Here is a 55,772-nt window from a genome sequence, read left to right on the forward strand (position 1 = left end):
TGCGCCTGGTAACCGGCGATGGCGCGGAACAGGCCATTGTTGACGAATGGCTCGAACGGCCAGCTGCCCGCCTGGGACGAGAACATTGGCTGCAGGCTGACGCTGGCGCGCCCGGCCGGGCGTGGCCGCTCGGCCTGCTGGAAGGCCACGGCCTGGCGCACCTGCTGGCGCAGCTGTTCGGCCTTGAGCTGGCGTTGCTCACCGGGCAGGGTATCCACGGTCTGGTTGACCGGCAGCGCTTGGCTGGCGGCGTGGGCAGCGCCGGCCAGGCACAAGGCGGCCAGGCAGGTGAAGGTAAAGCGGGCGAGGGCGGCCATGGGTCAGCTCCTTGATCCGGGCAGAGGGGGGTAGAACGGTTTGATCGGGCCACCGAGCTGGCTGTAGTTGTCCACCTCGCCATCTTCGTTGTCGTACAGCTGGCGTGCCAGGGCATGGCCGGGGTTGCGCTGCAGGAACGGGATCAGCCAGGCCAGCTTGTAGGGCGCGACATCCACCTGGGATTTGCCTGCGAGTTCGGGCAGGCCATCAGGGGCGAGCACGCTGCGCGCGGCGAAGTTGGCCAGCAGGTCGAGGGTCTGCTGATCGTCGGCGCTCCATGGCAAACCGTTGGCGCGAGCCGATTCGGCCAGCAGCACCAAGGGGACCAGCGCGTACTGGCTGTAAGTGGCGGCCAGTTTGCCGCGCTCCACTTCCAGCGGCAGATAGGCGTAGCTGGCGTCAGCGGAGCGCACGGCCTGGGCCAGGCCGCGGCGCAGGTTGCCGTCGGCCCACTGGATGAAGTCGTCGCGCCCCACCAGCATGCCGGTGGCGGCCACCGCCCAGGCCGCCCAGTAGTCGTGATTGTTGAACTTGATCCGGGTAGCGCTGCGCCGGGGGTCGTACTCGGCGATCACTTGCTCGGCCAGGCGGCTGAACCAGCTGCGCTGTGCCGGGCTCAGTTGCAGCTTGCCGTCGGCTGCGGACTGGGTCAGCAGCACGGCGCCGGCCATGGCGGCCAGCGCCCACTTGCGGGCCGCCATGCCGGTACCGCTGGCATCGGGGTTGAGCAGGGCACCGGCTGCCGCCCATGCCTGCAACCATTGGTCCTGGCAGGCCAGGGCCATGTTGGCGTCCTGCGGCTTCTTCGCCCGCTGAAAGCGTTTGCTGGCATAGATCAGGCCACCGACGAACTGCTTGACCTGCTTGGCGATCTGCTCGCTGTCGGCGTCGGGGCTGCTGCGCAGGGTCGACTTGCTGGCGTCGCGCTGGTCGTACTTGCTTTCCAGGTGCAGGCTGCCAGTGTAGGGCGCTGGCGGCTGCTGGCTGCAGGCCAGGGTGCGGTAGTCGGCGATCATGGCTGACTGTGGCGTGCTGTGGGCGGGCCAGATGGACTGGGCCGCCTGAGATTGGGGGCTCAGTAGGCACAGCGTGAGCAGGATTGGGGCCGCTTTGCGGCCCATCGCGGGCAAGCCCGCTCCCACACCGATTCGTGTGGCTGACGCGGTCGGGGTAGGAGCGGGCTTGCCCGCGATGGGCTGCAGAGCAGCCCCATCAATGGAGGTCAAAGGCACAGGCGAGTCTCCACATCGGTCGCCGTGGTCCCGGGCTTGGTCGGCTCCATGAACACCGACAGCAGGTTGGCCCCGGCAAACTCCGGTGCCTTGCTCAGCTCCAGGTAGTACTGGCCACCGGTCACCACCGCGTCGCGGCGGAACCACACCTTGTCCCGCGCCCCATTGTCGTAATAGACGATGATGTAGAAGTCCTTGACGTTCTTGTCGCTCAGGCGAATGTCGAGAAAGCCCTTCGTCAGCGCCTGGCGCCCGCTGCCGGCATTGCTCAGCAGCTCGATGCGCTCACCCACTTTCAATGCCGGGCGCTGCAGTTTTGCGCCGAGCACTTCCCGGCCTGCCGAACAACCGCCCTGGACTGCCGGAACCAGCTGGCGGTACATCAGCGGCGAGTCGAGCCGGTAGTTGGCCGGCAGCTCCCAGACGATCAGCTTGGGCGGTGCCTTGGGCTTGTAGTCGCTCGACAACAGGTACTCCAGCAGCGAGCCATCCTCGCCCACCCCAGGCAGGGCGTAGTTGAGGATGTCGACGTTCAGGTACTGCTTCAGGTAGCCATCGAAGTTGAACTGCTTGCTCTCGTCTTCACGGGCCGCGGCGTTACTGTCGCCGACCAGGATGACCTGCGGGTCCGGTGCTTCATCGAACAGCGCGTCGGCGCCAGCCGCCACCGGGATGGTCTGGTAGCCGCGCACATACTGGAAACCGTAGTTGTTGCCGCAGATGCTGCTCAGTGCCAGGTTCATCGTGCCGTCCTTGGGCACCATCACGCCCGGCTCGGTACGGTATGCCTTCTTGGTCAGCCCGGCATAGAACGGCTGGCGGCGGATTTCCTCGGCCATCAGTCTGGCCGTGGCCTCGGCGCCGCTGGGCGTCCAGTGGTGGTCGCGGCGGAAGAAGTACTCGCCCTTCGGCGGCTGTTGCACCAGCTGCATCATCGGCGCCACCACCGCGCCGCCCTGGCGCAACTGGCCGAGGAAGTTACCAAGATTGTTGCTGGCGCGGGCGTAGTCGAAGCCATGCAACTGGTCGGCGAACAGCTTGTCGCGGTGCATCAGCCCGCGGGTCGGCTGGATCGCCATGGCCACGTGGATGCCCTGACGTTCGAAGGCCTGCATCAAACGGGCGAACTCCGGGCGCATCGGCGCGGGGATGCCGAAGTCATTGGTCAGGTCGACGGCCGAGCGGAACAGCCAGCGGTCCTTGCCAGGGACGATCTCGCGCATCAGTTTCATGCGCCCCTCGGCATAGCGTTGCGGGTCGCTCAAGGCCGGGCAAACCATGCACTGCAGGTTCTCGCAGCCTGGCCCGGCCACCTGGGCAGCCGGGGCTGGCTGCGCGGCCAGGGCCGGCAGGCTGAGCAAGGCCAGGGCAGCGCTCAGGCCAAAAGGAACAAGGGTCTTCATGTGCCATTCATCCTTGCAGGGCATTCATCACTCGGTCGGGTCGATGCTGTTGGCGATGGTCATGCTGCGGTTGCCGGGTAGCAGCACGTAGCTGTACGAACGGCCCTTCTTGAGGAACTGCTCGTCGAAGCTGGCGACCTTGGTGTCCTGCTGGTAGGCGGCGAAGTCGATCTTGACCTCGTTGACCATCCGCGTGCCGGTCTCGCCGTTGCCGAGTGCCTCGACCACTTCGTGCTTGCCATCGGAGGTCTTCAGCGCGGCCTGGTTGGCGGTCAGGTTGTAGAACGCGATCTGCGCCTTCTTCGGCTCGTTGACGTACTTGTCGCTGATCAGTTTCAGCTGCTTGCCGTCGTAGACCACCGTGCTGGCCGCATTGGCCTTCAGCTGCGGTTCGATCGACTGGCTGCCGACGGCGATCTTGTGCGGCCCGGCAGGGGTGAAGCGGTAGCCGCTGAGCTGGCCGGCGGCAACCCGTTGCGGATTGACCTTGCCGCTGAGGGTGACGTCGATGTTGCGGTCGGACAGGTTCAGCACCCGGACGAACGCCGAGTCGGCCGGGGCCACGGCATCGTACAGGTCGGCGTTGCCTTCGGCGGCCAGGGCAGCCTGGCTGGCGGCGGCTAGGGCGATGGCGGTGAACAGTGGGGCAAGTTTCATCAGGCTCTCCTTGAATCGTCAGAAATGCTGGGGCGCCGCGCTGCGGCTGAGCGAGCCGGGGCGGTGGGCGAGCAAGGTGCGCAGGGGGAATTCCCAGACCACGGTGTCGATCTGCGTGTTGGCCAGCTCGTCACTGGCAAGGAACTGGTTCATCGCCTCGAACGGGCCGCGGGCTTCCACGGCAATGCTCAACAGGTCGCGGTTCAGTGCCTCCTTGAGGAAGCCGACAAAGTTCCAGTCGTCGATCTTGCTGTAGCTGGTGCCGACCAGCAGCAGGCTCTGGTTTGCCTCGGCGAACAGGTCGTCGGCGCCTTGTTCGGCCTTGAGGGTTTCGTACAAGGCGATCGGGTTGGGGCCGAACTGCGGCGCCAGGCGCGCATGGTCGAACTGGATGTAGTTCATCAGGTCGCCCTTGATGCTCTTCTCACCGGCCTTGCGCGACACGTACACCTGGTCGCCCAGCAGTTGCGGGCGCTGGCGTGCCAGTTCGTAGGCTGACAGCCGCGCGCCTTCCGGGCTCCAGTGGGTGTCGGACTTGAGGAACAGCGGCGGGCCTTCGAGGTTGGCGAGAAACGCGGCGCGTAGCGGTACCACGTCCAGATGGCGGTCTTGCAGCTCACCGACGAAGTGGTCGTAGAGGCTGGTCACCCGTGGGTCGAAGGCATGCTTGGCATGCGCCGCGTACACATCCAGCTTCATCGGCAGCGGCAGGATCACCAGCTGCTTGCCGTGCTCGGCCAGTTGCGTGCGGACCTTGGCGATCTGCTCCAGTTGGCTGGCGACGTTGGCGTCAAGGTCGTTGGGCACGCGGTATTCCTGGTTGGTGTAGAGCCAGCCATCCTTGCCCAGCACCACACCCTTGGTGCCTTCGCCGAACAAGTGGAACTGGGCATCGGCCCACAGTTCCACCGACGGCTCACGCAGGAAGAAGCGCTTGTCGTAGGCCTGCTCGAACTTGCGCAGCAGCTTGCCATCGACGAACAGGTTCCAGGTGTCGGTCGAGGTGCGGGCAAAGCTGAACACCGGCGGCAGCGAATAGATGAACATCGCCGCCAGCACCACCGCGAACAGAATGCCATTGGCCTTGCTGGCCGAATTCATCACCGGGTACATGGCAGGCTCCTAGAACTGGAAATACAGGAAGGGTGAGAACGAGTTGGCCGCCAGGCTGCTGAGCGCCAGCAGGAAGCCGCCCCACAGCAGCACACTGTGCAGCGCGCCGACGTGGCGCATGAAATAGCCTTCCTTGTTGCCGGCGTAGAAACGCACGTTGTTGATCCCGGCCAGCACCAGCCAGGCCAGCGCCACCAGGGCAAAGGCCATGGCCATTTTCGAGGCGCCGAGCACGTACAGTTCCAGCGAGCCGAAGCCGTTGAAGCCGAACAGTGCCTTGTAGATGTCGATGCTGTGGCGCAGGTCCATGGTGAAGAACAGCGGCATGCTCAGCAGGATCAGCACCCCGGTGCGCAGGTTGCGGCCTGGGTGGTAGGGCGTGGTGACCTTGGTCGCCAGGTTGAACTTGCGTTCGATGACCATGCCCACGCCGAAGAACAGCCCCCAGCAGATGAAGGCGAAACTCGCGCCGTGCCACAGGCCCGACAGCAGCATGGTCCAGATCAGCGCCGGCAAGGCGCCGGCCACGCGCTTGCGCACCAGCGGCATGTACACGTAGTCGCGCAGGAAATGCGCCAGGGTCATGTGCCAGCGTGCCCAGAACTCGGTAATGCTCTGCGCCACGTAGGGCTGGTTGAAGTTCTCCGGGAAGCGGAAGCCCATCATCAGCGCCAGGCCCAGGGCCATGTGGCTGTAGCCGGCGAAGTCGAAATACAGCTGCAGGGTGGAGATCACCAGGCCGAACCAGGCATCGCTGAACTGCAGCGTGCCTTCGCTGACGAACAGCACGTTGATCGGGGCCAGGCGGTCGGCGATCAGCACCTTCATGATGAAGCCGAGCATGAAGCGGCACACGCCCAGCGAGAACAGCTCCAGCGAGTGGGTGCGTTCGCGCAGCTGCGGCGCCAGCTGGCTGTAGCGCAGGATCGGCCCGGCTACCAAGTGCGGGAACAGCGCGACGAAAGCGGCGAAGTCGATGAAGTTGCGCGTTGGCGTGGCGTCCTTGCGGTAGATGTCGACGATGTAGCTCAGGGCGTGGAACACGTAGAACGAAATGCCCAGCGGCAGGAAGATGTTTTCCAGCGTCCAGGTGTTGATGCCCAGCGGCGCCAGCAGCAAGGCCAGCACCTCGGCGCCGAAGTTGGCGTACTTGAAGTAGCCCAGGGTCGACAGGTTGCCGGCCACGCCGACCCACAGAAGACGCAGGGCCAGGCGCTTGTCGCCGGCATCCAGGCGTGCCTTGATGCGCAGGCCGAACCAGTAATTCCAATAGGTGATGCCGACGAACAGCAGGAGGAAGTCCGGCCGCCACCAGGCGTAGAAAATGTAGCTGGCGGCCACGATCACCGTCGAACGCCACTGCGCCCTGGCCAGGAAATACACGGCCAGGAACAGCGGCAGATACAGGAACAGGAACACATTGGAGGCGAAGATCATGGCACGGCCCTTCCTTAGTAACTGATCACCACGCCGACGCTCAGCTGGTAGTCATCACCGGTTTGCAATGCACTGCCGGCATTGAGGTAACTGGCACTGACCAGCGCGTTGACGTCCAGGTGCTTGCCGTCGATAGCCACCGGAAACATCTTCCAGTAGTAGTTGAGGTCGATCATCTGCCCGACATTGCGCCCGTTGCCATTGCTGCCCTGGTTGATGGCGCGATTGCGCTGCGAACGCTGGTCGCCGTTCATGCGGATCGGCAGGGTACCGTCGGCATCGCGCAGGTCCAGCTGGGTCACCCGCAAGTCCAGTGCGCTGCGCGGGGTAGGGCGGGTCTCCACGGCAAAGCCGTAGTAGCTCAGGTTGCGCAGGTCGAGGGCGACGAACGAGCTGGTCAGGCGGGTGCTGTAGGAACCGGTGCGGGTGATGCGGTCGGACTGGATGGCGTTCAGGCGGAAGCCGTCGTTCTCGTCGCTGGGCTTGTCGGTCAGGCCCCCTCGCAGTGCCACGCGCGGGGTCCAGGCCAGATCGTCAAAGCGCTTGCCGACTTCGCCGAGGACCGCCCAGCCCTTGCTGCTGTGGCCGGTGGTGGTGACGCCGTTGCCGTCGGTGTTGTCCATCTTGCCGTCCAGCGCCGCCAGTTCCAGGTGGTAGTCGCTGAGCACTGGGTAGGCGAGGTTGTCGCCCTTGAAGAACAGCCCGTAGCGCATGCCCTTGAAGTCGTAACGGTCGCCGGCGTCGTGGCCGCTGTGGTCGTTCTCGTGCATCAGGCGCACACCGACCTGGTTGTTCTGGCTCCAGCGGTAGGCGTACTGGCCCATCAGGTAGGTGGTGCGCTCCTCGCTGTCGGCCAGGCGGTTGACGTCGGTGTTGTAGTTATGGAACTTCTGCCCGACGGCGAAGAACGCCTCGCTGAAGGTGTCCTGATAGTTGAAACGCAGCGACTCGAGGCTGTCGTCCCACCAGATGCCGTAGTCGTCATAGAAGCGCTGGCGGCCGAACGATGCAGAGAAGCGCGGGTCGTCGCCGATCAGGTTGCGCTTGACGTACAACTCGCGCAGTTCGGCGTACCAGCCTTCGGGCTGCTCGCGTTCGTTGGCGTTGGATGCCTCGTTGGTCAGGTTGCTCGACTGGCTGGAGTCGTAGTTCAACCACAGGCGGCCGTAGACCGTCCACTTGGCCCAGCGCTTTTCCGGCGAGTACCAGGCGAACGATGGCTCGTAACGCAGGCTGTAGAACATCTCACGTTCGCTGCCGACCTGGGAGTCTTCAGGGCCGTAGCCGGTCTGCACGGTGAGCTTGTTGAACACTTCCGAGGTGATCACCGGCTCGCTGCCATCCCGTGCAGTGACGCGCACCGGTTCGTTGCTGTCGGCCTCGGGGCCGGTGATTTCTTCTGCGGCGAACGCCGCCGGCAGCGGCGCCAGGGCCAGCAGGGCGCCGAACAGGGGGTGATGCGCTTTCACAGGGTGGCCTCCTTGAACAGCCCGTTGCGAGCGGCCAGGGCACGCTCGATATCATCCTTTGGCAGGGTCTTTTCCAGGCGCCTGATCAGGCTGCGCGCGCTGCGTTCACCCAGGTCGAAGGCGACCCGGGCATAGGTGTAGGCCTTGACCGGGTCGTGGCACAGGGCACGGCCATAGGCGTGCAGGGTGGCCATGCGGTACCAGGCGGCGGTGTTGCCCTTGTCGGCTTCGGCCTGGAACAGCGCCAAGGCCTTTTCCTGGTCAGGCTGGTCTTCGACGCCCTTGCTGTAGTACTCCCCCAGCAGCAGGCCGGCACCGGGGTAGCCGTTGGCGCGCAGTTCATCGATCAGGGCGCGGGCTTTGTCCGGGTCCAGGGTCAGCCAGTTGTTGACCATGTAGAACTGCGCCTGCAAGGCTTTGGCCCGGGTGGGTTCGCGCTCGCGCACCTGGTCGATCAGCGCCTGGGTTTCCTCGGCGTTGTGCTCGGTCGGGTTGGAGATCATGTAGTTGGCCTTGGACACCATGGCCGGCACGAAGCCGTGGGCCACGGCCACATCGCGCCAGCGCTGGACGCGGGCGGTAGCCAGGTTCAGTGCCTCGTCCTGGGCCTTTTCGCGGGCCTGTTGCTCGGGCGTCGGTGGCAGCTTTTCGGTGCCGGGTGCGCTGGCCTGGTTCTCATAGCGGTCGGCTTCCTGTTCGGCGCGCTGCACGCTGGTAATGCTGTCGAGCAGCGCGGCGACGCGGTGGATGATCTCCACCGGCAACTGCTCGCGCTCTGGCTCGAGCTGGTCGGCGAAGGGCGGGAACAGGCGGTCCTGCTGTTCGCCGAGGAACGCGTAGTAGCGGTCCAGGGCACGCACGTCCACGCGCACCGCCTGGCGATACCAGCGCTCGGCGCCGGCACGGTCACCCTGGCGTTCGGCAAGCACGGCGTGGTACAGCGCAGGAAGGCAGTTGAGCAGGCAGGCCTGTTCGTACAGGGCCAGCAACTGCGCCGCCTGGGCGGTGTCGACCAGCTCCGGGTAGGTCAGGAACACTTCCAGCGTGGTGCTGGTGTTGCGCGGGTCGAGGTTGGCCGGGTAGCGCGTCAGTGCCTGGGCCATCCACGGCCGCAGCGCCTCGCGCAGGCTTGGGGTGCGGTCGATCAGGCGGGCCAGCGAAGCCAGTGCCGGGACCATGCCATGGCCGTCGGCAAAGGCCTTCTGGTACAGCGCCACCACTTCCGCGCGGCTGGCATCTTCGCGCCCGGCCAGCACATCACCCAGCAGCAGGGTACTGGCCAGGTCGCCACGGGCAGCCAGTTCGCGCAGGTCGGTAGTGACCTCGGCCGACGGGTCCTTGTACAGCGCGTAGCGGATCTGCTCCAGGCTCTGCCCGGCGCTGGCCGAGCTGGCGCAGGCCAGCGCCAGGCCAGCCAGCAAAAGGCGGGGGGGCATATTGGCGGTCATGGCGTCATCGTCCTCGGCCGTTTAGCGCGCTGCGCCGAACGGCAGGCCCATGAACAGATCGACCGCTACCGCTTTCTGGTAGGCCGCCGCCGGCAACGGGCTGTCAGGCTTGATGGTCAGCGCCAGGTTGCGGTTGACCTCATCGACCCGTGCGTCGACCACCTTGCCGCTGTAGTGCTGGTCGAGGCCGAACACCTGCATGTCCACCGACTTCACCCGGTCGACATCGGCGAGCTTGTCGAACGGCACATTGGCGCGTACGAACAGGCCCTGGTCCTTGGGCAGCAGGTGCATCAGCGCGGCCTCTTTATAGCCGTAGCCGTCCAGGCGTTGGTTCGGGTAGTAGACCGTGCAATCGCACGGGCTGTTGATCACGGTCTCGATGGTGGCGCGGCCGAGCAGGGTCTGCAGGTCACCCGGCGACAGGTCGGCGACCGCCTTCATGTCGGCCGGGCTGGTGAAGCTGGTGGCCAGCTGCGTGGAGATGCTGGCCAGCGGCTGGCCGGCCTGCACTTCGGTGGCGCCGGCAGGCAGCAGGTACTTCACATAGCCGTTGTCGGGCATGCTGATGACCTGGGCGTTGGTCGCCACCTGGGCCTGCAGCGCCGGGATGCGGAAGAACAGCAGGTAGCCCTTGTAGCCGACGAAGGCCAGCGCGGCGACGCCAGCGGCGGTGTACAGCAAGGTGCCGGTCAGGGCCTTGAGGCGGGCGCCCGGGGTGCGTGCGCTGGCGTACTTGTGCTTGCGTTCCTTGATGTAGTTCTCGCGCTGCATGACATTGAACAGGCCGTTGATGTCGGCGATTTCGCCGGACATGTAGGCGCTGATCAGGTAGCGCAGGATGTCGCGCTTCTGTGCATCGAGTTCGACGAACTGCGCGCCCACTTCGCTGCCACGCTGGGAGACGATGCGGATCTTGCTGTCGATGTTCAGGTCGACCTGGTTCAGGCGCAAGCGGATCGAGGCGTCGTACAGCGTGCCGACGTTCAGCGGCGCGTCGTGGATCAGGCCCAGCCCGCCCAGGGAAATATCCTGCAAGGCGACTTCGAACGGGGCCTGGCCGGCACTGGCCAGGCGCACCCGTGCGTTCATCCGGGTGCGCACGTACTGGCGCTCGTCGACCGCCTCGTGGACGATGTTGGCCGCTGTCTTGCCCGGGGCCGCGGGAATGTTCGTGGTACTCATGTGCAGGCGCCTTTCCTTAACGTTGCGAGAGTTCTAGGAGAACGGTGATGACCCCGAAGAAGATCGCGATCGACGAGCACAGCATCGCCTTCGAGGACCAGCGGTTGAGGCTGGCGTCGAAGTCGACGCTGCCAGTGGCCAGGGTGGTCTTCTGTCGCGTCCAGCTTTGCTGGTCCATGTGGAACATCGCGTAGACCTTCATCAGCGAACCGACGATCTGGTTGTAATAAAGAACGAAGGGGTACATCGGGCTGACCGGGTGGCCGGCGAAGACGAACAGCACGGTCACCAGGCTGCGCGAGATCAGCACCCAGAACAGGTACACCAGCAGGTACTGGATACCGAACACCAGGCCGGCCACCACCGAGGCGGTCAGGCCCATCAGGCAGGTCCACATCGACACGCGCTGGTCGAGCAGCACGTACAGGGTGAACAGCCCCAGGCGGGCCCGGCCGAGCAGGGCAGTGGCGCGGAAGTTCTGCCGCAGCGAGTTGCCGTACCAGCGGAACATCAGCTGGCGGGTGGCGATCCAGAAGCTGTCGCTGGGCGGGTGCTCGACGGTCAGGGTATGGCTGTCGGGCACGTAGAAGGTGTTCCAGCCAGCGCGCATCAGGCTCAGCCAGCTCGACTTGTCGTCCCCGGTAAGGAACTGGAAGCGGCCCAGGCGCCAGTGTTCGAGGAAGTCGGCCTCGACGTCGCGGATGAACTCGGGGTCGGTCATCACTTCGGCGCGGAAGAACGACAGCCGCCCGGTCAGGGTCAGCACACGGTGCGACAGCGCCATCGAACACATGTTGATGTGGCGCTGGACGAAGCGCATCGAGTGCCACTGGCGCATCCAGCGGCTGCCCTCGACTTCGCAGAATTCGTTGGTGGTCAGGCCACCCACGTCTGGCAGCACGGCGAACAGCTTGACCGCTCGCTCGACACAGCCAGGCAGCATCATGGTGTCGCCGTCGACCACGCCGACCACGGCGTCACTCAGCGGCATCTGCCGCGACAGCGCGCGGAACGCATGGGCCAGGCCGTCACGCTTGCCGGTGCCCCGGGCGCGGACGATCACCAGCTTGATGTCGTCACGGTCCTTGACCTCGTTGCGCATGATCTGCTTGATGAAGGTCTCGTCGCCTTTCTCGACGATCGAGGCGATCACCGTGCAGGGCACGTTCAGCCGTTGCACTTCCTGGAACACCGACTGGTAGACCTTGAAGGTGGTGGTGGTCGGGATGCGGAAGCTGGTCACCACCATGAACATGTGCGAGGGCAGCGCGGCATCGCCCAGGCGGTCGACCTGCCGGCGCAGGCGCGGAAACTTCCAGTGCAGGAAGTACATGCCGCGCAGGTAATGGACCACGGCATTGCCGTAGCGCCACATGCCCAGCGTGCCGATGATGAAGATGAACAGGTGGTGGTCCGGGTCCAGGTACTGCGGCGCGACCATCTCCGACGCCAGCGCAATCAACCCGGCGAGGCACGCCCAGCCGAAGAAGCTGGCGCCTGCGCGCAGGTAGCCGGGGGCCACGAAGGGCGGTTGCTGTCGATCCATGTCGGCTTGACTCCTGTTTTTGCGGTGCCCGCGCGCCACCCCGCCGAGGCCTGAGCCAATGGCGGGTGGTGCGCGGTGGGTGCCGGGTCGGTTACCAGCAGATGCCTTGGCTGTGGCTGTCGCTCAGGCCGGGCATGAAGCCGACCAGGTCGATCACCTGCTTGCCGTGGCCGCTTTGCAGGGCGCTGGCGAAGCGTGGGTCGTTGTTCCCCAGGACGATCACCTCGGCGTCATCGATCACCTGCTGCAGGTCGCTGTGCAGCAGCGACGAAACATGGGGGATCTTCGCTTCGATGTAGTCCTTGTTGGCCCCGTGCACGCGGGCGTATTCGACGTTCTCGTCGAAGATGTGCAACTGGTAGCCCTTGCCGATCAGGCGCTCGGCCAGTTCCACCAGCGGGCTTTCGCGCAGGTCGTCGGTGCCGGCCTTGAAGGCCAGGCCCAGCAGGGCGATCTTGCGTTTGTCCTGGCGCTCGATGAGGTCGAAGGCGTTTTGCACCTGCGAGGCATTGCTGGCCATCAGCGAGTCGAGCAGCGGCGCCTTCACATCCAGGCTGGCAGCGCGGTAGGTGAGGGCGCGCACGTCCTTGGGCAGGCACGAGCCGCCGAAAGCGAAGCCCGGGCGCAGGTAGTAGCGGGACAGGTTGAGCTTGTGGTCCTGGCACACCACATCCATCACCTCGCGGCCATCGACGCCGGCAGCCTTGGCAATGTTGCCGATCTCGTTGGCGAAGGTGACCTTGGTCGCGTGCCATACGTTGCAGGTGTACTTGATCATCTCGGCGACTTCGATCGACTTGCGGATCACCGGTGCCTCAAGGCCGTTGTACAGCGACTCGAGCAGGTCACCCGACTGGCTGTCCAGTTCGCCGATCACGGTCATGGCCGGGAAGTCGTAGTCCTGGATGGCCGTGCTTTCGCGGAGGAATTCCGGGTTGACCGCCACGCCGAAGTCGACGCCGGCTTTCTTACCCGAGTATTGCTCCAGGATCGGGACCACCACGTTCTTTACCGTGCCTGGCAGCACGGTGCTGCGGACCACCACGGTGTGGCGGTTGGCCTTGTCGCGCAGGGCGGTGCCGATTTCCCGGCAGACCGCCTCCATGTACACCAGGTCCAGGTCGCCGTTCTTCTTGCTCGGGGTGCCGACGCACAGCAGCGACAGGTCGCTGGCGAGGATCGCTGCCTGCACGTCGGTGGTGCCGCGCAGGCGGCCTGTGCTGACACCGTCTTGCAGCAGCTGTTCCAGGCCTGGCTCGACGATCGGCGATTTGCCCTGGTTGATCAGTTCGATTTTTGCCGGAGAAATGTCCACCCCCAGCACGTGATGGCCGCGGGCCGACAGGCACCCCGCACAGACTGCGCCTACATAGCCAAGTCCAAAGATACTGATGTTCATACGTCCCTCTCCCTGGGGCACGGCAAAGCCGGCCGAGATACATCGTTCATGAAGTTGTCGAATGGCAGACGCGCAGAAGTAAGCCGCGCTCGAAGTGGCGTTGCAGGCTGTTTCTTAGTGGTCTTTTTACAGCCTAAGGGCGTTTATATTTTTATTGCAAGCGCTGATATTGGGTTGTTTGAAATTAATTTAATTCTTTCCTGTTAAAGTTTAAAAACTCTTATAAATCAATAAGTTAAAGTTGCTGTTAGTTGGGCGTCAAAAAAATGATAACCCCCTGAATGGCGGTAAAGTGACGCCAAGGACGTGGCGTTTTCCGGGTTTCTCTCTCGGCGTGGTCAGCCTGAACTGCACCGCTGGGACGGATAAAATCCCTGTAAATCAAGGCCTCGCAGGGCGCGGTGGTGGCGCAATACTGGCTTGCGACGAAGGTCGACGATGGGCATAGTGACCGCACAGTCTGCAGCTGCTCTCAGGATTGTGAGCAGGTAGCCCATGACGGCACAGGAACAAGGAGAACGTCATATGAAAGGAATCGGCCCACGGCTGCGAGAAGAGCGTGAACGGCTGGGCATGACCCAGCGGGTATTTGGTGACATCGGCGGCGTCGAACCCAACGCTCAGGGCAAATACGAAAGTGGCGAGCGCACGCCTCGCGCGGATTACCTGGCAGCGCTGGCGACCAAGGGCGTGGATGCGCTGTATGTGCTCAGCGGGGAGCGCACTCCGGCGCCGCTGGAAAGCCTGTCGGCAGATGAAACCGGTCTGCTGGGCGCGTTCCGGCGGTTGCCGGCGGCTGACAAGGCGGCGTTGTGGCATCTGCTGGGGCGCCTGGTGGGTGAGGGCAGTGGGGGGGAACCGGCACGACAGCTGCGTCATGAGCGTCAGACGTTTCTGTAGGAAGTTTTACGCTAGGTCCGCCGTGAAAAATTTTGTTAAGGTGGCGGGATCCAATCGCCCTGTTGACGAGGTGTCTGCTTGATTAGGGTTCTAGTGGTCGACGATCACGATCTGGTTCGAACCGGTATTACTCGCATGCTGGCTGATATCGACGGCCTGCAGGTGGTGGGTGAGGCGGATTCGGGCGAGTCGGCGCTGAAACTCGCCCGGGAACTGAAACCTGACGTCGTCCTGATGGACGTGAAGATGCCCGGGATCGGCGGCCTGGAGGCCACCCGCAAGCTGCTGCGCAGCCACCCCGACATCAAGGTGGTGGCGGTTACCGTGTGTGAAGAAGACCCGTTCCCCACCCGCCTGATGCAGGCCGGCGCCGCCGGTTACCTGACCAAGGGCGCCGGCCTGGACGAAATGGTCCAGGCCATTCGCCTGGCTTTTGCCGGCCAGCGTTACATCAGCCCGCAGATTGCCCAGCAGCTGGCACTGAAGTCGTTCCAGCCGCAAGCGTCGCCGTTCGACGCGTTGTCGGAACGGGAAATCCAGATCGCCCTGATGATTGTCGGCTGCCAGAAAGTGCAGATCATCTCCGACAAGTTGTGCCTGTCGCCCAAGACCGTCAATACTTACCGCTATCGGATTTTCGAAAAACTCTCGGTCACCAGCGATGTCGAACTGACCTTGCTGGCCGTTCGCCACGGTATGGTTGACGCAAGCCTCTAATCCTTCATGTCACAAGTCTTTGATGCCAGCGCGTTCCTGGCGACCTGCAGTGGTCGCCCAGGCGTATACCGGATGTTCGACGCCGAGGCGCGGCTGCTCTATGTGGGCAAGGCCAAGAACCTCAAGAAACGCCTGGCCAGCTACTTCCGCAAGACCGGCCTGGCGCCGAAAACCGCTGCGCTGGTGGCGCGCATCGCCCAGGTCGAAACCACCATCACCGCCAACGAGACCGAGGCGCTGCTGCTCGAGCAGAACCTGATCAAGCAGTGGCGCCCGCCGTACAACATTCTGTTGCGCGACGATAAGTCCTATCCGTACGTGTTCCTGTCGGAGGGTGAATTCCCGAGGCTGGGCATCCACCGCGGGGCGAAGAAAGCCAAGGGGCGGTATTTCGGGCCGTACCCCAGTGCGGGCGCCATTCGCGAGAGCCTCAGCCTGCTGCAGAAGGCCTTTTCCGTGCGCCAGTGCGAAGACAGCTACTTCGCCAACCGCACCCGCCCCTGCCTGCAGTACCAGATCAAGCGCTGCAAGGGCCCGTGCACCCAGCTGGTCACGCCCGAGGAGTATGCCGAGGATGTGCGCCACTCGGTGATGTTCCTCGAAGGCCGCAGCCAGCAGCTGGGCAACGAACTCAACGAAGCCATGGAAAAGGCGGCAATGGCCCTCAACTTCGAGAAGGCCGCCGAGCTGCGCGACCAGATTGCCTTGTTGCGCCGGGTCCAGGACCAGCAGTACATCGAGGGCGGCTCCGGCGATGTCGATGTGGTGGCCGCCTTCGTCAACCCCGGTGGTGCCTGTGTGCACCTGATCAGCGTGCGCGGTGGCCGGGTGTTGGGCAGCAAGAACTTCTTCCCCCAGGTGGGCATCGAGGAGGAGGTAGCCGAAGTCATGGCTGCGTTCCTGTCGCAGTACTACCTGGGCAATGCCGAGCGCGAGCTGCCCGGCGAGCTGATCGTCAACGTGGTGCACGAAGACTTCGAGGCGATCACCGAAGCCGTGCAGAGCCTGCGCGGTCGCGAGCTGAGCATCAGCCACCGGGTGCGCGGCACCCGCGCACGCTGGCAGCAACTGGCGGTGACCAACGCTGAACAAGCACTCAATGCTCGCCTGGCCAACCGCCAGCACATGGCCGCGCGCTTCGAGGCCCTGGCCGAAGTGCTTGGCCTGGATGAGGTACCGCAACGCCTGGAATGCTATGACATCAGCCACTCCAGCGGCGAAGCCACGGTCGCCAGCTGCGTGGTGTTCGGCCCGGAGGGCCCGATCAAGTCGGATTACCGTCGCTTCAACATCGAAGGCGTTACCGCTGGCGATGACTATGCCGCCATGCACCAGGCCCTGACCCGCCGTTACGGGCGGATCAAGGATGGCGAGGGTAAGTTGCCCGATGTGCTGCTGGTGGACGGCGGCAAGGGCCAGCTGAACATGGCGCGCGAAGTGATGCAGGAGCTGGCCTTCACCGACCTGACCCTGCTCGGCGTGGCCAAGGGCGTGACCCGCAAGGCCGGCTTCGAGACCCTGTACCTCAACGACGTGACCCATGAGTTCACCCTCAAGGGCGACAACCCGGCGTTGCACCTGATCCAGCAGATCCGCGACGAAGCCCACCGTTTCGCCATCACCGGCCACCGCGCCCGGCGCGGCAAGGCTCGCCGCACGTCGAGCCTTGAAGACGTCGCCGGGGTAGGGCCCAAGCGCCGCCGCGACTTGCTGAAACACTTCGGCGGCCTGCAGGAGCTCAACCGCGCCAGCATCGATGAGATCGCCAAAGCGCCCGGCATCAGTAAAAAGCTCGCCGAGTCGATTTATGCCAGCCTGCATAGCGAGTAGAATGCCGGGTTCAACCCGCAGCCAGTCGTACCGATGAATATTCCAAACCTGCTCACCGTTCTACGCGTCCTGCTCATCCCGATCTTCATCCTGCTGTTCTATGTGCCCTATCACTGGAGCTACATGGCCGCCAGCACGGTGTTCGCCATCGCCGCCGCCACCGACTGGCTGGACGGCTACCTGGCGCGTCGGCTGCAGCAGAGCACACCCTTCGGCGCCTTCCTCGACCCCGTGGCCGACAAGCTGATGGTGGCCGTGGCCCTGGTGTTGCTGGTACAGGTGCACGCCAACTTCTGGCTGACCCTGCCGGCAGCGGTGATCATCGGCCGTGAAATCGTCGTTTCGGCATTGCGCGAGTGGATGGCCGAACTGGGCGCGCGGGCGCATGTGGCGGTATCCAGCCTTGGCAAGTGGAAGACCGCGGCGCAGATGCTGGCGCTGGTGATCCTGCTGGCCAACCCGCCGGTGGTAAACTTCTGGGTCGTGTTGGGCTACGGCCTGCTGTTGGTGGCGGCGGCGCTGACCCTGTGGTCGATGGTGCACTACCTGCTGGCTGCCTGGCCGCACCTGCGCGAAGGCTCCGAGCAAAAATAAAACTTTTTTGAATCAAGGGGTTGACGCCGTTTCAGATATCGCTAGAATGGCACCCATCACGACGCGGGAATAGCTCAGTTGGTAGAGCACGACCTTGCCAAGGTCGGGGTCGCGAGTTCGAGTCTCGTTTCCCGCTCCAGATTGGCCTTAACGAATGCTTTCGGTAAGGCAAGAAAGAAGGCCCTTCGGGGCCTTTTTTCGTTTCAGTCGAATCCGCACAGATCCACGGCCATCCGGCCTTTTCCAGTCCCGAAATGACTACACCCTCGGCCAGCAAAGGCGGGAGGGCCTTCCCTACGCTGCAGGCGTTCGGCCACTAGTACACGCGTGCTAATCGACCTTGGCGAGGCAGCTTTCGTATAGTCCGTGCCGGATTACAGCAATCGGGACAGGACTTCCATGAAAGACAGACTTCTATCCTCAAGCCGCTGGTTGGCCATCCTGGCCATGGCGTGTAGTGCGACGGCCATGGCCGATCAAGCGCCGGGTGACTACTGGATCATCTACGGCAAAGGGGAACGTCTGCACAACGAAGTGTACGTTGCCGACAGTGCCGGCATCATGCAAAAGGCAGGTGGCGTGCAGTCGGCGCAGGTCATGCAGCTGTTCGAAGACCCCGCTTATCCAACCCTTGTCGCCTATGAAGTCCAGGTCAAGTGTAAACAGCGCCAGATACGCCTTGACAGCGCCCGTGCGATACGGCGCTTCGACGGCGCAGTGAAGGATGTGAAAACCAATGCCCGCAGCTGGGTCGCACCGAAAGACTACTGGTTGAAGCGTACCTTCGCCTTTGTTTGCGCCCCTGAAAATCGAGCACGCAATCAGATGCTGCCGATCGGCAAGATGCCTCCTGCCCAGATGGTTGCTACCGTCCAAGCCATGTTCATCCAGTTGGTGGGTGTGCAAGCCAACAGCCAGGCGGTGCAAGAGTTGGACGACATGCTGAGCAAAAGCCCTTGATGACCCTCCGTACTGGGCTGCTCGGCCTGATGCTGCTTACGCTCACCGGGTGTATTCCGACCCTGCCGGAGCTGCGTGCCAGCCATCAATGGCAGGGGCGTGACGCCAAACAGGCGATTGACTTCTTCGGCCCGCCCGGGCGCATGGAGCCATTGCCTGGCGGAGCGGGGGTGCAGCTGGGCTGGTACCGCGACACCACTTACGTACGCCAGGAGGTCGTCGGCAGCACCGCTGAAATGCAGGGCAACGTGATGGTCCATACCAACTACTGGGATGACGTGACCCATCCGGGTGGCTGCACGATCCTGATGAGGGTGGACAAGGCGCGGCTGATCAGCGACTTCTCTACGAAGGGGCGTTGTAACGGCGTGAGTCTGGCGCCTTAGTCCTTTTTTTGGGAGGCGTGCGTGCTTGCCTGCAATAATCACACTTCCCAAGCAGTTCAGGTCGACTCGACAGGCGTGGCAGAGGGCGACGGCGAACTGCCTGGTCGGGTTTCAGGCAATGCCACCAGCACCAGCACGAAGGCGACTGCGGCAATGGCCGCCAAGGCAAGAAACGCTGCGTCGTAGCCAGCGGCCTGCAGCACCAGCCCGGCGATTCCAGGGCTCAGCGCCGCGCCCAGCCCGAACGTCGCCGTCAGCGCGCCGAGGCTGACATTGAAGCGCCCGCTACCTTCGGTCAGGTCCTTGACCACGATGGGTAACAGTGCGCCGAAGATGCCCGCGCCAATACCGTCGAGCAATTGCACGCCTACCAGCCAGAACGGGTTGTCGGAAACCAGGTAAAGCGCACCCCGTATCGGCAGGATGAGAAAGCCGGCCAGCAGGAACGGCTTGCGCCCCCATTGCTCGGCCTTGGCCCCGACCAGCAGCGCCATCGGCACCATTACCAATTGCGCCGCGACAATGCAGGCAGAGGTGAGCGGGGTGGCCAGGCGCAGGTCGATCTGTGACAGCTTCTGGCTCACCAGCGGCAGCATCGCCGCGTTGGCAAGGTGAAACAGCGCGCAGCACACGGCGAAGATCAACAGGGTACGGTTGTGCAGCAGCAGCTTCAGCCCGGCAGGGTGGTCAGCCGCCATCGGGCCATGGCCAAGGCCGCGCGCCAGCTGGTGGTCGATGGCCGCAGCGGGTACCCGGGCCACGGTCACGATGCTGGCCACGGTCATGATGGCCATCAGGTAGAACACCACCACCGGGCCGAACAGGTACGCCAGGCCGCCGGCCAGCAGCGCCGAGCAGGCATTGCCGGCGTGGTTGAACGTTTCGTTGCGGCCCACCCGGCGGGTAAATGCCCTTGGGCCCGTGATGCCAAGCGATATGGCGGCAATCGCCGGCGCAAACACCGAGCCTGCAAGGGCCGCGATCGTCTGGGTCAAGGCTACCCCGGCGAACGACGATAGCCACGGCAGCAGCAGGCAACTGCCGGTCACCAGCACGGCGGCAATCACCACCACTGCGCGCTTGGCCCTGGTGCTGTCGATCAATGCACCGGCCGGGGTTTGCGCCAGCAGCGCCACGATACCCGCCACGCTCATCACCAGGCCGATACTCGCGGGTTGCCACTGGTGCACGGCAAGCAGGTAGATGGCCAGGTAGGGCCCCAGGCCGTCGCGCACGTCGGCGAGGAAGAAATTCAGCCAGTCCAGGGCACGGTGATGCGAGGCGAGGGGCTTTGAAGGGGTCAACACTGCAATCTCGTGAAAGCCAGGGGGGCGCGATCGGCGGCCAATATGCGCAGGGCTGACCGCTCTGGTTAAGGACTGCCAGTGTAGCCGACAGGTTCCTGGCCCAGGCGCGCACCATGGCATCAACCCACCGGTCAGCCGCCTGAGTATCGTGGCCCGTGGCAAGTAACGTCCACTACCGGCATGCCCGCACGTCGTGCGGCCTGCAACCCTTGTTCGCTGTCCTCGAACACCAGGCACTGCGCAGGTGCCAGCCCCAGTTCCCGGGCGGCCTGCAGGTGGATGGCGGGATCGGGCTTGGCCTTGCCGACATCGTCGAAGGTGACGAGGGTGTCGAACAGTTCGGCCAACCCCAGGGCGGCCAGTGAACTCAGGACGATCTGCCGAGAGCCGCTGGACGCCACCGCCAAGGGCTTGACCCCGGCGAACCGCCTGGCGATTGCCGTCACCCGGGTAATCTCCCGCACCTGTAGCGACAGGTTGGCCAGGTAGTGCTGGCGCATGGTCGCCACCACCCTGGGGCGATCCAGCGTGACCTGATAGGTGTGTTCGAATTGTGCCATCAGTTGCGCCTCGCACAGGCCGCAGCGGGCAGCGTGCCATGCGCCGTCCATGACGTTGCCAGACCCGGCGAAGGCCTCGCGCCAGGCAGCGGCATAGGCGGGCAGGCTGTCGATCAGGGTGCCATCGCAGTCGAAGATCAGGCCGTCGGCGGCCTGCAGCAGTGCTTCCAGCGCGGCGTCGGACAGGTCGTTCATGGCGCCTCGCCCTGGCCGGGATAGCGGGTCTGCAACACCACCGCGAGCGCATCCGGGCGCCAGAACTCCTGGTCGAATTCGACCGGCTGGCCGCGTTCGCCGAAGCTCAGCCGTTCCAGGTAAAAACTGCTCGAGCCTGGGGAGACCTGCAGCAGGTCGGCCTGAAAGTCGTTCATCGTCTCGGGGTGCATGCACAGTTCGCTGCGCGACTGCACGCGGCCGAAACGTTCGCGCAGCAGGGCGGTCAGCGAGGTGTTGAGGTCGGCGTCGAGCAACCTGGGGCACCAGTCAGCCACCAGCACGTTGCACTCCAGCAGTACCGGACGCTGGTCGACCCAGCGCCGGCGCTGCAGGTAGAACACCGGCTCCTCCGGGTGTTCCAGGCCCATGCGCTTGGCCAGCCAGGCCCCGGCCGGGCGGCGTTCGGCGTGCAGGCACTCGGTGCGTGGCGTGCGGCCCTGGGTGGCGACATATTCCATGAAGCCGATGATGCCGGTCGGGTCGTAGCGGATGCGTGGCGGGCTGACGTACCAGCCGCGGCGGTCCTGGCGGTAGATGACGCCGTCGGTTTCCAGCAGCTGCAGGGCCTGGCGCAGGGTCACGCGGGTGCAGCCGAAGCGCTCGGCCATGTCCCGTTCAGCGGGCAGTTTGCTGTCGGCAGGCAGGCAGCACTGGGCCAGCTCGCTGGCCAGTTGATCGCGGATGCGCAGGTAATGGGGCTGGGAGGCGCGCCAGGTGGCTTGCGGTTGCGACTCGCTGACGAACGAGGTACGGAACGGGTTCATTGCACCCCCTCGACGCCCGCCGGCAGTGGCCGTTGCCGGGCCCGCAGCTCGTTGCGCCAGGCCAGCAGGCCGTAGCCGGCCAGTACCACGAAACCGGCGTACAGGGCGGCCGTCAGTTGCAGGTCCCTGGACAGGAACAGCCCGACGTAGGCGCTGTCGAGCACGACCCACAGCCCCCAGCTGGCGACATACTTGCGTGCCGCCCAGAAGCTCGCCACCAGGCTCAGCGAACTCAGCAGCGCGTCGATCCAGGGCGCTGAAGCATCGGTGTAACGCTGCATGAGGGCCCCCAGCACCGCTGCACCGGCAAGCCCGGCCACCAGGCTGATGATGGCTTCGCGGCGTGGCAAGCGTTGCACCTCGACCTTGCCGGCGGCACTGTAGCCTTGGCTCCAGCGCCACCAGCCGTAGCCCTGCAGCACGGCGAAGACCCACTGCAACAGCATGTCGCAATACAGCTTCACTTCGAAAAAGATCCAGGCATAGAGCAACACGGCCACCACGCTGACCGGCCAGCACCAGCGAATGCGCTGGGTGGTCAGCCACACGCCGAGGATGTTGAACAGCACGGCGATGATTTCCAACGGTGACATAGGCACCTCCAGGGCCGTTCAGAAATTCACGGTTGCAGACAGGCGGGCGGTGCGCGGCGCTCCCTGGAACAGGTAGCCGTCACCCATGTACTCGCCCACATCGCGCCAGTAGCGCTTGTCGAACAGGTTGTCCACGCTCAGGCGAAACACCGTTTCATAGCCCTCCAGGTCGAGGGTGTAGCGCGCGCCGGCATCGAACACGGTGTAGCCATCGACCTTCACGTTGCCGGCCTGGCTGGCATACTTGCTGGCGCTGTAGCGCAGGCCGCCGAGCAGGGCCAGGCCCTTGACGCTGGCGATGCTGTAGTCGGCGTGCAGGCTGGCGCGCACCTTCGGCACGTTGATCGCCTGATGGCCTTCGTAGCGGTCGGTGCCGCTGTCCTCGACCCGGGCGCGAATGGCCGCGGCACTGGCAGCCACCTGCAACTGCTCGGTCAGGCGCCCGTTGGCGGAAAGTTCAAGGCCGATGTTTTCCTGGTCGCCTTGTTGTACGTAGGTGAAGCTGCCGTCATCGTTGGGGCGCGAGTACTGATAGGCCTTGCTGATGCGAAACAGCGCGGCGCCGAAGCTCAGGCCCTGCCAGTCACGCTTGGCGCCGAGCTCCAGCTGGCGTGACACCGTGGGTGGCAGGATCTCGTAGGCATTGGTGGTGAACCAAGCCGCTTCGCCGCCCAGGGACAAGCCCTTGCTGTAGCTGGTGTACAGGGAAATGTCCGGGCTGGGTTTGTAGATCAGTGCCACATTGGGCAGGAACTCCGAGCGCTGGGTATGGCGCGTGGTATTGCCGTCGATGTCGAAGGTTTTCTCGTCGAGGCGGACCTGGCGGCCGCCGAGAATGGCCTGCCAGTGTTCGCCGTAGCTCAGCCGGTCGGTGAGGAACAGGCCGTACTGGCGGCTGTCCAGGCGTCGATAGGTATGCCCCAGTGGTGCGCTGCTCGGCGCAAAGTCGGGTACGGGCTGGTAGATGTTGGCGGTGCCCACCCATTCGTTGACCGCGTCGCGGCGGTCGACGAGCCGGCGCAAGGCGCTGCTGCCAAGGGTCAGCTCGTGCTGCAACGGGCCACTGTCGAAGCGCCCGCTCAGGGTCGCCTGGAGCTCGTCGTTGCGGCGGGTGTCGTCGGGGCTGCGGAAGTCGTAGACGTCGTAGTCGCCTTCGGGGCTGAAGTAGTTGGGCACGGCGGAGCTGGCGCAGCTCGGGGCGCCATAGCAGCCCCAGGCGAAGGCACTGTAGTCGTCGATCACCACCCGGCTGCGCGAAGCGCTCAGGTTGGCGCTCCAGTCATCGTCGAAGCGGTACTCGAAGCGGCTGCCAAGGTTGAGCGAGTCGATACCCACCGGTTTCGACCAGTGCTGGTCGGCCAGGCGGTCCTTGGGGTCGATGCCGCTGGGCACCACGTTACCGCCAAGCAGCTGGTAGCCTGGCACCGAGCGTTGTTCACGGGTCTGGTATTCGGCATCCAGTTGCAGCAGGGCGGCGTCGCTGAGGCTCCAGTCCACGGCCAGGGAGGCGAAATCACGTTTGCCGTCGGAGTTGTCCACATAGGTGCGGATGTCTTCATGGGCGAAGTTGGCGCGTACGCCCAGGCGCTGCTCGCTGTCGAGCCAGCCGCCAAGGTCGGTGGCCAGGTAACGCTCGCCCGACTCATTGCTCGCCACGGTGACCGAACGCACATTCTGCGGGCGCTTGGTGACGTAGTTGACCAGCCCGCCCGGCTCGGAAACACCGCTCTGCAAGCCAGACAGGCCTTTGAGCAGCTCGACCTGCTGTTTGTTTTCCAGCGCGACGTTCTGTTCGCCGGTGATGGTGCTGCCGTTGATCTTGTAGCTGTTGGCGGCGCTCAGGGAAAACCCTCGGACCACGAAGTTCTCGTAGTAGCCGATGGGTGCATAGCTTTCGCCGGTCGAGGCATCGTTGCTGAGTACTTCGCTCAGCAGCCGGGCCTGGCGATCCTTGAGCAGTTGTTCGGTGAACACCGCGACCGAGGCCGGGGTATCGAGCAGGGGGGCCTCGCCGAAGCCGCTCACTGCGGCAGTGCTGGCGTGGTAGCTGTCGGGTTGCTCGGCCGTGACCGTGACGGCCTCCAGCAGGGTGCTGTCCGCCCATGCCAGGGCAGGGCTGATCGACAGGCTCAGCAGCCCTGAGAAGAGGCCGTGGCGGTGTTGCAGGGACAGGGATGAAGCCATGGACAAACTCCTGGGTGACCAGCGGCGTGCTAGCGGAAAACGGGTAGACGGGTGCTCGCGATGTCGCGCGGGCGCATCGTACGGTTCACTTTTGCAAGGGGGAAGCCTCAATGCGCAGTGGCACCGTGGTCATTGGCAATGCAGGGTCGGCGGCCCATTCCTGGAGCGAGCCGTCGTAGATCGACATGCTCTGGCGGCCCAGGCGCGTGAGGGCCAGTGCAGTGGCGGCAGCGGAAATGCCGCCACCACAGTAGAGAATCAGAGGTTGATCGTCTTCGAGCAGCAGCGAGCCGAGGGCGTTGGCCAATGCCGTTGGTGGCAGGTAGCGGCCCTGTTCGTCGAACAGTTCGCGGGCTGGCCGGTTGAGGCTGCCGGGGATATGGCCGCGTCGGGCATAGCGGCTCACCGCGCTGCCCTCGAACAGCCCTTTGCCGAGTGCACATACCAGCAGGCCCGGGGCCTTCCCCTCGAGCACGGCCTGCACGTCTTCGCGGCTTGCCCAGTAACCTGCCTGAATGGTCAGGGTGGTCTGGGAGCACGGTGCCGTGCCTTGGGCCTGCTGGCCTTGGGCGAGCGGCAGGCCGGCCAGGCGCCAGGCCTTCAAGCCGCCGTCGAGCACCGAGGCGGTAATGCCCATGCTGCGTAACATCCACCAGAGGCGCGCCGCCCAGAAACCCTCGTGCCGGTCGTAGATCACGATCTGCCGGGCACCGCTGATGCCCAGGCGCGCCAGTGCAGCCTGGGCAGCCGCTGGCGAGGGCAGGGCAAAGCTGTAGGAGACCGAGGTATCAGCCAGCTCGCGGGTCAGGTCGGCATGCCGTGAGCCTGGGATATGTTCGGCCAGCCAGGCCGCATGCCCGCTGGCCACACGGTAGTCGCCATCGAAGCGCGCGGCGGCCAGTTCGACGCTGGCGTCGATGACCACCAGCCCCGGCTGCTGCAGGCGCTGTTGCAATGCGGCGGGTGAAATGAGGATGTCGGGCATGGCGGGCTCCTGTCAGCGCGTGCGGGCGATGCGGTCGAGATGATCGAGCAGGCGCAAGCCTTCGCTGCCGCCAAACCATTGGCCATGGCCGATCAGGTAGTTGTGGTAGGCGATGTCGGCGTTACTGCGGGAGCCGACGATGCCCTGGAAGTAATCGATTTCCGCGAGGGCGAAATCCACATGCACCAGCGGCAGCAGTGCTTTTAGCGTGAGCAGGTCGGCCTGGGTCAGCGCACGCTGACGGTGATAGCCCTCCAGCAGCGCATCGACGGCGTCGAGGTCGGCGCTGGCGCGGCCGCCAGCATCGAGTTCAAGCCAGGGGATGCAATTGCGCTCCAGTGCGGTCGCCAGGTCGAACAGGGCGAAGGTCAGGTCGCTCAGGCCGAAGTCAAGGATGCTCTGTACCTGGGCGCTGCTTCCCGGTTCGGTCCACAGCAGGTTCGACGCGTGCCAGTCGTTGTGCGTCCACAAGGGGGCCTGCTGCGCGAGCAGTGGCAGCAGGGTCCGGTGATGGGGCAGATAGAGTTCGCGAAGTGCCTGCTGCCAGTGCTTGCCCGCGAGGTATTGGCTCAATGCCGGCCGTTGTGCCAAGGCCTTTTCGATCGACGTCAGTGGGGCGCTGCTGCCGAACAGGCGCAGGTTGGCGACCAGCACCGGAGTGCGCCGGGCGCCTACGGTGAAGCCTTCTGCGGCCTGGTGCAGGCTAGCGAGGGCCGCACCCGCCGCGTGGGCATGCGCCAAGGTAAGGAACGGGGTCCACGACAGTGCCTCACGGTACAGGTCCTGACCCTGGGCAAGCGGCAACACTTCGTAGGTCCATTCACCCAGGGCGATGGCGCTGCGTTCGTTGCGGTCGAACAAGGGCGTGACAACCGGGGCGCCACGCTGTTCGAGGTAATGAACGAAGCGGTGTTCCTCCAGCAGCCAGGCGGGCTGGCGGACACTGCGGTGGTGGCGCTTGACGAATACTTCACCGTGCGCAGTGCGCACCTGAGCGGCCGCCGAGAAGGGGCGTGGGCTGTGCCAGTGCAGCGAGTGCACCGCACCCACTTGCGGGAAGTGCTGAAGCACGTCTTCGACATCCTGTTGTGACAGGGCCGGCCAGTCGGCTGCTACCGGTTGCAAGCCCATGCCGTGGGCGATACGCACGGGCTCGCTCATGCCTGCGGCTCCGTCAGGTAGCGGTTGCTGGTAGCACCGCGCCAGGCGTCGGCATCGGCCAGTACGCCATGGCGGTGCAACCAGTGGGCGTAGGGTGCGATCAGCTCTTCACGTTGCTGGCCCCAGCGCCCTTGGTGCAGCCAGGTGGGGGCGATGTGCTGCAGCGACTGGCTGAGCAGTTCACCCGGAAAGTACGGCGTGGCGGCCTCATAGGCGCCCAGGGCGCTCTGCGGGTCTTCGGCTGCCGCGCGAAAGCCGCGCTCGGTGGCGGCGAGAAAAGCCCGGGCGGTCTCGGGGTTGTCCTCGAACCAGCGTTGCTGGCCGCCAAGCAGGTAGCTGTGGTAACGCGGTGCGCCGATCTCATCGACCGGCCATACGACGCGGCGCTCGGCCGGAATCGGGCTGTCCATCAACGCCTCCCAGGCCCAGTAGCCGCCGAAACTGGCATGGGCGATGCCCGCCGCCAGGTCCTCGGGACGCAGCTCGCGCACTTTGCTGTCGACGATGATGACGGCATCCGGGTCGCCACCATCCTCGGCCACCAGATGGCGGACCATCGCCAGGCCACGGGGCGTAGGGTTGAGCGCCAGGCGTTTGCCAGCCAGGTCCCGGGGGCGGCGAATGCCGAAGTCGGTGAGCGTCTGGATTGACTCCAGACCCTGGTGGTTGATGGCCGCGACGCCCAGCAGCGATTGGCCAAGGCTGCGCCTGACCAGCAAGCGGTTGCTGGGAAACACGCCGACGTCTGCCTTGCCTTGGAGCAGGTGTTCCAAGGTGTCGCCGTGGAAGGGGTCTGGTACAGCAAGGTGTACCGACAAGCCGGCATCCTGATACCAGCCGCGCTCCCTGGCGAGGTAAAAACCTGCCGAATTCGGCCAGGGGTGAAAATATTCCAGCATTACCCGTACGGCGATCATCCTGTCGTGCTCCTTGGTGCCCTCAGGGCTCATGGAGCGATTTAACGGGGAGGTCTCTGGTATATACCAATACCCGTGAGCTATAGAGATATTTCTATTAGAAATAACTGTGGTCTTTTTTATTTCTTTATTTGGGTGAAGCGGTGGCGATTCCCAAGGGTTGCTCCTCGTATATTGTTATTCCTAAGTATTATTAGAGTTATTTTTTATATTCCTACTTAATATTTGAATAGCTGTCTGCTTGGCTGTGACGCCGTTTACTACAGGAACCTTCATGTCCGATCCGAAACCCCTTTTGTTCGCGCTTTACGAGCAGGCCAGCGTTGGCTGTGGAGGCGCACCGAGTCTGTGGACGCATCCGGCTGATGAGCGCCTGGCCGCCAATACGTTCCAGTTCTGGGCAAACCAGGCGCGCATCGCCGATCAGGCCAACCTCGACATGCTGTTCTTCGCCGATGTGCTGGGCTTCTACGATGTGTTCGGCGGCAACGCTGCAGCCGCCGTGAAGTGGGCCGTGGAGGCGCCTGCCAACGACCCGCTGATGATCATTCCGGGCCTGGCTGCGATCACCCGCAACCTGGCGTTCGGCGCTACCGTATCGACGACCTACGAACACCCGTTCAGCCACGCCCGACGCTTCAGTACGCTCGACCACATGAGCAATGGCCGGATCGGCTGGAACATCGTGACCTCTTATCTTTCCAGCGCAGCGCGTAACTTCGGCCTGGAACAGATGATCAAGCATGACGACCGCTATGAACGGGCCGAAGAGTTCATGGACGTGGTCTACAAGCTTTGGGAAGGCAGCTGGGCGGATGACGCCGTGGTGGCGGACAAAGCGCGGCAGGTGTATGCCCGGGGTGAGGGCGTGAAACCGATCAACCACCGGGGCGAACGTTATCGGGTGGCCGGGCCGCACCTTAGCGCCCCGTCGCCACAACGAACACCGCTGCTGATACAGGCTGGCTGGTCCGGCAGGGGACGGGAGTTCGCGGCCAAGCATGCCGAACTGATCTTCATCGCCAAGTCGAACCCTCACGAAATCCGCCAGGGCCTGGAGGAAATCTGGCGCATGGCCGAAGCACGTGGGCGCGCACGGGCTGATGTGCAGTCGCTGACCGTGCTGCGGATCGTCACGGCAAAGACCGAGATCGAGGCGCAGCGCAAGTACGAGGCGTTGCAGAGCCACTATCACCTGGAGGCCCAGCTGGTCAGCTACGCCGGCGATACCGGTATCGACTTGAGCCGTTATGCCGACAGCGATGCCTTGGCGACCCATACCGAAGGCCTCACTTCCTACATGATGCGCCCCGATGGCAGCGGCAAGCCGTTGACGGCAGGTGATGTCCGCCAGCGCTTCGCCAACGTCACCCGGGGCACGGACCTGATCCTGGTGGGTACGCCGGCGCAGGTGGCCGATCGCATTGAAGAACATGCGCGCATTTCCGGGACCAGTGGCTACATGCTCAACCCGCTGACCAGCCCAGGTACGCTGGAGGATTTCGTCGAATGGGTAGTGCCAGAGCTACAGAAGCGAGGGCTCTACCGTACCCAGCCGCACAGCGGAACGTTGCGTTCCCGGTTGAGAGGCGACGGAGCCAGCCGTTTGCCCGCCACCGCGTATGGCGCGTCGTTCCGCCAGGTAGACGCTGACTGAGGCAGTAGTTGCCGGCCCGGCGGGGGGCTTTGCCCGCCGAAAGGGCTTCATGGGGCTCGACGGCGGGTGCACAATGGCGCCCCGGCCCTCAGGACACGAGCCCGTATGAAAACCCCCGGTGGCGTGCTGCTCAGTGGCGTCGCGCTCGACCGCGACAGCCAGGTCCCGCTGTACCGCCAGCTCTACCTGCAACTGCGCAAGCAGATCCTCGCTGGCCGCCTGGCCGGTGGCACACGCCTGCCGTCCACCCGCACGTTGTGCAAGGAGCTGGGGCTGTCGCGGATTACCCTGCTCAACGCCTTCGACCTGCTCACCGCCGAAGGCTTCCTGGCCGCGCGCACCGGGGCGGGGACCTATGTGGGCAATGACTGGCAGGGCCGGGTCGCCCAGGCCGATGCCCCCGGCAAACCGCCACGCCTGTCGAGCCTGAGCCAGGCCGTGCATTCGCTGCGCAGCGAGCACTTCAGCGGTATTTCCTACAGCGGTTGGGATGCCCAGCGCCCGGTGTCCCTGCTGCCCAGCCATCCGGCCTACGATGCCTTTCCAATGCCGGTGTGGAAGCGCCTGATGAACCGCCACCTGCGCAAGCCAGACAAGGCGCAACTGGCCTACGGCGAGCTCAAGGGCCTGCAGCGCCTGCGCGAAGCGATCGCCGAGTACGTGTTCGATGCCCGTGGCATCGAGTGCAGCCCGGAGCAGGTGGTGATCACGTCCGGTGCCCAGCAGGCCTTCAACCTGCTCGGCATGCTGTTGCTCAACCCGGGTGACCGGGTCTGGATGGAGGACCCTGGGCACATCGCCGCGCGTATTGCGTTCCAGGCACTGGGTTGCCAGTTGGTGCCGTTGCGCATCGACGAGCAAGGGCTCGATGTACAGCAAGGGGTTCACGAGTGCCCGGACGCGCGGCTGGCGTTCACCACGCCCTCGCGGCAGCATCCGCTGGGCACCACCATGAGCTACCCACGGCGCCAGGAGCTGATCGACTGGGCCGCGCGCAGCCAGGGCTGGATCATCGAGGACGACTGCGACAGCGAATTTCGCTATAGGGGCCGGCCACTGCCAGCGCTGTATGCGATGGACCCGGGGCAACGGGTGATCTACGTCGGCACCTTCAGCAAAGTGCTCTACCCCTCGTTGCGCCTGGGCTATGTGATCCTGCCGGAGGCGCTGCTCGAACCGTTCTGTGCGATCCGCGCCGTGATGGACCGCAGCCCCTCCACGTTGCACCAGGCAACCACTGCCGACTTCATGCTCGAGGGCCATTTCCTTGGCCACATCCGCCACATGCGCGCCCTCTACCAAGAGCGCCAGGCCAGCCTGCTGGAGGCGCTGCAGCGCGAGCTGTCGGGGTTGCTGTCGGTGGCGCCGGTCGAGGCGGGACTGCACCTGATCGGCTGGCTGCCTGAGACGGTGGACGACGATGCCCTGGCGCGCGGGCTCGGCAACCATCAGATCTACACCTATGCACTGAGCGACTACTGCCTGCAGCGCTACCTGCCGCCGGGGCTGCTGCTGGGTTTTGCCGCCACGCCGGCCGAGCAGGCCGCACGGCGGGCGAGTGAGCTGGCCAACGCCCTGGCTGCATTGGGCATACGCGGCTGAACAGCGCGGCAAAATGGCTATAAGAACAAAAAATTAATGGCTCTATGGATGAGGCCACTTCAGAGCGATAAAAGCAGCGCCGGGCTTCCCGGCCTCGCTCTGAGGACAATGACAATAATGAATGCCATCCAAACCCGATTCGCTGGCCTGATGGGCCACAACGTGCCGGGCGACTGTGCGCCCATGCTGCTCACCGCCGACCTTGCCCGCCGCTTGCTGTCACGCCTGGACAGTCTGCGGCTGTTCGCTCACGGCTACCCGCTGCTGACCAACCTCAGCCACGGACGGGTCTGCCCCGAAGACCTGCTCGAATTTGCCTACCGGCATGCCCTCGATGGCCTTTCGCTGCACCTGCTCGACGGTGAGCACAACAGCCTGTCGCGCATGCCGGCCGAGCGCCTGGCGGCATTCGCCGCAAAAGCCAGGGCCTTGGGGCTGGACGTGCACCTGGAGATCAGCAGCACGCTGCCCGAAGACGTCGACCAGGCGGTGGCCGTGGCACGCGCCATCGGCAGCCGCAACATCCGCGTCTACTCGCGTTACGAGGGCAGCCTGTCGCGGGTGATGGGCATGATCGAAGACGACCTGCACCGCCTGGCACGCCTGGCCGATGAGCACGACCTCAACTTCGACTTCGAGCAGCACGAGGAACTCAAGAGCGACGAGATCGCCGCCTTGCTGCGCCGGGTAGGGCACCCGCGGCTCAACGCCCTGTTCGACTTCGGCAACATGATCAATGCCTGCGAGCAGCCCTTGCCGGCGCTGGCCAACCTGGCGCCGTTCATTCGCCAGGTGCACCTCAAAGGTGTGCGCGTAGTGCCTGAAGCGAACGGCTTCGGGCACTACGGCGTGCTGCAGGGCAGCGCCGAAGACCAGCTCCCCAGCCCGCGCATGTTGCTGGAACTGCTGTTGCTGGGTGAGCCCGCGCCGCAGGTGGTGGCGTTCATTCTTGAGCAGGAAAACCACTACAACGCCCCGGCGTTCCGCCAGCTGGGCGAGGGCGCCGATCCCTTCATCGCCTACCGCGAAATGAGCGAGACCCCATTGCCACCGGGCTACAGCCTGGAGCAGATGCTGGCTGACGAGCACCGCTGGGCCAATGACCAGGTGCGTTACGTGCGTGAGCTGCTGGCCGAGATCCGTCTGCTGGCGGAACTGACCCTGGCCTGACCCCTTAACCCGGATACCGTGGAGAATAAAAATGACAGCATCGGTCAAAGCCAAGTGGCTGCGCTTCCTGATCCTCGTCCTGGGCGGCGGGACCATCTACAAACTGTCCAACCTCAAGGACGCCTTCTATATCCCCATGCAGGAGCACATGGGGCTGAGCCACACCCAGATCGGCACGCTGCTGAGCGTCAACGCCATCGTCGCCACCGCGCTGTTCGTGCTGGGCGGCTTTCTGGCCGACCGTTTCGAGACGCGCAAGCTCATCCCCCTGGGGCTGGTCGGCATCGGTGGCCTGGGCCTGTACCTGGCAAGCTTCCCAGGCTACGACCAGTTGTTGATCATCTTCGGCCTGCTGGCGGTGTGTGCCGACTGCATCTTCTGGCCATCCTTGCTCAAGGCTATTCGCAACCTGGGCGATGACCAGGAACAAAGCCGCCTGTTCGGCCTGCTCGAAGGCGGGCGCGGCGCAGTGGACACACTGGTGGCGTTTTCCGCGCTTGGCGTGTTCGTTGCCCTGGGCTCCGGTGCGGCCGGGCTCAAGGCGGCCATCGCGTTCTATGCGCTGATCGACATCGGCGTTGGCCTGCTGGCGTTGTTCCTGCTCAAGGACACCCGCCAGGCCAGCGCGCCCCGCGAACCCATCGGCCTGGCCGGGCTGCTGGAGGCGGTGCGCATGCCAGGGATCTGGCTGGTCAGCCTCAACGTGTTCATGGTCTACATCGTGTATTGCGGCCTGACCTACTTCATCCCCTTCCTGAAGGACATGTACCACCTGCCGGTGGCCCTGGTGGGCGCCTACGGGATCATCAACCAGTACTTCCTCAAGGTCCTGGGTGGCCCGGCAGGCGGCTACATCGCCGACAAGCAGTTGAAGAGCTCCAGCCGTTACCTGAAGTGGGCGTTCGTTGCCTTGCTCCCGCTGATGCTGGTCATCATTGGCATCCCCCGTGGCGAGAGTTACATCTACGCGGGCCTGGCGGCGACTCTGTCGTTTGCCTTGGTGGTGTTCACCATGCGTGGGGTGTTCTGGGCGCCGATGAGCGAAGTGGGCATTCCCTCGCGCATCACCGGCTCTGCGTTTGGCATCGGCTGCCTGATCGGTTATGCGCCTGGGATGTTCGCCTATGTGATCTACGGCGCACTGCTCGACCACTACCCGGGTGAGCAGGGCTACACCTACGTCTTCAGCCTGATGAGCCTGCTGGCGGTGGTGGGCGTGGGGGTGTCCAGCCTGTTGCAGCGTATGGTGAAGCGCCATCGCCAGGCAGTGGCGAGCGAAGCGCTCGCCTGACGCGATGGTGAGCGGTTGCGTGGCCCTGTGCGGCGCAACCCGCTCAGCCTTGAGCTGGCCCAAGGCAGGATCGTCGCCATCGGCAGCCACGCATAGCAGCATGGCAGATTGAGACTATAGTAACGTCTTAAAAGCCGGGTCAGTGGGTGCCATGTCTACGATCGATCTGTCGTCCTCGCAAAGTCTTCGCAAACGCGTGTTGTTGGCTGGGGCGCTGAATATCGGCTCCATCGTGGCCTCCCAGGTCATACGCCTGGGCGGCAACCTGATCATCACCCGCTTGCTGTTGCCAGAGATGTTCGGCCTCATGGCCATTGCCACCACGGTATCGGTGCTGCTGCTGTTGCTGTCCGATGTCGGCCTGCGGCAGAACATCATCCAGAGCCCCCGCGGCGACGAGCCGCTGTTCCTCAACACGATCTGGTCGCTGCAGATCATTCGCGGCCTTGGGCTGTTCGTGGTGATGCAACTGGTGGCGTTGGCCTCCTGGGTATCCCAGCACTTCGCAATGTGGCCGGCACATTCCACCTACGCCGCCCCGGAGTTGCCTGCGGTGCTGGCCGTCACTGGCTTTTTCGCGATCATCTTTGCCTTCCAGTCGACCAAGATCGATGTGGCCATCCGCACCTTCCAGCAGAAAAAGGTGGTGCTGGTCGAGCTGGTGTCGCAAATCGCCGGCCTGGTGGTGATGCTGGTGATCGGCTACCTCACGCGGTCCATCTGGGCGCTGGTGGCAGCGGGTCTGGTCTCGACCCTGGTCACCACGGTGCTCAGCCACCTGATCTTCCCGGGCCACAAAGACCGCCCGCAGTGGGATCCGGCCGCGCTGCGCGAGATCGTCAACTACGGCCGCTGGGTGTTCCTGTCGTCTGCGGTCGGCGTGCTGGCCATGCAGGGTGACCGGATCTGGTTCGGCGGCAGCATGACGGTGGCGCAGCTGGGGGTGTATTCGATTGCGGTGGGCATTCTGGCGGCCTTCCAGCTCAGCCTGCAGCGGCTGGCCGGGGCAGTGGCCTTGCCGGCCTTCAGCGAGGCGGCCAGGACCGGTGACATGGACCGCCTGCGCCACCTGTATTTCCGTTTCAGGCTGATCTTCGATGTGCTGACCCTGTTCACCTGCGGTTTCCTGTTCACCGCCAGCCCGCTGATCATCCACTGGCTTTATGACGCCCGGTATCAGGAGGCCGGGCAGATGATGGCGATCCTGTCGTTGTCGCTGTTCACCTTGCGCTATGGCCTGACGCAACAGATATGGATGGCCCTCGGGCTGACCAAGTACATGGCCATGGACAACATCATTCGGGTGGTGGCGCTGTTCACCCTGATGCCGTTACTGCTGGCCATCGGCGGGGTGACCTATGCACTGTGGGGCGTGGCCTTGCATACCTTCTTCACGCTGTTCCTGATCTTCAAGGTCAGCCATCAGCTGGGCATGCTGAGCATCAAGCGGGAGCTGGTGGTGCTACCAGTCATGTTGTTTGGCGCCCTGTGTGGCCAGTTCATCAGCCATCTGTTCGCCTTCTGATCGGCTGCGCCAAGGACCTGAACGATGAATGTGATCGACTTCTTTGATCGGACCCGAATCATCAACATCCCGTCCAGAACGGACCGCCGCGAAGAAACCGAGGCCGAATTCGCCCGCAACGGCTTCCACATCGATGACGAAAAGATCGGCTTCTTCCCTGCTGTGACGCCCACCGATCAACAGGGCTTCCCCAGCATCGGCGCCCGGGGCTGCTTCATGAGCCATCTGCAGATACTGGAAGAAGCCGTGCGCCTGAATGTCGACAACATCCTCATCATGGAAGACGACATCCAGTTTTCCCGGCGCATAGGCCCGTTTGGCAAAAAGGCCATCGAATCCCTGCAAGGCATGGACTGGGACATCGCCTACCTCGGCCATTCCTGTGAAGGCAATTCCGATAACCCCGGCTGGGCACCGGTCGATCGTCCCATCCACCTGTCGCACTTCTATGCGGTGAACGGCAAGAGCGTGGGCAAGCTGCGTGACTTTCTTGCGCAGATCCTGCAGCGCCCGCCCGGGCACCCGGACGGTGGGCCGATGCACTATGACGCGGCCCTCAATACGCTGATCCACACCGACAAGAACATCCAGGCCTACTACTTCACCTGGAACCTGGGTTACCAGAGGCCTTCGCGCACCGACCTGCATGCCCTGTCGGTATTTGACCGGCTGGCGCTGCTGCGGCCGGTGATGGCCTTTTACCGGCGCTTGAAGGCAGAAAAACTCAGGCGAACCCGCTAGCCGGCGTCACCTGCCTGTCATGCGAAGTTGATAGTGTTCGGGTCCCTTTTCGTGGCACAAGGTGTGCGACACGGTGTATCCCGGCACGACCCGCAAGCCGTTCATGCTCCGCTCCAGCGACATGCGCAGCGACGAATTCGCCGCCTTGTTCACCCAGCTTTACGGCAACCTGTATGCCGACATGCCGCCGCTGGGCGATGGCATTGCCATCGGTGGCGTCTATGGCCGCTTCGACGGCATGAGCGTGCGACGCATGCATTATCAGGGCGATTTCACCCTCGTCCTGCCAGCGCCGCAGGATCACCTTTGTGCTGCCCACTGCGGGCAGGATCATTTTCGACCACCGCGGCGAGTCGATCGGCGGTGCTCAGGTCGGCCTGGCGGTGGACAAGCTCGACATCCGCTCGGTGCGCATCAGCGACGGGCATGCTCAGTGCGGCATGTCGATCCGCCGTGGCGCGTTCGCCGAACGGCTGTCGACCCTGCTCGAACAACCCTTGCCTGCGCCGATTCGCTTTGCGCCACAGGTTGACCTGGGCAATTGCGCACTGCCTGGCATCCGGGCCTTGCTCGAACTGGCAACCGGCACCGAGTTCGATCAACTCATCAGCACGGGCCTGCTGATGCCTGTGCGCTTGCAGGAGATGCTGGTCGACGCGCTGCTGGAAACCTGGCCACACAACTACAGCGAGGCGTTGCGCAGCCCGGTGCCGGCCATTGCGCCGCGGCACGTGAAACTGGCCATGGCCTACCTGCGCGAACACCCGGCCAGGCAGGTTAGTGGTAGCGAGCTGGCGGGGTTGGCCAATGTCAGCCTGCGTGCGTTGCAGGAAGGCTTCCGGCGTTTTGCCGGCACGTCGATCGTCAGCTATCAGCGGCAGGTGCGGCTGGAGCAGGCGCGAGCGGTGCTGGCGCGCGGGGAGGGCGGGTCGGTGGCGGAGGTTGCCTTGCGCCATGGTTTCAGCAATCCCGGGCGGTTTGCCCAGTACTTCAAGCAGGCTTTCGGGATCAACCCCGCCGATCTGCGGCGCCGCTAGTCGGGGCCGCCCAGCGGCCCCCATGATCTTCAGAACGCGTAGCTGGCCTTGAGGCTGCCACTGACCCCATGGCTGTCACCCCCACCCATGGCTGCCACCTCGGCCCCGACACTCAGCGCCCCAAGGTTGGCCACCAGGTTGACGCCGCCCGTGAACTGGTCGCGATTGTCGAAGGCCGCCCGCTGCGCGATATCAAGCCCCAGCAAATGGCCTTCGCTGTCGACCTGATGGTCGCCCAGCACATGCTCGTAACCCACCTCGACGCCTGGCACCAGCTGCCAGCTGCCCATGGCGACTGGCGCGAACGAGGCCTTGAGGTTGGCCACGGCGGTGCGCCGGGTTTCTTTCAGGTCATCGACCTGCAGGGCCAGTTCGCTGCCTTTTTCGGTGAAACCCTCCACGTCAACGCGACTGACCCGCAGCCCCAGGCTCGGCTCCAGCACCAGGGCGGCGGTGGGCAGGCGATAGCCCAGTGTCAGGCTGCCGCCAGCCAGTGTGCCGTGGCTGTCGCCCTTCGCCGTGCCCAGGCCGCCACCGAGCTCACGCTTGCTGGAATAGTCGAGCCAGCCGGCGCTGGCATCGGCGTCGATGAACAGGCCACGTTCCAGGCCATTGGGTGCAAAGCGCGCCCCCAGGCTGAGGAAGGTCAGGTCGGTGTCCGCCTCGCCACCGGCCCCGCCGACATTGCCATTGCTGTAGCCGAAACCGGCATGGGCGCTCAGCTGCTCGGAGAAGCGCTGGGTCAGCCCGACCATCAGCCCCTGGCTGTGCTCGTTGCTGCTGGCCGCGCGGGAGGAACCGTCGGTGCCCAGGTAGCCGGCCAGCGCGGTGCTCCACAGGCGCGACTGGCCGACCTTGAGGTCGCTGCCATCGGCAAACGGCGCGGCCGCACGGTCGATCATCGCCCCCTGGCGCAGCAGGAAGCTGGCGGCGTCGGCATGCACCTGGCCCCCCACGGTCGACTCGACGCCCCCCAGCGTGCCGGCGTCGATGGCCGACTGCAGGTAGTCGTTGTAGGCGCTGTAGGTGCCCGACAACGGGCTGTCCTGCAGCTGCCGCAGCAGCTGTGCACCGGCAGCGGCGTTGCCCAGCAGGCCGGCTTCGCCTGGCAGCGTGCCGTAGCGCACCATCTTGCCGCGCAGCACATAGAGGGTTTCTTGCGACAGCCCAAGGCCTGCCTTGAGGTAATTGTCCATGCTCCCGTACTCGGCGGTGACCTCATCCAGCCCGGCCTGCAGATAGCTGGCTTCGACGCCGAGCAGCGGGGCGTAGATGGCGGCCATGCTCGCCGGCATGGCCGCCAGCGTCGCGGCCACGCGCGTGGCGGTGTAGTCGTTGGTGGCCAGGTAGTTGTTCATGATGGTCGCCTCGTCGACCCCGGCAATGCTCAGCAGCACGGCTGCGGTCCAGCCGGTGCGGTCCTTGCCGGCGGTGCAGTGGAACAGCGCGGCACCGTCGGCGTTGGCCAGTTCGTTGAACAGTACGCTGAACTGCCCGCGCATGCCGGCATCGCTGACGAAGGCGCGGTTGGTATCCTGCATCATCGCCCGCGCCTGGGCTGCGCTGGTGAACGAGATGTTGGTGATGTTCGAGCCCGAGGTGGTGCTGCCGATGATGTCGATGTTGGTGTAGCTGGCGCCTGTTGGCAGGGTGTCGGGCGTGCTGGCGATTTCGCTGGGGGTGCGCAGGTCGTAGACATTGCTGATGCCCAGGCCGTTGAGGATTGCGAGGTCGGCCGCCGTAGGGGTCAGGGCGTTGGAGCGGTAGAACACCCCGCTGCGCATCACGCCATCGTGGCGGGTGGTATAGGCGCTGGTGGTGCCGGCGATATCGCGGAAATTGTCGATGCCGGCCAGGCGCGGCGTGTCGAGTGAGTCGGCGGCATGGGCCGCGGTAACGGCCAGGGTGAGCAGGGACACGGAGCAGAACAGACGTTGCAACACGGCAGTAGCCTCGATCAGGTGCGTTGGGCTGGCTACTGTCGGCGGGCAACATGAAACTGAATGTTACAAGTAGCCGCGCAGCGTCAATGGCTGCGCGTTCTGTCCGTTGTGTGCGTTTTCTGGCTACGCCGCCCCCAAGAGGCTGGTGCATACCGCGTGGCTCTCCAGGATCCGGGCGTAATCCAGTGCCAGGTTGCTCAACGACAGTGCATGCACATCCTCGGCAGGCCAGAGCCGGCCTTGCCAGTCTTGCTGGTCGAAGGTGAAGCAGGCGTCTGCCACGACCACGACATCGAAACCGAGATTGCCTGCCGAGCGCGCCGTGGATTCCACCGAGTTGTTGGTGATCACGCCGGCAATCACCAGTTCGCCGATGCCGCGAACGTGCAGCCAGCGCTCCAGGCCCGAGTTGGCAAAGGCGTCCGGTACATGCTTGTCGAACACCGTTTCGCTCGCCAGCGGCGTAAACGCCGGCTGGAACTCACAGCCCGCCTGGCCCGGCCAGAATACCGAGTCGGGTGAGCGGGACACATGCCGCACATGCACGATGGGCCGCCCGCCCAGGCGCCATGCCGCGAGCAGTTCGCCCATGCGCAATTCGGCCTCGGGGTTGTTGCGCCGGCCCAGGCGTGGGTGATGGATACCGACCTGCAGGTCGATCAGCAACAATGCGGCATTGGCGGCGATGGCAGTCATGCGAAGCTCCTTGTCTGCGAGCATCTGACCGTAGCACAGGCGACAAGCCGAGGGGCGAGCGGGTCATCTGATCCGCTTTTTTTCCTCGAACCTGAATCTGTAACCGTATCAGCCTGAGGCGCACAATGCTGTTCGTCCCTGCTATCACACTGAAGAGGTTCCGATGGGCAAGCTCGCGCTGTTTCTGGGTGGCTTTCTGCTGTTGACCGTTCTGATCGGCTTGCTGGGCACCATTCCGCCAAGCTGATTCTTCTCACCCCTTCCGGCCCGTCTGCCTCGTTGGACGGGCCAGACCGCTGCCAGATCCTGGCCGTCCTCGCCCGGCTGTACCGCTGGTACGTTGTCTCGGCGATCACTGTGCGATAAGTCCTTAATTGTCCGGGGAAATCTGTCCACAAAAAACGTGGGTAGGTCTGTGGATAAAGTTCTGCAAGCCAGGTGATTTGCGGGCTCTGTTAAATTGAGCAGAAATTGAGCAGCCGCTACCTGGCGCGTTCAGAGGCGGCTGAGCCGGCCTGGCGCAAGGCCAGCAGCAACTCACGCACGCGGGCAGGCAGCTCGCCAGAGGGGTACACCGCGTGCATCTGCGGGTCCTGGCCGGTGCTTGAGGTCAGCCGGTAGTCCGCGCATACCCGCACCAGGCGTCCGGCCTTCACCTGTGCTTCTGCCACCCAGTCTGCCAGGCGTGCGATGCCGGCCCCGGCCAAGGTGCTGTGGTACACCGCGTCGCCAGAGCCCAGGCGCAAGCGCGGATGAGGGCGCAGGCTGGTGATCTGGCCGTCACGGCAGAAATGCCACGCTTTGAGGATGCGCGGCGCGGTGTGCAGGATCAGGGCATGCTTGTCCAGCTGCTCGGGCCGTTCCGGCATGCCGGCGCGGGCGACGTAGGCCGGGCTGGCATACAAGTGGCGGTGATAGCGCCACAGTGGGTACCCAATCAGTTCGCTCGACTGCGCAAAGGCGCCGCGGACCACGAAATCGAACTTGCCGTGCAACGGGTCGAAGGCGGCATCGCCGTATTGCACGTCGAGGGTCACTTGCGGATGGCGCTGGCTGAAACTGGCCAGCACACCAGGCAATACGTGCTCGCCGAGCAGTTGCGGCGCGGCAAAGCGCACCCAGCCTTGCGCAGTACCCGTGAGCGCAGCCAGTTCATCGGCCGCGTCGCGTTGCACATCCAGCAAGCGCTCGGCATGGGGCAGCAGGCGTTCACCGGCTTCGGTGAGTGTAACCGCGTTGGCGTTGCGTTTGAGCAGCTTGCACCCGCTGCTGTCTTCCAGGGTTTGCACCGCGCGGGTTACCGCGCTGGGCGAACGGCCCAGCGCACGGGCGGCGGAGACGAAGCTGCGCTTGTGCGCAACACTGACGAACGCCTGGATTTCGCGCAGCATGTTCAATGCCATGAAGTGCTCCTGATTGCAGTTTTCGCAATGCGGCATTTCAACACAAGCGCGCTGGATTGATTAGCCTTGCGGTCTGTTTTCACTGCCAGGGCCGCACCATGATGGATATCGCCGTACTTTCTCTGTTCGCTTTCGCTGCCGGCCTGATCGATGCCGCCGTCGGTGGCGGTGGGCTGATTCAGATCCCGGCGCTGTTCAACGTGCTGCCCACGGCACAGCCGGCGGCGCTGCTGGGCAGCAACAAGCTGGCCTCGGTGTGCGGCACGGCCTTTGCGGCTCGTTCATTCATTCGCAAGGTGACCCTCGACTGGGGATTGATCGTGCCGGCGGCGCTCAGTGCCTTTGTGATGGCGTTTGCCGGAGCGGCCACGGTGTCGCGGGTACCGCCGAGCGTGATGCGCCCGGCGGTGCTGGTGCTGATTGTGCTGATGGCGATCTACACCTTTTGCAAGAAGGACTTTGGCACCTTGCACAAGCCGGCCAGGATCGGCCGCCGGGAGCAGTGCCTGGCGGTGCTGATCGGCGGTGCGATCGGCTTCTATGACGGCTTGTTCGGCCCGGGCACCGGCAGCTTCCTGATCTTCCTGTTCATCCGCTTCTTTGCCCTCGACTTCCTGCATGCCTCGGCCTCGGCGAAAGTGGTCAATATCGCCACCAACCTGGCAGCGCTGGTGTTCTTCGTGCCGTCGGGCAATGTGCTTTACGCCATCGCCCTGCCGATGGCTGCGTGCAATATCCTCGGTGCTCTGACCGGGACCTGGCTGGCGGTGCGCAAGGGCGCGGGCTTTGTGCGCGGGCTGTTCCTGATCCTGCTGTGCGTACTGATCGCCAAGCTGTCCTGGGACCTGCTGAGCTGACTCAGATGACCTGGCGCTGCACCTCGGCCTGCTCGACGCGGTTGCGGCCATGCGCCTTGGCCCGGTACAGCGCCTGATCGGCGCGCGCCAGCAGGTCGTCCAGGCTCGGCGCGCTTTGGTCCGCGGCGCAGCCAGCCAGGCCAATGCTGACGGTGATCTGCAGGCGCGTATCGCCCTGGGCGGCATGCAGGTCCTGCACGGCGCGGCGCAGACGCTCGGCGGTGAACGTGGCCTGTTCCGGTGGCAGCCCCGGCAGTACCACCACGAACTCTTCACCGCCCAGGCGAGCCAGCAGCGCTTGGTCGTGCAACTGCTCCTGCAGGGTACTGGCGAACTGGCGCAGGACCTGGTCACCGACTGCATGACCATGGCAATCGTTGATCGACTTGAAATGGTCGATGTCGAGCATCATCAAGGTCAGCGGCAGCCCATGCTGCTGACGGCTGTCGAGCAGGGCATTGGCGCGCCGGGTAAAGGCACTGCGGCTGAGCAGGCCGGTGAGGTGGTCGATGGTGGCCTGATGCGCCAGGCGCGCCAGCAGGCTGCGATTGGCCTGGCTGACGCAGGCGACGACCAGTGGGCCGAGGACCAGCATGGCGATCCCCAGGCGCGCCGACATCAGCGTGGTGACTCCGGGTTCGCTCTGCGGCACGCTGAAGTGCATGAGGTTCTGCGCCACCGCCACGATCAGCGTGCTGCCAGCGGTAAGCGCCAGCAACGAAACCAGAAAAGGCGAGTACGTCCAGGCACACCACAGCAGCGCGGCAATCGGAAAGGCGATGGCGCCAGGGCCGCCGAAGGCGATGCTCAAGGCCAGCGAGGCCAGCAGCACCAACAAGGGCGCCAGGCGGATGGCCTGGGCGCCGCTGCGCATCAGTACACGGGTCGATGGGGCGGTGAGCAGCACCGGCAGCATCAGCACACTGGTCGAGAACTGTTCGCTGAACCAGGCCAGCCAGGTGGCCTGCAACGACTTTTCGAACCACGGTGTAGCCATGACGCAGGCCATGCTGGCCGCCACCACGGCACCCGCTGCGCAGGCTCCGAACACACTGAGCACGCCATGCGGGGTACGCATCCGTTTGTGCAGGCGGGGCAAGCGCGAAAGCAACCACCACACCGTCACCACCACGCCGAGGTTGCACAGGTTGAACCACAGGGCGGGAGCCCAGGCACTGCCACATGCCAGGTCGGCGGCGACCATGGCCAGCCACACCAGGCCAAAGCCCACCCAGCTGGCCTGGCGCGGGTAACGCAAGAGCACCCCGGCCAGCACCGCATTGACCGGCCAGAACAGCGACAACGATTCGATCGGCCGGGCCAGGATCCCGCCGAGGGTCAGGGCGAAGGTCAGGGCGAACAGGGCAAGGTAGGGCAACAAGCGCGATTGTGCTGGAAAAACCATAGGCTCGACCGACAAGCGGAAACGAAATCCAGGACAACGGCTATAAGCACCTGGGGCATTGGCGTGTCAGTGTGTTGGCACCGGGTGCTTGATGTCAATCTGCCGTGTTCGTGCAAGTTGATGTCAAATAGCCTCCAATCCTCGCCATATTGCCTAGAGACCGAAGAACCAGGGCACCATCAGCACCGTGACCAGCATCACCAGTACGGTGAAAGGCACACCAATTTTGACGAAGTCGGCAAAGCGGTACTGGCCCGGGCCGAGCACCAGGGTGTTGACGGGTGAAGACACCGGCGTCATGAACGCTGCCGATGCTGCCAGGGCGACGGTCATGGCGAACGGGTAGGGCGACAGGCCCAGCTGCGTGGCCGTGCTGATCGCCACCGGGGCCATCAGCACGGCGGTGGCGGTGTTGGAGATGAACAGGCCGATAATGGCCGTGACCATGAACAGGCAGGCCAGCATGGCCAGCGGCCCGGCACCGCCCAGCAGGCTGACCAGGCCACCGACGGCCAGGTCGATGCCGCCGGTTTTCTGCAGCGCCTGGGCGAACGGCAGCATGCCGACGATCAACACCAGGCTCTGCCAGTGAATGGCCCGGTAGGCGCTGTTCATGTCGATGCAGCGCCCGGCGCCCATCAGCAGGCAGCCGATCAGCGCGGCGATGACATTGGGTACTGCGCCGCTGACCATCAACCCGACCATCACCGCCAGGCTGAGCAGGGCATGCGGTGCTCGGGCGCGGGCTGGCGCTACCTGATCGATTTCGGCCGGCAGGCTCAACACCAGAAAGTCCTTTGGCTGGCTCTGCAGCTGGCGCACGGCTTTCCATGGGCCGACCACCAGCAGCGTATCGCCAAGGCGCAGCTTCTCTTCCACCAGTTGTTCTTCAATGGCCGCCTGCTCGCGGCGCAGGCCAACCACGTTGAGGTCATAGCGGGTGCGGAAGGCCAGCTCCAGTATGCTCTTGCCGATCAGCTGCGAGCCCGGCGGCAGCGACACCTCCGCCATGCCCAGGTCCTGGGACTGGTCGATGAAATAGGCGGCCTTGAAATGCAGCGGTTCCAGGTGCATGGTCTGGCACAGGGTGCGCAGGTTGTCGCGGTTGGCGAACAGGTCGAGCAGCAGCACATCGCCTTGCTGCAGGACGGTGCCTGAGTCGGCGGCGATCACCCGGGTGGTGAACTTGTGCTGGCGTTCGATGCCGATGACGTTGGCGCCATGCCTGGTGCGCAGTTCCAGCTCGCCCAGGGTATGGCCGATCAGTGGCGATTTGGCTCGGATGCGCAGGCGCCGTTCGCGGCCGTTGAGCTTGTAGTCGAGCACCAGGTCCAGCAGCGTGCGGCGGCTTTCCACGCGGCCGTCCTTGCGCGTTTCGCCATTGAGCCAGTTGCGGGTCAGCAGCATGTAGCCGATGCCCAGCAACAGCACCACCAGGCCGAACGGGGTGAAGCTGAAAAAGCTGAAGCCGGGCGCGCCATGGCGTACCAGTTCGCTGTGCACCACCACGTTGGGGGGCGTGGCCACCAGGCTGAGCATGCCGCTGATCAGGCCGGCGAAGCTCAGCGGCATCATCAACCGGCTGGGCGACAGTTTCAGGCGTGCGGCAATGCTGAGCACCACCGGGATGAAGATGGCCACCACGCCGGTCGAACTCATCACCGAGCCCAGCCCGGCCACCGAGACCATCAGCAAGACCAGCAGCCGTGCCTCGCTGTTACCGGCCTTTGCGCTCATCCATTCACCGATGCGGTAGGCGATGCCGGTGCGTACCAGCCCTTCGCCGATCACGAACAGGGCGGCGATCAGCACCACGTTGGGGTCGCTGAAACCGGCCAGGGCCTGTTCCACGGTGAGGATGCCCGACAGTGGCAGGGCGAGGATCACCAGCAGGGCGACCACGTCCATGCGCGGGCGGTTGATGACGAAGAGGATGACGACGACAGCCAGCAGGCCGAGTACCCAGAGCAATTCCTGGTTCATGGGGCGAGGGTGTTCCTTCACTCAAGGGGTCACGAAAGACAGTAGCAGTCAGTGTGGCAGCTTGCGGTGAAGGTGGTGTTGATGTGCTGCAGGGTTTGCAGCCATAGGCAAATGAAAAGGGCCGCACGATGCGGCCCTTTTGCTTGACGTCACTCAGTGGTGACGATGATGGCGGTGCTTGCTGCTGCCACCGTTGTCGCCCATGTGGTTGCCCAAGGCGCCACCGGCCGCGCCGCCCAGACCTGCACCGATGGTAGAGCCGGTCCTGCCACCTACTGCGCCGCCCAGCAGCGAGCCGCCGGCCGAGCCCAGGCCACCGCCAATGGCGGCTTCGGTACGGTTGCCTTTCTTCGCCGCTACTGCACTACCGGCGGCACCGCCGAGACCGGCGCCGATGGCTGCGCCAGTGCGGCCGCCCATCTGCTGGCCGACAACGTTGCCCAGGACGCCACCCAGGCCACCACCGATGGCGGCAGTACCGTCACCGGCGAAAGCGCCCTGGCACAGCAGCAGGCCAAGGGCGAGGGAAGGTAGAGTCAGACGCATGATTGGAACCTCAGAGGAATCATCAGGTTAAGGTGCCGCACGGTTGGGCGGCGGGTCAGGGTAGGGAAGACGCTTCAGCGATCGTAACGGTCACTACGCCATTGGCGGTCGTCGTCATCGTCGCGATCGTGCCGGTGGTGGTGACGGTGGCCGCGGTCATCATCGCGCCAGCCGCCGTCATCACGGTAGTGGTGGTGATAGCAGCCCGACAACAGCAGGAAAGCGGCGATCAGTGAAAAGCTTGCAAAGCGGGTCATCTCGATATAGGTCCTTGATCCGCATAGGTTTACGGGACACTAACTGAGACTGGGATCGATCCATTTGGTTTCCTTGACCCGCAAGATTTTGCTGCGCGAGCGATGAATGGCGCTCAGGAGGCAGGGTGGATGGCAAGCACTACGCCATTAGTGGTCTGAACCAGCACATAGTGATCCCCCATGCGCACCCAGTGGCTTTCCTTTTCCGGTGCGGGCAGGCCCTTGGCTTTCCAGTCGCTCAGGGCCGCGTCGTCGCGTTTGTATTGGTCGGGCGCCTTGTCGCCGACCTTGAGTTCGCGGTTGTGGGTTTCCGGTGCCTTGATGCTTTCCTCGGCCGAAGGGGCAGCCAGGGTCATCATCGGCAGGCTGGCCAGCAGTAGTGCAGGCAGAAGGTGGTTGGCTTTCATGGCAGTCTCCTTGAGGGGGGTATGTACCAGATGGACAGCGGCCCGCTTGGGACAATTCATTTGCGGTGCTAGAGTCGCTTTCTTTTTTGCCCCGAGGATGGAACATGCGAGCAATTCTGCCGATGGCTGCGGCGCTGGTGTTGGTCGGTTGCGCGAGCGCGACCATGGATGCGGCACGCGCTGGCAAGCCGACAGCCCAGCTCGACTCGCGCAAGGCGCCGGAGCTGGTGGCGCAGTGCATCCAGTTCAGCTGGCAGAAAGAGGATGTGTTCGGCGACGACGCCAGTGGCTACCTTGAGCCGCGCAAGCAGGGCGGGTTGACGGTTTATACCCGCGAGGCGGAGTCGTTCGTGGATGTGTACCCGCAGGCGGGCGGGACGCGGGTGGATTACTACGCGCAGAAGAATGACGGTGTGGCCCTGCAGCGCCGGGCGGCGGCGGCGACCTGTTTGTAAGATTTGAGTCTTGCAGTGGTGCAAATATCGAGCGCCGCCCGTGCGGCGCTCGATATCCGAGCCAATACATCTCGAGCGTCAGGACAAGAACCCACCGTCGACATTCAGCGCGGTACCGGTGGTGTAGCTGGAAGCATCGCTGGCCAGGTACAGCACGGCACCGGCCATTTCCTTGGGGTCGGCCACGCGCTTGAGCGGGATCTGCTGCAGCGCGGCATTGAGGATGGCGTCGTTCTTCACCAGGGCCGAAGCGAACTTGGTGTCGGTCAGGCCCGGCAGCAGGGCGTTGCAGCGAATGCCGAACTGCGCGCACTCCTTGGCGAACACTTTGGTCATGTTGATCACCGCCGCCTTGGTCACCGAATAGATGCCCTGGAACAGGCCCGGCGAAACGCCGTTGATCGACGCGACGTTGATGATGCTGCCACCACCGTTTTCACGCATCAGCTTGCCAGCTTCCACCGACATGAAGAAGTAGCCGCGGATATTCACGTCGACGGTCTTCTGGAAGGCACTCGGGTCGGTGTCGAGCACGTTGCAGAATTGTGGGTTGGTGGCTGCATTGTTGACCAGGATATCCAGGCGCCCGAACTGTTCACGGATGCCGGCGAACACCTGCTGGATCTGCTCCAGTTCACCAATATGGCAGGCCACCGGCGTGGCCTTGCCACCCGCTGCAATAATGGCCTGCGCGACCTGTTGGCAACCCTCCAGCTTGCGGCTGGAGACGATCACGTGGGCGCCTTGCTGGGCCAGCAGATGGGCAATGGCCTCGCCGATGCCACGGCTGGCACCGGAGACGAAGGCAATCTTGCCGTCGAGGTCGAACAGTTGGGTCTTGGACATGCTGTTTTCCTTGTTGTCTGGCATCAGAGCGTGGACTTGCCGATGACCTGCAGGCTCATCTGCTCCAGCAGCCGGTTCATGTGAATGAACTGGGCGAAGCGTTTGTCCTGGGTCTGGCCGTGGTAGTAGCGGTAGTAGATCTGCTGGACGATGCCGGCCAGGCGGAACAGGCCGTAGCAATAGTAGTAATCGAAGTTGTCCAGGTGGATGCCGGCGCGCTCGGCGTAGTAGTCGACGAACTGGCGGCGCGTGAGCATGCCTGGGGCATTGCTTGGCTGGCGGCGCATCAGTTGCACCGGCGCCGGGTCGCTGGCCTCGATCCAGTAGGCCAGGCTGTTGCCCAGGTCCATCAAGGGGTCACCGAGGGTGGCCATCTCCCAGTCCAGCACCCCGATGATGCGCATGGGGTTGTCGGCGTCGAGGATGACGTTGTCGAAGCGGTAGTCGTTGTGCACGATGCCTGGGCGCGGGTGGTCGGCGGGCATCTTCTCGTGCAGCCAGGCGATCACGTTCCCCCAGCGTGGCGCATCGGGTGTCAGGGCTTTCTCGTAGCGGCTGGTCCAGCCCTCGATCTGGCGCTGCACGTATCCTTCCGGCTTGCCCAGGTCGGCCAGGCCACAAGCGTGGTAATCCACTTGATGCAACTCGACCAGGCGGTCGATGAAACTTTTGCACAGGGCCTCGGTGCGGCCGGCGTCCAGGCCCAGCTCGGCGGGGATGTCCGAGCGCAGGATCACGCCCTTGACCCGTTCCATCACGTAGAACTCACCCCCGATCAGCGACTCGTCGGTGCAATGGACGTAGGCCTTTGGGCAATACGGGAATCCGCTGTTGAGCTGGTTGAGGATGCGGAACTCGCGGCCCATGTCATGGGCCGACTTGGCCTTGTGACCGAAGGGCGGGCGGCGCAACACGAATTCACGGCCCGGGTAGCTGACCAGGTAGGTGAGGTTGGACGCGCCCCCCGGGAACTGGCTGATGCTCGGCAGGCCTTCGAGGCCGGCGATGTGGCCCTTCAGATAAGGATCGATGACGGCCGCGTCGAGTTCTTCGCCGGGGCGTACCTGGGTGGACTGGTCGGTGAGCGTCATGCGATTTCCTTATTATCTGGTGCAAGGACTATTGGCTAATCTAATGGCCTGGCGGCAGTGGGACAAGCGTGCCAGGGGCCATATAGGCGAGGGTGTTGCCGGTCGATCACTGCACCGAATGCCAGGCAAAAAAAAACCGAAGCCGGCCAGGCTTCGGTTCTTTGATTCTGCGTTGTGCCCGGCACTCAGGAAGGGAACAGCTCGCTGAGCTTCATCGACAGCATCATGTCGCCTTCGACGCGCAGCTTGCCGCCCATGAAGGCCTGCATGCCGTCGGTTTCACCGCTGACGATGCCTTTCAGGGTTTCGCTGTCCAGCACCAGGGTGCAGTTGGCATCCGGGTTTTCACCTTCCTGGATGTCGCAGGTGCCATCTTTGACGATCAGCGCGTATTGCTTGTTTTCGTCGGTGATATTGAAGCCGAACACCAGGTCCAGGCCTTCAGCAGCCGCTGGGTTGAATTTTGCTTTCATCGCTTCGACGGCTTTAGCTACATCGCTCATGGTGTTTTCCTTGTTAAGTGATATTCGCGTCCGTAAGGACACAACGGGCCGGGCTCAACGGTAGGTGATGAGCTCCGGGGCCCTCAACAGCTGCACATGGGCTTGGCTGTTGAAGGAAGCCAGTGCCACGTCGCGGCCGCGGAATTTCAGCTGGCTGAGCGACGTGTTGATGATCTGCCAGTTCAGCGCAAAGGCCTGGCTGGGCGTGATTCGGGTAACCAGGTGAAGCAGGGCGGCGATGGTGCCCCCGGATGTGAACACGGCGATGTTTTCGCCACTGCCCGCAGTGCCCAGCAGACGCTGCAGGCCGGCCTCGACCCGTGCGGTGAAGGCCTGCCAGGTCTCCAGGCCGTCATCGGCATGCTCGCCCGCGTGCCAGCGCTGCACCATCAGCGCGAACAGGCGCTGGAACTCGCTGCGGTTCCGGGCACCGTTGCGCAGGATCTCCCGGGCATGCGGCTCCTCAGTCAACAGGCCAGGCAGCAGGGCACGAATCACCCCATCGGCGTCGAACTCATTGAACGCCGGGTCGGTCTCAATGGCCGGTACCGGGCAACCGCTGGCGTTCATCGCCTGCAGTGCGTGCCGGGCAGTGTCCTGCTGCCGGCGCAGGTCACCCGCCACGCAGCGGTCCAGGTGCAGGCCGAGCTGGGCGAGGTGTTCGCCCAGGGCTTGGCTCTGGCGCACACCGACAGGGGAGAGGACGTCGTAGTCGTCTGCACCGAAGGAAGCCTGGCCATGTCGGATCAGGTAGAGATTGCCCACTGCGGTATCCGGCGTTGAAGGTTGCTGCGAGGTTAGGATGCGCCAGACAGGCTGTCAACGAAAAAACATACAAGCGTTTGAAAAGGTTGTTTGAACTGTGTTGCCAGCGTTTACCTCGGCTGGCGAGGGCACGGGCGCAACGGTATGCTTGCAGCAGTTTCGCGCCGATCGGGCGCAGGTTCATAAGGAGTCAACGTGGAGTTTCTTGCCGAATACGCAAGCTTTCTCGCCAAAACCGCCACCCTGGTGATTGCCATCCTGGTGGTGTTGTCCGCCATCGCCGGTTTGCGCGGCAAGGGGCGGCGCAAGGCCGGTGGGCAGTTGCAGGTCACCCGCCTCAACGAATTCTATAAGGAGCTGCGCGAGCGCCTGGAAAGCGGCTTGCTCGACAAAGGCCAGCTCAAGGCCCTGCGCAAGCAACAGGCCAAGGCGGAAAAACAGCAGAAGAAGGGCAAGGCTGAGGAAAAGGGCCGGGTGTTCGTGCTCGACTTCGACGGTGACATCAAGGCCTCCGCCACCGAGAGCCTGCGCAACGAGATCACCGCTCTGCTGACCCTCGCCACCCCTCGCGATGAAGTGGTGCTGCGCCTGGAAAGCGGCGGCGGCCTGGTGCACAGCTATGGCCTGGCGGCCTCGCAACTGGCGCGCATCCGCCAGGCCGGCATCCCGCTCACCGTGTGCATCGACAAGGTCGCGGCCAGCGGCGGTTACATGATGGCGTGCATCGGCGACAAGATCATCAGCGCGCCCTTCGCCGTGCTGGGCTCGATCGGTGTGGTGGCGCAGTTGCCCAACGTCAACCGCCTGTTGAAGAAGCACGACATCGATTTCGAAGTGCTGACCGCCGGCGAGTACAAGCGTACCCTGACCGTGTTTGGCGAGAACACCGAGAAAGGCCGTGAGAAGTTCCAGGAAGACCTGGACATCACCCACCAGCTGTTCAAGGACTTCGTGGCCCGCTACCGCCCGCAGTTGCACATCGATGAGGTCGCCACCGGTGAAGTCTGGCTCGGCATTGCCGCATTGAACCGCAAGCTGGTCGATGCACTGCAGACCAGCGACGAGTACCTCAGTGAGCGCGCCCGCACGGCCAGCCTGTTCCACCTGCACTATGCCGAACGCAAGAGCCTGCAGGAGCGAATCGGCATGGCCGCCAGCGGCACGGTTGAGAACACCTTGGTAGGTTTGTGGAGTAAACTCGGGCGCTTGCGCTAACACCTTGAACCCGTTGAAATTTTTTTTCGTTCAGGGGGTTGCAAGGTGAAAAGAATGCGGACATAATGGCGCCCATCGAAACGCAGCAAACCTTGAAAAGGTGCGGTGTTTCAAGGAGATAGCGAAGCGCAAGCTGCTAGATCCGAACTTTGAGGCCGAGTAGCAAAGTGGTTATGCTCCGGATTGCAAATCCGTCTACGCCGGTTCGATTCCGACCTCGGCCTCCACTCTTCGAAAACCCCGCAGATGAAAATCTGCGGGGTTTTTCATTTTGCCCGGCATTTAGCCATGGCTCAGCGAAAGGTCGCTGATGATGCACACTGAACCATCATCGGCCGGCGTGGTGTCGGTGTAGTCGACCTGGTTGTAGACCCCGCCATGGAACTCGAACAAGTGGGTGTCCCAGGTATCATCGAGTTGCAGTTCGCTCGATGACTTGGAGACGCCGTTGCACCTGGCGGTCACCTTGACCATGCCGGCAGAGGTGGCGTGGATGATCACGTCGAATTTCGTGCCGAGCGGCACGCCCTGCAGGAGGGTGCTGTTCACCGGGTTGGTCTGGTTGTAAGACGTCCGGAAGCCGATGGTGATGTTGCCCTTGTTCCAGAACACCTTCACTGGCGGGCTGTCGTCCCCCCTGACGTGCATCTGGCTGATGACGACCTTTTGCGCCGAGTTGACCTTGGTCAACGTCATTGTCTGGCGATTCCAGTGGTCTGGGGCGCTGGCCAGCGTCCAGTTCTGGGTCTCTGACCACTCGCAACGGGTTCTATGGGTGCTCTTGCTCGAAGCGCCTTTGGTCGGTGCTGTGAACTGGACGGACCCGTCGCTGAGCACTTTGACCACGCTCGGGAACTCGGCGATGGCGACAGCGCCGTTGAGTTCAAGCGCGACGGGGTTCGTTGAAGAGACGGCTACGGGGGTAGTGATCGTTAGATTACTGATATTTACGGTCATAAATACTCCTGACGATAAAATCATTGGCCTGGCACGATTGCCATCCAACCGTGATGCGTTCCTCCGCATCCGGCTGGGCACTCGTGAATGCGCAGGCGGATGATTTGGAAGTCACGATGACTGTATGTATATACAGTACATTTGAGTGACCTTTTTTCAACCCCCGCAAGCGTGTACAGCGAAATGACGGGTAAGCAAATGGCACAGACCTGCAGCTGGCAGCTCTGTAAAAGCCCCGCTCAATGCCGGGCTTCCCTCATTTTTTCGGGCGTTTCTGGTTTCGACTGCTGCGGTCAGCCAAGTGATGCGACTACTTTCGGTACGCATTTCACATCCCCGGAAAAAGAAAAACCCGCCAACCAGTGGCGGGTCCAAAGAAAGTACGGAGCAGGGTCAGATTGTCAAAGTGCTTGTCATAAACTCGTGAAGTTCACGTTGGCGGTGTGTCGATACCCGGTGCGCATAAAAAAGCCCGCCATCGAGGCGGGCAACGAACGTTTTGAAGGGAGAGCTTTCAAGCTGAGGCCCGCTGATTAAGTCAGCATTAATGGCGCGCCATTGACCACGGCGAACGATGCGCCTATAAGGCGTGCCAGCATTCCAGGAGCCACCATGCGCGACGAAGACGACCTGCACGAACCCGAACATGATCATCTGCTCGATCACGAATTCCTCTATGAAGACTACGACCCTGAAGCGGACGCTCAAGGCGCCGAGGACGAAGTCGAGGAAGACGAGGCGCTGCTGGATGACCTCGATGACGAAGCGTGCGATCACCCAGCCTGGCACGACGACCTGGACGACTGAATCAGCGCCCGTCGACCGAGTAGCGCCCTGGGCCGCTGACTGCCAGTGCCAGCAGGCCGCCGCAGATGCTGAGGTTTTTCAGGAACTGAGTCATGTTCGCGGCGCGCTCCGGGTCGATCATGTTCCAGAAGGGATGACCCAGCAGCCCGGTGCCCAGCACGAACAGGGCAAACAGGAAGGCCAACGGACGGGTGTAGAAGCCCAGGATCAGCAGGATGCCGACGATGAACTCCATGAACACTGCAACCGCTGCCGCGAGCATCGGGGCAGGGGCGCCCAGCGAGGTCATGTAGCCGACCGTGCCTTCAAAGCCTGTGAGCTTGGCCCAACCGGACAGCAGGAAAAGGATCATGAGCAGCACGCGAGCGATCAGCAGCATGATGTCGCGTTGACCATCGAACAGGGAGTAGCGCATGGCGGCATACCGGTGAAGGGGGACAAGCTCCACTCTAGCAGTTGCCCAGGGGATTGCTGCCGGGCAGCAAAAAGGCGCCGCAAGGGCGCCTTTTCAAAGGAGTTTGGTGCGAGTGGCGGGACTCGAACCCGCAAGGCTCACGCCGACAGATTTTAAGTCTGCTGTGTATACCAATTCCACCACACTCGCACGCTTGAAAGGGTCGTGGCGACCGGCGCGCTTCTAGGCAGAAGGGCCTGACAATCAAGTGCGCTTTATAACCCATTGTTATAGTTGAGTCAAACGCAGCGCCTATGATCAAAGGAATGAGGGGGTCGATCGAAAGGGCAATTGACACCTTGCTGTCATTACGCCACTGTTGCCCACTTCATTGGATCCAATGAGTGTGACGCCATGTCCCAGGCCACTCCTTCGGTTCTTCCCGGGCGTGCTGTTCGTCCCCGGCTGTTCTGGCGCCTGCTGTTCGCGCAGGTGTTGCTGCTGGGCGCTTTTCTGTACCTCAGCCTGATCACCCTCGGTAGCTACCTTCTGCTACTGGGGTTCGATGGCGAGCAGCAGCAACCGCAGCGCCTGATGGCGTTGGCAGGTGGCGGCCTGATCCTGCTGGTGGGCCTGTGGCTGTTGAAAGTGGCGATGCCGAGGCGCATCAGCCTGGTCATGGTCGAACCCGAGCGCTGATAATCTGTTACAGCGCGTGCTGTTGCAGAAGGGTACGCTTGGCTAAGCTAATCAGGCCCCCCTGCTGTGCCTGTGGAGTATGCATGGTTTCAGCCGACTGTATCGATCACCCGGTCATGCCCGCCAGCCGCTATGAGCAACTGGTGCAATCAGTGGTGGATTACGCCATCTACATGCTCGACTCCACCGGCCATGTGGTGTCCTGGAATGCCGGCGCCCAGCGGATCAAGGGTTACCGCGCCGAAGAAGTCATAGGCCGGCATTTCTCGCTGTTCTTCACGCCTCAGGATTGTGCCGAAGGGCGCCCGGAGCGCCTGCTGAAAATGGCCCTGGAACAGGGCGTGGCGCAGGACGAGGGCTGGCGCGTGCGCAAGGACGGCACGCAATTCTGGGCCTTGGCTGCGCTCGATGTCATCCGCGACGAGCAGGGGCAGATCATCGGCCTGGCCAAGGTCACCCGTGATATCACCGACCGGCGCGAATCGGCGCTGCAGCTTGACGCCGTGCGGGCCCAGTTGTTCCAGGCGCAGAAGCTCGAAGCGCTGGGCCAGCTTACTGGCGGCCTGGCGCACGACTTCAACAACCTGCTGACCATCATCATCAGCTCGGCGCGCCTGGCCCAGGCCAGCCAGGACCCGGCGCGGGTGCAACGCATGCTCGAACATATCCTCGATGCCGGGCAGCGCGGCACCGAGCTGACCCAGCAGCTGCTCAGTTTCGCCCGCCACCGGCAACTCGATGTGTCACTGATCGCCCCGGCCAAGCTGCTGGATTCCACCCGTGGCCTGCTGGAGCATGCGCTGCCACGTGAGATCGCGTTGCAGGAATACCTGCAGCCCGATCTGCCACTGATCGAGGTGGATGCCGGCCAGCTGCAGATGGTGCTGCTCAATCTGCTGTTCAATGCGCGCGATGCGATCGGCGAGCGGGGCACGATCGACCTGGCGGTGCTCACGGTCGAACTGGCAGGGGAAGTCGAAGGGCTGCATGGCACGTTCGTGTGCTTCGAAGTGAATGACACGGGGGAGGGTATCGACCCGCTGGTGCTGCCGCGTATCTTCGAGCCGTTCTTCACCACCAAGGCTTTCGGCAAGGGCACCGGCCTTGGCCTCAGCCAGGTCTACGGTTTTGCCAAGCAGAGCAATGGCGCCATCCGTGTCGACAGCACGCTCGGCCAGGGCACGTGCATGCGCCTGTATCTGCCGGCCTATCAGCCCGATGCGCGGGCACAATCCGACAGGTAGCCACCATGGTTCAAGCACTCAAACGGCTGGTCACGGGGATCGAAGGGCTCGATGCCTTGCTCAAGGGCGGCCTGGTTGCGGGCGCTTCCTACATCGTTCAGGGCCCGCCCGGTGCGGGCAAGACCATCCTGGCCAACCAGTTGGCCTGCGGCCACGTGCGGGGCGGCGGCAAGGTGCTGGTGGCAACGTTGCTCAGCGAGTCCCATGAGCGCTTGTTCCAGTACCTGGCGACGCTCGAATTCTTCGACCCAGGCATGGTGGGTGACCAGATCCAGTACGTCAGCGCCTTCGACACCCTTGAACAGGAGGGGCTCGATGCGGTGGTCCGGTTGCTGCGCCAGGAAATCGGCAAGCAGCAGGCGAGCCTGCTGATCGTCGATGGCGTGCTCAATGCCCGGGTGCGTGCGGAAACGGCGCTGGATACCAAGAAGTTCGTCTCGGAGCTGCAAGGGCACGCGGCTTTCGCCGGCTGTACCGTGTTGCTGCTGACCAGTGCCCGGCTGGATGACAACAGCCCGGAGCACACCATGGTCGATGGCGTGATCGAGTTGGGTGAGCAATTGGTCGGTAGCCGCGCCGTGCGCCACGTGCAGTTGCGCAAGACGCGGGGCAGCGGGGCGTTGTCCGGCCGCCACGAGTGCCTGATCGATGAAGCCGGGTTGCACGTCTACCCGCGCCTGGAATCGCTTTACAGCCACCCCAGCCAGCTGGGCTCCGCCTCCTTGAGCCGGGTGTCCACAGGTGTCGAGACGTTGGACGAAATGCTGGGCGGGGGGCTGACGCTGGGCTCGGTCAGCCTGCTGATGGGGCCCTCGGGGATTGGCAAAACCTCGATTGGCCTGGCTTTTCTGGCCGCAGGTAGCGTGGAGCAGCCGGCACTGCACTTCGGTTTTTACGAAACGCCTGCCCGCCTACGCCTGAAGGCTGCGGCGCTGGGCTACGACTTTACCGCCCTCGAGCGTTCCGGCGCCTTGCACCTGTGCTGGCAGCCGACC

Annotated in this window: 52 protein-coding genes, 3 tRNA genes and 2 pseudogenes (2 of these 57 running past the window's edge); 23 read left to right on the forward strand and 34 right to left on the reverse strand. The window is 63.9% G+C overall.

Annotation, left to right across the window (positions count from 1 at the left end; translation table 11 throughout):
- From HU738_RS13390 to HU738_RS13440, 11 genes are all read right to left on the reverse strand, one after another.
- Positions 1-317, reverse strand: the 5' portion of a protein-coding gene (locus HU738_RS13390; protein ID WP_186603524.1) for a right-handed parallel beta-helix repeat-containing protein. 1,138 nt of this gene lie to the left of the window's left edge; the window shows 317 of its 1,455 coding nt (coding positions 1-317); its start codon is at positions 315-317; the stop codon falls past the left edge of the window.
- Positions 318-320: 3 nt separating this feature from the next.
- On the reverse strand, positions 321-1,439 hold the full coding sequence (locus tag HU738_RS13395) for a polysaccharide lyase (RefSeq protein ID WP_186603523.1): 1,119 nt from the start codon (positions 1,437-1,439) through the stop codon (positions 321-323).
- Between the two features lie 101 nt (positions 1,440-1,540).
- Positions 1,541-2,953, reverse strand: a complete 1,413-nt coding sequence (locus HU738_RS13400; RefSeq protein ID WP_186603522.1) for an alginate O-acetyltransferase AlgX-related protein — start codon at positions 2,951-2,953, stop codon at positions 1,541-1,543.
- Positions 2,954-2,980: 27 nt separating this feature from the next.
- A complete protein-coding gene (locus HU738_RS13405) occupies positions 2,981-3,610 on the reverse strand; it encodes an alginate O-acetyltransferase AlgF (RefSeq protein ID WP_186603521.1) in 630 nt (209 codons plus the stop codon).
- A gap of 18 nt (positions 3,611-3,628) precedes the next feature.
- On the reverse strand, positions 3,629-4,723 hold the full coding sequence (locus HU738_RS13410; protein WP_186603520.1) for an alginate O-acetyltransferase: 1,095 nt from the start codon (positions 4,721-4,723) through the stop codon (positions 3,629-3,631).
- Positions 4,724-4,732: 9 nt separating this feature from the next.
- Positions 4,733-6,160 (reverse strand): MBOAT family O-acyltransferase, encoded by a 1,428-nt coding sequence (locus HU738_RS13415; protein ID WP_186603519.1) that lies wholly within the window; start codon positions 6,158-6,160, stop codon positions 4,733-4,735.
- A gap of 14 nt (positions 6,161-6,174) precedes the next feature.
- A complete protein-coding gene (locus HU738_RS13420; protein ID WP_186603518.1) occupies positions 6,175-7,629 on the reverse strand; it encodes an alginate export family protein in 1,455 nt (484 codons plus the stop codon).
- Positions 7,626-9,065 carry a tetratricopeptide repeat protein gene (locus tag HU738_RS13425; protein ID WP_225923455.1) on the reverse strand — a complete coding sequence of 480 codons (1,440 nt, stop codon included), beginning with the start codon at positions 9,063-9,065 and terminating at the stop codon, positions 7,626-7,628. The genes HU738_RS13420 and HU738_RS13425 overlap by 4 nt, the downstream gene beginning before the upstream one ends.
- A 33-nt stretch (positions 9,066-9,098) precedes the next feature.
- A complete protein-coding gene (locus HU738_RS13430; RefSeq protein WP_186603516.1) occupies positions 9,099-10,262 on the reverse strand; it encodes a PilZ domain-containing protein in 1,164 nt (387 codons plus the stop codon).
- 16 nt (positions 10,263-10,278) lie between these two features.
- Positions 10,279-11,808, reverse strand: a complete 1,530-nt coding sequence (locus HU738_RS13435; protein ID WP_186603515.1) for a glycosyltransferase — start codon at positions 11,806-11,808, stop codon at positions 10,279-10,281.
- Positions 11,809-11,899: 91 nt separating this feature from the next.
- Positions 11,900-13,207: a nucleotide sugar dehydrogenase gene (locus tag HU738_RS13440; protein WP_054884908.1), complete on the reverse strand. Its 1,308-nt coding sequence runs from the start codon at positions 13,205-13,207 to the stop codon at positions 11,900-11,902.
- A gap of 525 nt (positions 13,208-13,732) precedes the next feature.
- On the opposite strand from HU738_RS13440, the gene HU738_RS13445 reads away from it, so the two are divergent.
- The 7 genes from HU738_RS13445 (at position 13,733) to HU738_RS13475 (ending at position 18,594) form a co-directional block, all read left to right on the forward strand.
- Entirely contained in the window at positions 13,733-14,107 is a 375-nt protein-coding gene (locus HU738_RS13445) for a helix-turn-helix domain-containing protein (RefSeq protein ID WP_176508605.1), read from the forward strand.
- 78 nt (positions 14,108-14,185) lie between these two features.
- On the forward strand, positions 14,186-14,824 hold the full coding sequence (gene gacA, locus HU738_RS13450; RefSeq protein WP_054884910.1) for a response regulator transcription factor GacA: 639 nt from the start codon (positions 14,186-14,188) through the stop codon (positions 14,822-14,824).
- Between the two features lie 6 nt (positions 14,825-14,830).
- On the forward strand, positions 14,831-16,654 hold the full coding sequence (gene uvrC, locus HU738_RS13455; protein ID WP_186603514.1) for an excinuclease ABC subunit UvrC: 1,824 nt from the start codon (positions 14,831-14,833) through the stop codon (positions 16,652-16,654).
- A gap of 33 nt (positions 16,655-16,687) precedes the next feature.
- Entirely contained in the window at positions 16,688-17,248 is a 561-nt protein-coding gene (gene pgsA, locus HU738_RS13460) for a CDP-diacylglycerol--glycerol-3-phosphate 3-phosphatidyltransferase (protein WP_186603513.1), read from the forward strand.
- Between the two features lie 63 nt (positions 17,249-17,311).
- Positions 17,312-17,387, forward strand: a tRNA-Gly gene (locus HU738_RS13465).
- A 260-nt stretch (positions 17,388-17,647) separates the two neighbouring features.
- Entirely contained in the window at positions 17,648-18,208 is a 561-nt protein-coding gene (locus HU738_RS13470; protein WP_186603512.1) for a hypothetical protein, read from the forward strand.
- A complete protein-coding gene (locus HU738_RS13475; protein WP_186603511.1) occupies positions 18,208-18,594 on the forward strand; it encodes a hypothetical protein in 387 nt (128 codons plus the stop codon). Before HU738_RS13470 ends, HU738_RS13475 begins: the two co-directional genes overlap by 1 nt.
- 56 nt (positions 18,595-18,650) lie before the next feature.
- On the opposite strand, the gene HU738_RS13480 is transcribed toward HU738_RS13475, so the two are convergent.
- The 8 genes from HU738_RS13480 to HU738_RS13515 all read right to left on the reverse strand — a co-directional run bounded on the left by HU738_RS13480 (position 18,651) and on the right by HU738_RS13515 (position 27,281).
- Complete coding sequence (locus tag HU738_RS13480) at positions 18,651-19,898, reverse strand: MFS transporter (RefSeq protein WP_225923458.1); 1,248 nt, start codon at positions 19,896-19,898, stop codon at positions 18,651-18,653.
- A 134-nt stretch (positions 19,899-20,032) separates the two neighbouring features.
- Entirely contained in the window at positions 20,033-20,656 is a 624-nt protein-coding gene (locus HU738_RS13485; protein ID WP_186603509.1) for an HAD family hydrolase, read from the reverse strand.
- Positions 20,653-21,441, reverse strand: a complete 789-nt coding sequence (locus HU738_RS13490; protein WP_176508595.1) for a GntR family transcriptional regulator — start codon at positions 21,439-21,441, stop codon at positions 20,653-20,655. The genes HU738_RS13485 and HU738_RS13490 overlap by 4 nt, the downstream gene beginning before the upstream one ends.
- Positions 21,438-22,034: a nicotinamide riboside transporter PnuC gene (gene pnuC, locus HU738_RS13495; RefSeq protein ID WP_186603508.1), complete on the reverse strand. Its 597-nt coding sequence runs from the start codon at positions 22,032-22,034 to the stop codon at positions 21,438-21,440. Before pnuC ends, HU738_RS13490 begins: the two co-directional genes overlap by 4 nt.
- 18 nt (positions 22,035-22,052) lie before the next feature.
- Positions 22,053-24,218 carry a TonB-dependent siderophore receptor gene (locus HU738_RS13500; protein WP_186603507.1) on the reverse strand — a complete coding sequence of 722 codons (2,166 nt, stop codon included), beginning with the start codon at positions 24,216-24,218 and terminating at the stop codon, positions 22,053-22,055.
- Between the two features lie 85 nt (positions 24,219-24,303).
- A complete protein-coding gene (locus HU738_RS13505) occupies positions 24,304-25,203 on the reverse strand; it encodes a sulfurtransferase (protein ID WP_186603506.1) in 900 nt (299 codons plus the stop codon).
- A 12-nt stretch (positions 25,204-25,215) separates the two neighbouring features.
- Positions 25,216-26,364: a phosphotransferase enzyme family protein gene (locus tag HU738_RS13510; protein WP_186603505.1), complete on the reverse strand. Its 1,149-nt coding sequence runs from the start codon at positions 26,362-26,364 to the stop codon at positions 25,216-25,218.
- Positions 26,361-27,281, reverse strand: a complete 921-nt coding sequence (locus tag HU738_RS13515) for an ABC transporter substrate-binding protein (protein WP_176508590.1) — start codon at positions 27,279-27,281, stop codon at positions 26,361-26,363. The genes HU738_RS13510 and HU738_RS13515 overlap by 4 nt, the downstream gene beginning before the upstream one ends.
- Positions 27,282-27,555: 274 nt before the next feature.
- Between HU738_RS13515 and HU738_RS13520 the strand changes: the two genes are divergently transcribed.
- From HU738_RS13520 to HU738_RS13550, 7 genes and pseudogenes are all read left to right on the forward strand, one after another.
- Positions 27,556-28,938 carry an LLM class flavin-dependent oxidoreductase gene (locus HU738_RS13520; RefSeq protein ID WP_186603504.1) on the forward strand — a complete coding sequence of 461 codons (1,383 nt, stop codon included), beginning with the start codon at positions 27,556-27,558 and terminating at the stop codon, positions 28,936-28,938.
- Positions 28,939-29,043: 105 nt separating this feature from the next.
- On the forward strand, positions 29,044-30,540 hold the full coding sequence (gene pdxR, locus HU738_RS13525) for a MocR-like pyridoxine biosynthesis transcription factor PdxR (RefSeq protein ID WP_186603503.1): 1,497 nt from the start codon (positions 29,044-29,046) through the stop codon (positions 30,538-30,540).
- Between the two features lie 114 nt (positions 30,541-30,654).
- The gene (locus tag HU738_RS13530) at positions 30,655-31,710 is read left to right on the forward strand and encodes a sugar phosphate isomerase/epimerase family protein (protein WP_186603554.1); all 1,056 of its coding nucleotides are present in this window, start codon (positions 30,655-30,657) and stop codon (positions 31,708-31,710) included.
- Positions 31,711-31,741: 31 nt separating this feature from the next.
- The gene (locus HU738_RS13535) at positions 31,742-33,001 is read left to right on the forward strand and encodes an MFS transporter (protein ID WP_186603502.1); all 1,260 of its coding nucleotides are present in this window, start codon (positions 31,742-31,744) and stop codon (positions 32,999-33,001) included.
- Positions 33,002-33,152: 151 nt separating this feature from the next.
- Complete coding sequence (locus HU738_RS13540) at positions 33,153-34,526, forward strand: oligosaccharide flippase family protein (RefSeq protein WP_176508588.1); 1,374 nt, start codon at positions 33,153-33,155, stop codon at positions 34,524-34,526.
- A gap of 24 nt (positions 34,527-34,550) precedes the next feature.
- On the forward strand, positions 34,551-35,267 hold the full coding sequence (locus HU738_RS13545) for a glycosyltransferase family 25 protein (RefSeq protein ID WP_186603501.1): 717 nt from the start codon (positions 34,551-34,553) through the stop codon (positions 35,265-35,267).
- Between the two features lie 121 nt (positions 35,268-35,388).
- A pseudogene (locus tag HU738_RS13550) lies at positions 35,389-36,304 on the forward strand (AraC family transcriptional regulator).
- Positions 36,305-36,333: 29 nt separating this feature from the next.
- On the opposite strand, the gene HU738_RS13555 reads toward HU738_RS13550, so the two are convergent.
- From HU738_RS13555 to HU738_RS13565, 3 genes are all read right to left on the reverse strand, one after another.
- Positions 36,334-38,247: a tyrosine-protein phosphatase gene (locus HU738_RS13555; RefSeq protein ID WP_186603500.1), complete on the reverse strand. Its 1,914-nt coding sequence runs from the start codon at positions 38,245-38,247 to the stop codon at positions 36,334-36,336.
- A gap of 123 nt (positions 38,248-38,370) precedes the next feature.
- Positions 38,371-38,943 (reverse strand): cysteine hydrolase family protein, encoded by a 573-nt coding sequence (locus tag HU738_RS13560; protein ID WP_176508584.1) that lies wholly within the window; start codon positions 38,941-38,943, stop codon positions 38,371-38,373.
- A 482-nt stretch (positions 38,944-39,425) separates the two neighbouring features.
- Positions 39,426-40,346: a LysR family transcriptional regulator gene (locus HU738_RS13565; protein WP_186603499.1), complete on the reverse strand. Its 921-nt coding sequence runs from the start codon at positions 40,344-40,346 to the stop codon at positions 39,426-39,428.
- Between the two features lie 98 nt (positions 40,347-40,444).
- Here HU738_RS13565 and HU738_RS13570 point away from each other — a divergent pair, with 98 nt between their 5' ends.
- The gene (locus HU738_RS13570; RefSeq protein WP_186603498.1) at positions 40,445-41,203 is read left to right on the forward strand and encodes a sulfite exporter TauE/SafE family protein; all 759 of its coding nucleotides are present in this window, start codon (positions 40,445-40,447) and stop codon (positions 41,201-41,203) included.
- A 1-nt stretch (position 41,204) separates the two neighbouring features.
- Here the strand turns inward: HU738_RS13570 and HU738_RS13575 are convergent, their stop codons facing one another.
- The 5 genes from HU738_RS13575 to HU738_RS13595 form a co-directional block, all read right to left on the reverse strand.
- Positions 41,205-42,623, reverse strand: coding sequence for a GGDEF domain-containing protein (locus tag HU738_RS13575; protein WP_186603497.1), 1,419 nt, complete (start codon positions 42,621-42,623; stop codon positions 41,205-41,207).
- A 138-nt stretch (positions 42,624-42,761) separates the two neighbouring features.
- On the reverse strand, positions 42,762-44,591 hold the full coding sequence (locus tag HU738_RS13580; RefSeq protein WP_186603496.1) for an SLC13 family permease: 1,830 nt from the start codon (positions 44,589-44,591) through the stop codon (positions 42,762-42,764).
- A gap of 153 nt (positions 44,592-44,744) precedes the next feature.
- Complete coding sequence (locus HU738_RS13585) at positions 44,745-45,137, reverse strand: glycine zipper domain-containing protein (protein ID WP_176508579.1); 393 nt, start codon at positions 45,135-45,137, stop codon at positions 44,745-44,747.
- 74 nt (positions 45,138-45,211) lie between these two features.
- Positions 45,212-45,394: a hypothetical protein gene (locus HU738_RS13590; RefSeq protein ID WP_186603495.1), complete on the reverse strand. Its 183-nt coding sequence runs from the start codon at positions 45,392-45,394 to the stop codon at positions 45,212-45,214.
- Between the two features lie 113 nt (positions 45,395-45,507).
- Positions 45,508-45,801, reverse strand: a complete 294-nt coding sequence (locus tag HU738_RS13595; protein ID WP_186603494.1) for an RcnB family protein — start codon at positions 45,799-45,801, stop codon at positions 45,508-45,510.
- 104 nt (positions 45,802-45,905) lie between these two features.
- Between HU738_RS13595 and HU738_RS13600 the strand changes: the two genes are divergently transcribed.
- Positions 45,906-46,256 (forward strand): hypothetical protein, encoded by a 351-nt coding sequence (locus tag HU738_RS13600; RefSeq protein WP_186603493.1) that lies wholly within the window; start codon positions 45,906-45,908, stop codon positions 46,254-46,256.
- A gap of 78 nt (positions 46,257-46,334) precedes the next feature.
- Here the strand turns inward: HU738_RS13600 and HU738_RS13605 are convergent, their stop codons facing one another.
- The 4 genes from HU738_RS13605 to HU738_RS13620 all read right to left on the reverse strand — a co-directional run bounded on the left by HU738_RS13605 (position 46,335) and on the right by HU738_RS13620 (position 49,461).
- The gene (locus HU738_RS13605; RefSeq protein WP_099815250.1) at positions 46,335-47,102 is read right to left on the reverse strand and encodes an SDR family oxidoreductase; all 768 of its coding nucleotides are present in this window, start codon (positions 47,100-47,102) and stop codon (positions 46,335-46,337) included.
- Positions 47,103-47,125: 23 nt separating this feature from the next.
- Positions 47,126-48,193 carry a phosphotransferase family protein gene (locus tag HU738_RS13610; RefSeq protein ID WP_186603492.1) on the reverse strand — a complete coding sequence of 356 codons (1,068 nt, stop codon included), beginning with the start codon at positions 48,191-48,193 and terminating at the stop codon, positions 47,126-47,128.
- A gap of 185 nt (positions 48,194-48,378) precedes the next feature.
- The gene (locus tag HU738_RS13615; protein ID WP_054884931.1) at positions 48,379-48,696 is read right to left on the reverse strand and encodes an SCP2 sterol-binding domain-containing protein; all 318 of its coding nucleotides are present in this window, start codon (positions 48,694-48,696) and stop codon (positions 48,379-48,381) included.
- Positions 48,697-48,750: 54 nt separating this feature from the next.
- Positions 48,751-49,461 (reverse strand): histidine phosphatase family protein, encoded by a 711-nt coding sequence (locus tag HU738_RS13620; RefSeq protein ID WP_176508575.1) that lies wholly within the window; start codon positions 49,459-49,461, stop codon positions 48,751-48,753.
- A gap of 195 nt (positions 49,462-49,656) precedes the next feature.
- Between HU738_RS13620 and sohB the strand changes: the two genes are divergently transcribed.
- Positions 49,657-50,676: a protease SohB gene (gene sohB, locus HU738_RS13625; protein WP_176508574.1), complete on the forward strand. Its 1,020-nt coding sequence runs from the start codon at positions 49,657-49,659 to the stop codon at positions 50,674-50,676.
- 153 nt (positions 50,677-50,829) lie between these two features.
- Positions 50,830-50,903 (forward strand) — tRNA-Cys (locus HU738_RS13630).
- A gap of 55 nt (positions 50,904-50,958) precedes the next feature.
- On the opposite strand, the gene HU738_RS13635 is transcribed toward HU738_RS13630, so the two are convergent.
- A complete protein-coding gene (locus HU738_RS13635; protein WP_186603491.1) occupies positions 50,959-51,633 on the reverse strand; it encodes a polysaccharide lyase family 7 protein in 675 nt (224 codons plus the stop codon).
- Positions 51,634-52,245: 612 nt separating this feature from the next.
- Between HU738_RS13635 and HU738_RS13640 the strand changes: the two genes are divergently transcribed.
- Entirely contained in the window at positions 52,246-52,440 is a 195-nt protein-coding gene (locus HU738_RS13640; RefSeq protein ID WP_176509532.1) for a hypothetical protein, read from the forward strand.
- Between the two features lies 1 nt (position 52,441).
- Here HU738_RS13640 and HU738_RS13645 read toward each other — a convergent pair whose 3' ends face one another.
- Together HU738_RS13645 and HU738_RS13650 are read right to left on the reverse strand one after the other, a co-directional pair.
- Positions 52,442-52,855, reverse strand: a complete 414-nt coding sequence (locus tag HU738_RS13645; protein WP_186603490.1) for a DoxX family protein — start codon at positions 52,853-52,855, stop codon at positions 52,442-52,444.
- 104 nt (positions 52,856-52,959) lie between these two features.
- Positions 52,960-53,044, reverse strand: a tRNA-Leu gene (locus HU738_RS13650).
- A gap of 204 nt (positions 53,045-53,248) precedes the next feature.
- On the opposite strand from HU738_RS13650, the gene HU738_RS13655 reads away from it, so the two are divergent.
- The 4 genes and pseudogenes from HU738_RS13655 to HU738_RS13665 form a co-directional block, all read left to right on the forward strand.
- The gene (locus HU738_RS13655; protein WP_176509530.1) at positions 53,249-53,533 is read left to right on the forward strand and encodes a hypothetical protein; all 285 of its coding nucleotides are present in this window, start codon (positions 53,249-53,251) and stop codon (positions 53,531-53,533) included.
- A gap of 116 nt (positions 53,534-53,649) precedes the next feature.
- Positions 53,650-54,252, forward strand: a pseudogene (locus HU738_RS26370) (PAS domain S-box protein); the annotation flags it as partial.
- A gap of 21 nt (positions 54,253-54,273) precedes the next feature.
- Complete coding sequence (locus HU738_RS26375; protein ID WP_437182026.1) at positions 54,274-54,777, forward strand: two-component system sensor histidine kinase NtrB; 504 nt, start codon at positions 54,274-54,276, stop codon at positions 54,775-54,777.
- Positions 54,778-54,782: 5 nt separating this feature from the next.
- Positions 54,783-55,772 carry the 5' portion of an ATPase domain-containing protein gene (locus HU738_RS13665; protein WP_186603488.1) on the forward strand. Its footprint extends 456 nt past the window's final position, so the window shows 990 of its 1,446 coding nt (coding positions 1-990); it begins with the start codon at positions 54,783-54,785; its stop codon lies off the right edge, out of view.

Source organism: Pseudomonas vlassakiae (assembly GCF_014269035.2).
In the GTDB taxonomy this organism is placed as follows: domain Bacteria; phylum Pseudomonadota; class Gammaproteobacteria; order Pseudomonadales; family Pseudomonadaceae; genus Aquipseudomonas; species Aquipseudomonas vlassakiae.

Excerpts from the sequence above, each read along its gene's own strand:
- HU738_RS13430 (WP_186603516.1), bottom strand. The coding sequence starts at position 10,262 with ATGAGTACCACGAACATTCCCGCGGCCCCGGGCAAGACAGCGGCCAAC.
- HU738_RS13395 (WP_186603523.1), bottom strand. The coding sequence starts at position 1,439 with ATGGGCCGCAAAGCGGCCCCAATCCTGCTCACGCTGTGCCTACTGAGC.
- HU738_RS13565 (WP_186603499.1), bottom strand. The coding sequence starts at position 40,346 with ATGGCATTGAACATGCTGCGCGAAATCCAGGCGTTCGTCAGTGTTGCG.
- HU738_RS13405 (WP_186603521.1), bottom strand. The coding sequence starts at position 3,610 with ATGAAACTTGCCCCACTGTTCACCGCCATCGCCCTAGCCGCCGCCAGC.
- HU738_RS13425 (WP_225923455.1), bottom strand. The coding sequence starts at position 9,065 with ATGCCCCCCCGCCTTTTGCTGGCTGGCCTGGCGCTGGCCTGCGCCAGC.
- pgsA (WP_186603513.1), top strand. The coding sequence starts at position 16,688 with ATGAATATTCCAAACCTGCTCACCGTTCTACGCGTCCTGCTCATCCCG.
- HU738_RS13635 (WP_186603491.1), bottom strand. The coding sequence starts at position 51,633 with ATGACCGTAAATATCAGTAATCTAACGATCACTACCCCCGTAGCCGTC.
- HU738_RS13640 (WP_176509532.1), top strand. The coding sequence starts at position 52,246 with ATGCGCGACGAAGACGACCTGCACGAACCCGAACATGATCATCTGCTC.
- HU738_RS13510 (WP_186603505.1), bottom strand. The coding sequence starts at position 26,364 with ATGAGCGAGCCCGTGCGTATCGCCCACGGCATGGGCTTGCAACCGGTA.
- HU738_RS13445 (WP_176508605.1), top strand. The coding sequence starts at position 13,733 with ATGAAAGGAATCGGCCCACGGCTGCGAGAAGAGCGTGAACGGCTGGGC.
- HU738_RS13580 (WP_186603496.1), bottom strand. The coding sequence starts at position 44,591 with ATGAACCAGGAATTGCTCTGGGTACTCGGCCTGCTGGCTGTCGTCGTC.
- pdxR (WP_186603503.1), top strand. The coding sequence starts at position 29,044 with ATGAAAACCCCCGGTGGCGTGCTGCTCAGTGGCGTCGCGCTCGACCGC.
- HU738_RS13505 (WP_186603506.1), bottom strand. The coding sequence starts at position 25,203 with ATGCCCGACATCCTCATTTCACCCGCCGCATTGCAACAGCGCCTGCAG.
- HU738_RS13560 (WP_176508584.1), bottom strand. The coding sequence starts at position 38,943 with ATGACTGCCATCGCCGCCAATGCCGCATTGTTGCTGATCGACCTGCAG.
- uvrC (WP_186603514.1), top strand. The coding sequence starts at position 14,831 with ATGTCACAAGTCTTTGATGCCAGCGCGTTCCTGGCGACCTGCAGTGGT.
- HU738_RS13535 (WP_186603502.1), top strand. The coding sequence starts at position 31,742 with ATGACAGCATCGGTCAAAGCCAAGTGGCTGCGCTTCCTGATCCTCGTC.
- HU738_RS13490 (WP_176508595.1), bottom strand. The coding sequence starts at position 21,441 with ATGAACCCGTTCCGTACCTCGTTCGTCAGCGAGTCGCAACCGCAAGCC.
- HU738_RS13485 (WP_186603509.1), bottom strand. The coding sequence starts at position 20,656 with ATGAACGACCTGTCCGACGCCGCGCTGGAAGCACTGCTGCAGGCCGCC.
- pnuC (WP_186603508.1), bottom strand. The coding sequence starts at position 22,034 with ATGTCACCGTTGGAAATCATCGCCGTGCTGTTCAACATCCTCGGCGTG.
- HU738_RS13610 (WP_186603492.1), bottom strand. The coding sequence starts at position 48,193 with ATGACGCTCACCGACCAGTCCACCCAGGTACGCCCCGGCGAAGAACTC.
- HU738_RS13545 (WP_186603501.1), top strand. The coding sequence starts at position 34,551 with ATGAATGTGATCGACTTCTTTGATCGGACCCGAATCATCAACATCCCG.
- HU738_RS13410 (WP_186603520.1), bottom strand. The coding sequence starts at position 4,723 with ATGTACCCGGTGATGAATTCGGCCAGCAAGGCCAATGGCATTCTGTTC.
- HU738_RS13590 (WP_186603495.1), bottom strand. The coding sequence starts at position 45,394 with ATGACCCGCTTTGCAAGCTTTTCACTGATCGCCGCTTTCCTGCTGTTG.
- HU738_RS13470 (WP_186603512.1), top strand. The coding sequence starts at position 17,648 with ATGAAAGACAGACTTCTATCCTCAAGCCGCTGGTTGGCCATCCTGGCC.
- HU738_RS13435 (WP_186603515.1), bottom strand. The coding sequence starts at position 11,808 with ATGGATCGACAGCAACCGCCCTTCGTGGCCCCCGGCTACCTGCGCGCA.
- HU738_RS13595 (WP_186603494.1), bottom strand. The coding sequence starts at position 45,801 with ATGAAAGCCAACCACCTTCTGCCTGCACTACTGCTGGCCAGCCTGCCG.
- HU738_RS13515 (WP_176508590.1), bottom strand. The coding sequence starts at position 27,281 with ATGATCGCCGTACGGGTAATGCTGGAATATTTTCACCCCTGGCCGAAT.
- HU738_RS13645 (WP_186603490.1), bottom strand. The coding sequence starts at position 52,855 with ATGCGCTACTCCCTGTTCGATGGTCAACGCGACATCATGCTGCTGATC.
- HU738_RS13415 (WP_186603519.1), bottom strand. The coding sequence starts at position 6,160 with ATGATCTTCGCCTCCAATGTGTTCCTGTTCCTGTATCTGCCGCTGTTC.
- HU738_RS13655 (WP_176509530.1), top strand. The coding sequence starts at position 53,249 with ATGTCCCAGGCCACTCCTTCGGTTCTTCCCGGGCGTGCTGTTCGTCCC.
- HU738_RS13585 (WP_176508579.1), bottom strand. The coding sequence starts at position 45,137 with ATGCGTCTGACTCTACCTTCCCTCGCCCTTGGCCTGCTGCTGTGCCAG.
- HU738_RS13440 (WP_054884908.1), bottom strand. The coding sequence starts at position 13,207 with ATGAACATCAGTATCTTTGGACTTGGCTATGTAGGCGCAGTCTGTGCG.
- HU738_RS13520 (WP_186603504.1), top strand. The coding sequence starts at position 27,556 with ATGTCCGATCCGAAACCCCTTTTGTTCGCGCTTTACGAGCAGGCCAGC.
- HU738_RS13600 (WP_186603493.1), top strand. The coding sequence starts at position 45,906 with ATGCGAGCAATTCTGCCGATGGCTGCGGCGCTGGTGTTGGTCGGTTGC.
- HU738_RS13500 (WP_186603507.1), bottom strand. The coding sequence starts at position 24,218 with ATGGCTTCATCCCTGTCCCTGCAACACCGCCACGGCCTCTTCTCAGGG.
- HU738_RS13540 (WP_176508588.1), top strand. The coding sequence starts at position 33,153 with ATGTCTACGATCGATCTGTCGTCCTCGCAAAGTCTTCGCAAACGCGTG.
- HU738_RS13605 (WP_099815250.1), bottom strand. The coding sequence starts at position 47,102 with ATGTCCAAGACCCAACTGTTCGACCTCGACGGCAAGATTGCCTTCGTC.
- HU738_RS13400 (WP_186603522.1), bottom strand. The coding sequence starts at position 2,953 with ATGAAGACCCTTGTTCCTTTTGGCCTGAGCGCTGCCCTGGCCTTGCTC.
- HU738_RS13475 (WP_186603511.1), top strand. The coding sequence starts at position 18,208 with ATGACCCTCCGTACTGGGCTGCTCGGCCTGATGCTGCTTACGCTCACC.
- HU738_RS13615 (WP_054884931.1), bottom strand. The coding sequence starts at position 48,696 with ATGAGCGATGTAGCTAAAGCCGTCGAAGCGATGAAAGCAAAATTCAAC.
- HU738_RS13570 (WP_186603498.1), top strand. The coding sequence starts at position 40,445 with ATGATGGATATCGCCGTACTTTCTCTGTTCGCTTTCGCTGCCGGCCTG.